This is a genomic window from Geobacillus sp. BMUD, assembly GCF_013096845.1.
In the GTDB taxonomy this organism is placed as follows: Bacteria; Bacillota; Bacilli; order Bacillales; family Anoxybacillaceae; genus Geobacillus; species Geobacillus vulcani.
The window spans coordinates 1-56,472 of sequence record NZ_SDLA01000012.1; the positions used below are offsets into that span (position 1 = coordinate 1).

The following is a 56,472-nucleotide window of genomic DNA, read 5'->3' on the forward strand; positions in this document are numbered from 1 at the left end:
AAAAGCTCTCCAACTGGTCTTTTGGGAAAGTCAAGCGATATCTTGCCTATAAATTAGCCCAACAAGGTATTCGTTTGAAAGAAGTCGACGAATCGTACACGAGTCAGACATGTCCTGTCTGCCAAAAGAGAAGAAAAAGTTCCACCCGAATCTTTGTCTGTTCTTGCGGATATCAAGAACATCGGGACATCCACGGCGCCCGCAACATTTTGAGCAAGGCGCTCTACCAAGAGATCGTTCCTTGGGATGTGCCAACGACGCTCACGTATCTACGGATTGCGTAAGCAAGAAGTAGTAGACGGGTGGGACCGCCCCATCGGTGGGAGACCGATGTTGCTTACTGAATCGGTCGGGAAGACTTCCGATCCTCCTATCGAGCCGAAGAAGACCGCCTTCTTCTGCGTTGAAGCTTCGTCGATCGAGTAGTAAGAAACTCCCACCTCTAAGCGAAGTGTAGGTGGGAGAGGTTCATAAACTTGGCGTTCTATTGATCAAACAGTTTTATCGTGGGTGGAACTCAATTTTGTAAATCAACAAATTCCACAAGAAATTGCTAATACGTTGTTCCTAAATTATTCTAACGGCATCAAGTAATGTGTAACGCAGAGCGATGGGGGAAGCTGGATGTAGACGGGCGGTGACGAAAGGGCACATCATGCTCTCGAGCATCGTTTCTTAAATCGAAAAGCTTTGTAGCATTGGGATCGCTTTTCACACGTTCTTCCCATCGATCAAGGGAAATTGCCGTTTTTCACCGGCCTCTTAGAAAAGTTCTATATACATGAAGGGAGTCGTATACATGATAATCCCTGAATTGTTTTGTTTAACGATAATGGAGGAAGACTGGGGAGAGAAGGTTGATGATTTTTGGATAGAAATTGAAGCGGATATTGGTATCAAGGGGAACTCGGATTCTGCTGAAGTATTTACTATTTATGTTACAAGTCCAAAAAGGTTAGAAAATATGGTGGAAAAGTCAGGATTGGAGATAGCGAGAGGATTGTTTATCATGAAAGACTTTAATATTAAAAGTGTAGAGGATCGTCTCAAAAAAATACTTGCCCATTGTTCAAGAAAAACTTGGGGCGAAACAGCTTTAGCTATTAGTCGTTACGCTATTTGGGAGTATGAAAATTAAATCGAAGTATAAATCAGAATTTTTTTAGAAGGCCGGTGAAAAACCGCTGCCACACACCAATTGGAGGCATTTTCATTCAGAAAAGAAAGCCGATTTTGCGAGGTTTCTCTCATTGAGAAATGGGTGGAACTCAGCGGTATTTTGCACGAAATCACTAGCCTCTTATATATAAAGGTGATGAAACGATCACGCACAATGTGAACGGCAACCGCTTCCAAGACGGCCAGTATCGGTATGAACGGAGCGCCGCCGATCCGCTTGTCGCGATCACCCGAGAAGGCGAAAGCGCGCCGTTTGTGACGTACAAATATGATGAAGATGGCCGCCGCTATTTTTTGCAAGCAAAAAACAACCTGAGACAAGAAAAAGCGGCGGAGGAGAGAGAAATTGTTTGGAGAAGACAACCATGATTGAAGTTTCAAGAGGCTGTCTCCAAAGGGCGTAAGGCGATCTTTGGAGGTCAGCCCCTTCTTTTTTGCCGCACCCGACCGTCAGTCAATGCTGCACAGCTCGGGCGGGCAGCCTTCGCAGGCGATCTCATCGCGCAAGTATTGCAAATGGTGGACGCGAATTTTTCCTTTTTGCACGGAGATGACGCCTTTTTTCCGCAAGTCGCCGAGCATGCGGTTGACGACTTCGCGGGAGGTGCCGCAAAAGTTGGCAAGTTCTTGGTTTGTAAGAGGCAGGTCGATCAAAATGCCGTCTTCTTTCATCACGCCGTAGCTGTTGCAAAGGCGGATGAGCGTGGAATAGAGCGCCCCTTTTTTGCCATGCAAAATCAAATCGCGGAATTTCGTTTGTGTTTTGCGGAAATGGAGGCTCATCCATTTCATGAACTCGATGGCCAGCTTCGGGTTGTTGGCGAGCTCTTGTTCGAGCGTCTCGCGCTTAATGGCGGAAACGACGCCATCTTCCAACACTTTCGCCGTCAACATGTAGCGGGCACCGGGGCAAAAGAGCGTCAGCTCGCCGATCAAATCGCCCTCGCTGCAAATGCGCAGCGTGAGCTCTCGTCCGTCCATGTCCATTTTGCTGATTTGGATTTTCCCCGATTGAATATAGTAAATCTCGTCTGCCTTTTCCCCTTCTTGAAACAAGTACGTTCCTTTCTCAAGGCGAAGATCATGTCCAAGTGATGTAAGCCATTTCTGCCATTCACGAGATTCAACCTCGTTCATCGGATCACAACCTTGCGTAGAATGTGTCGCTATATAACAGTGTACAGGAAAAAAGAGGGAAGTCAATATAAGGATAGTGGAAAGATTGAAAACTTGTTGAACATTGGTTGAATCTTTCGTGATCGTCTGTACGCTGGAGTCAATGGGGGATGGATAAAAGAATGGATTCCATCAGTGCAGTCAGAGCAGGTTTGGCCGCTCCATTGGGAGGTGAATGAGAAAGAAAAAAATTCCTCAAAAATTATTAAATATACATTTGATTTTATTTTTATACAGTATTATAATGGGTACTACATGAGGCACACGGGTGAGGGGGAACGTCATGAAAGTGGCAATCATCGGGGCGACGGGATACAGCGGCGCGGAGCTGTTTCGCTTGTTGCACGGGCATCCGCACGTTGACCGCTGTGACGTCTATTCGTCGTCGCAAGATGGGATTCATTTGTCGGAGAGCTTCCCGCACGTCGGCGCGGTTGACGGGGCGGTGTTGTATAAACTGGATATCGAGGCGCTCGCCAAGTATGACGCGGTCTTTTTCGCCACGCCGCCCGGGGTGTCGGGGGAGTGGGCGCCGGCGCTTGTTGACCGTGGAGTGAAAGTGATTGACTTATCGGGTGATTTCCGTTTGAAAGACGGCGCGCTGTACGCACAATGGTACGGGCGTGAGGCGGCGCCGGCCGCGTATTTGGAGCGGGCGGTGTACGGATTGACCGAGTGGAACCGGGAAGCGATCCGCGAGGCCGAGCTTTTATCCAACCCGGGCTGCTATCCGACGGCGACGCTGCTTGGTCTGGCTCCGCTTGTCAGAGAAGGATGGGTCAGCGAAGACTCGGTCATCGTTGATGCGAAGTCGGGCGTGTCGGGCGCGGGACGGAAAGCAGGGCTCGGGACGCATTTTTCCGAAGTCAACGAAAACGTGAAAATTTATAAAGTGAATACCCATCAGCACATTCCGGAAATTGAACAAATGCTCGGAACATGGAACGAGGCGATGGAGCCGATCACGTTCAGCACCCATTTGATCCCGATGACAAGAGGCATTATGGCGACGATGTACGCGAAGGCGAAACAGCCGCTTTCCCTTAGCGATTTACTAGATTTATATAAAACAAGTTACGAAGATTCGCCGTTTGTCCGCATTCGCAAGCCAGGGCAGTTTCCGGCAACGAAAGAAGTGTACGGCTCGAACTATTGCGACATCGGCCTCGCCTATGATGAGCGGACGGGACGGGTGACGGTCGTGGCGGTGATCGATAACTTGATGAAAGGGGCTGCCGGGCAGGCGGTGCAAAACTTCAATTTGATGATGGGGTGGGATGAGGCGGCGGGCCTCCCATCCTTGCCGATCTATCCGTGAGGAAGGGGAACGAACGATGACAATGACGAAACAAACGGCGCAAGTGACGGCGCTTGCCGATGGAACGATCGTCACGCCGAAAGGATTTCAAGCGGCCGGAGTGCAAGCCGGGCTGCGCTATTCGAAAAACGATTTAGGAGTCATTATCTGCGACGTGCCAGCTTCGGCCGCCGCTGTGTATACCCAAAGCCATTTTCAGGCCGCGCCGCTGAAAGTGACGCAGGAAAGCCTTGCGGTCGAGCAAACATTGCAGGCGGTCATCGTCAACAGCGCCTGCGCGAACGCCTGCACCGGTGCGCGAGGGCTTCGCGACGCGTATGAAATGCGCGACCTGTGCGCGAAACAATTCGGCCTCGCGCCGCATCATGTGGCCGTCGCTTCAACGGGCGTGATCGGGGAATATTTGCCGATGGAGAAAATCCGCGCCGGCATCGAAACGCTTGTCCCGGGAGCGGCGATGGCGGATGCCGAAGCGTTTCAAACCGCCATTTTAACGACCGATACGGTGATGAAGCGCGCTTGTTACCAAACGACGGTGGACGGCAAAACGGTGACGATCGGCGGGGCGGCGAAAGGGTCGGGGATGATTCACCCGAACATGGCGACGATGCTTGCATTCATTACGACCGATGCCAATATTTCGCCGCCGGTGCTGCAGGCGGCGCTGCGAGCGGCTACGGACGTTTCGTTTAACCAAATTACGGTCGACGGCGATACGTCGACGAACGATATGGTCATCGTCATGGCAAGCGGCTTGGCTGGGAATAACGAGCTGACGCCCGATCATCCGGATTGGGGGAACTTTTACGAAGCGCTGCGAAAAACGTGCGAGGACTTGGCCAAACAAATTGCGAGAGACGGCGAGGGAGCGACAAAGCTCATTGAAGTGCGCGTGCGCGGCGCGAAAACGGATGACGAAGCGAAAAAAATCGCCAAGCAAATCGTCGGCTCCAACTTGGTGAAAACGGCCGTTTACGGCGCAGACGCCAACTGGGGGCGAATCATCGGCGCGATCGGCTATGCGGATGCCGACGTGAACCCGGACAACGTCGATGTTGCCATCGGGCCGATCGTGATGTTGAAAGGGAGCGAGCCGCAGCCGTTTTCCGAAGAGGAAGCGGCCGCCTACCTGAAAAACGACATGATCGTCATTGACGTCGATCTTCATATCGGCGATGGCGTTGGGATCGCTTGGGGCTGCGACTTGACGTACGATTACGTGAAAATTAACGCCAGCTACCGGACATAAGGGGAGAGAGAAATGGGGAACACGGTCGTGATCAAATGCGGCGGCAGCGTGCTTGATGAGCTGTCTCCCGCCTTTTTTGCCAGCGTGAAAACGATGCGCGAACAAGGGATGAATGTCGTCATCGTCCACGGCGGCGGCCCGGAAATAGGGCGAATGTTGAAAAAACTGGCGGTGCCGAGCGAGTTTGTCAACGGCTTGCGGAAAACGACCAAAGACGTGCTTGCCGTTGTAGAAATGGTGCTCTCGGGCCAAGTGAACAAACAGCTCGTCGCCATGCTCACCCAGCGCGGCTTGCCGGCGGTCGGCGTTTCGGGCGTGGACGGAGGGCTGCTCGAAGCGGAACCGATTGACTTGAATCAACTTGGCTATGTCGGCCGGGTGAAAACGGTTCGTTCCCGTCTTTTGCGCACGCTGCTTGAAGCGGGCTACATCCCGGTTATTTCCCCGCTTGGCATCGACCAAAGCGGGCAAACGTACAACATTAACGCTGACACGGCGGCCGGGGCGGTGGCCGCAGCCATCAGCGCGAGCCAGCTCGCCTTTGTGACGAACGTGCCTGGCATTTTGCAAGACGGCGCGCTCGTCGAGGAAGTGACAGCGGAGATGGTCGAGCAGTTGCTCGAAGCCGGCGTCATCACCGGCGGGATGATCCCGAAAGTGAAGGCAGCGCTCTCCGCCTTGTCCGATGCGCTGCCGGAAGTGGTGATCGTCAGCGGCAAAACGCCGTTTTATGAGCAAGGAAGATGGCACGGGACAACGATTCGAAAAGAAAACGAAGTGGGGGTCTACTCATCATGAGCGCGCTGTTTCCGACATACAACCGCTGGAAGATTGCTGTGCAATCGGCGGAAGGCACGGTGGTGACCGATGTCAACGGAAAACGATATCTCGATTTCGTTTCCGGCATTGCTGTTTGCAACCTCGGCCATCGTCATCCGCACGTCCAAAAGGCGATTGAACAACAGCTCAACCAATATTGGCACGTATCGAATCTGTTTACGATCCCGATTCAGGAAGAAGTCGCTTCCTTGCTTGTCGCTCATAGCGCCGGAGATTGCGTCTTTTTCTGCAACAGCGGGGCCGAGGCAAACGAAGCGGCGTTAAAGCTGGCGCGCAAACATACGGGAAGGCACAAAGTGATTACGTTCCAGCAATCGTTTCACGGCCGGACGTTTGCGACGATGGCGGCGACCGGGCAGGAGAAAGTGCATAGCGGATTCGGACCGCTCCTTCCGGAATTTATCCATTTGCCGTTCAATGATGTGGCTGCGCTGAAAGAAGCCATGAGCGATGAGATCGCGGCGGTGATGCTTGAGGTCGTCCAAGGCGAAGGGGGCGTCCGCCCGGTGGACTCGGCGTTTTTGCAAGCGGCGGCCGAGCTGTGCCAAACATACGGCGCGCTCCTGATCATTGACGAAGTGCAAACCGGCATCGGCCGGACCGGGAAGCCGTTTGCTTACCAGCATTTTGGCATTGAGCCGGATATCATGACGGTCGCCAAAGGACTTGGCAGCGGCATTCCGGTGGGTGCGATGATCGGCAAGGCGTTTTTAAAGGAGTCGTTCGGTCCTGGGGTGCACGGATCGACGTTTGGCGGCAACCCGATCGCGATGGCCGCCGCCAAGGCGACGCTTGAGGTCGTGTTCGATCCGGCGTTTTTGCAAGAGGTGCAAGAAAAGGGGAGCTACTTGCTTGGACGGTTAAACGAGGCGCTCTCCCCGCTTGACATCGTCACGGACGTGCGCGGGCTCGGACTGCTGGTCGGTGTGGAATGCCAAATGGATGTCGGGCCGCTTTTGCCGCTGATCCATGAAAACGGCCTGCTTGTTTTGCCGGCCGGACCGAAGGTGATCCGCCTGCTGCCGCCGCTTGTCGTCACGAAAGCGGAAATCGATCGAGCGGTCGAGATGTTGGCAGCGGTGTTGAAAAACGCGGAGGCGTCGGCCGTGTTGTCACCTGATGGTTGAAGGGGCTCATTTTTATTCCTGTTCATGCATAAAAATTCGATAACGGTTATAAAAATCAAACGATGAGGTGGCGCCAATGAAAGCGTACTTGCATCTGGCCAGCGGAAAAACGTTCAGCGGCGAGCTCGCCGTTCCGCTGGTGGAAAAGGTGAGCGGGGAGATCGTCTTTTTCACCGGCATGACCGGGTACCAAGAGGTGCTGACCGATCCGTCGTATAAAAATCAAATGATCGTCTTTACGTATCCGCTCATCGGCAATTATGGCATCAACGAAGAAGACTTTGAAAGCAAGCGCCCGCATGTGGAGGCGGTCATCGTCTACGAGGCGAGCCGTGAAGGGTTTCATTACGGGGCGAAATACAGCCTGGCAGAATATTTGCGGCATTGGAACATTCCGCTGCTCACCCACGTCGATACGCGCGCCCTTGTCAAAGAAATCCGCACCGAAGGGACGATGATGGCGGAGTTAAGCTTGTCGTCCGTTCCCTCTGTCTTCCGTGAAGAAGCAGCGTTCCCGGTGCGCGCTGTGTCGACGAAAAGAATGGAGACGTATGGCCACGGAGGGCCGCATATTGTGCTTCTCGATTTCGGCTATAAAAAATCGATTTTGCGCTCGCTCGTTGCGCGCGGCTGCCAGGTGACGGTCGTGCCGCACGATACGACGCCGGAAGCGATTGAGGCGCTCAAGCCGGATGGGCTTGTCCTCTCCAACGGCCCTGGCGATCCGAAACAGCTGCGCCATCAGCTTCCCGTTATTCGCCAGCTGATCGATCGGTATCCGACGCTCGCCATCTGCCTTGGCCATCAGCTTGTCGCCCTGGCGTACGGGGCGGATACGGAAAAGCTCCGCTTCGGTCATCGCGGAGCGAATCAGCCGGTGTGGGACGCGGTGAAACAAAACGTCGTCATGACATCGCAAAACCATAGCTATGTTGTCAAAGAGGGCAGTTTGGCGGCCACACCGTTTGCCATTCGCTTCATCAACGTCAACGACGGCTCCATCGAAGGGATGATCCATCGCCATAAGCCGATTTTATCGGTGCAATACCATCCGGAGGCGCATCCGGGGCCGCACGATACCGGCTATATTTTCGATGAGTTTTTGCAAACCGTCGCAAAGGGAGAGAAAGTCTATGCCTAAAGATTCCTCGCTTCAATCGATTCTCCTGATCGGGTCGGGGCCGATCGTCATCGGCCAAGCGGCTGAGTTTGACTATTCCGGCACGCAGGCGTGCATCGCCTTAAAAGAAGAAGGATACCGCGTCATTTTAGTGAACAACAATCCGGCAACGATCATGACCGATGACGTCCACGCCGATGCCGTCTATTTCGAACCGCTCACCGTCGACGCCGTCGAAGCGATCATCGCCAAGGAACGGCCGGATGGGCTGCTGGCCACATTCGGCGGCCAGACTGGGCTCAACTTAGCGTTTCAGCTGCATGAAGCCGGCGTGCTGGAAACATACGGGGTGAGACTGCTCGGAACACCGATTGAAGCCATTCAGCGCGGAGAAGACCGCGAAGCGTTCCGCGCGCTGATGCAGGAGCTTGGCGAACCGGTGCCGGAGAGCGAAATTGTCACAAGCGTCGAAGAAGCGGTCGCGTTTGCCGAAAAAATCGGTTTTCCGATCATTATTCGTCCTGCATATACGCTCGGTGGGACGGGCGGCGGCATTGTCGACAACATGGAGCAGTTCATTGCGCTGGTGGAAAAAGGCTTGGCCGAAAGCCCGATTCGCCAATGTTTAATCGAGCGGAGCGTCGCCGGATTTAAAGAGATTGAATATGAAGTGATGCGCGACCAATCGAATACGTGCATCACGGTTTGCAATATGGAAAACGTTGATCCCGTCGGCATCCATACCGGCGATTCGATCGTCGTCGCGCCGTCGCAGACGCTGACGGATGAGGAATACCAAATGCTTCGTTCTTCAGCGGTGAAAATCATTTCGGCCTTAGGGATCATCGGCGGTTGCAACATTCAATTCGCCCTTGATCCGAACAGCAAGCAATACTACTTAATCGAAGTCAACCCGCGCGTCAGCCGTTCGTCAGCGCTCGCCTCGAAAGCGACCGGCTATCCGATCGCCCGCATCGCCGCCAAGCTGGCTGTCGGCTATACGCTGGCCGAGCTCGTCAATCCGGTGACGAAAACGACGTATGCCAGCTTCGAGCCAGCCTTGGATTATGTCGTCGTCAAGTTTCCGCGCTTGCCGTTTGACAAGTTTCCGTACGCCGACCGCAAGCTTGGCACGCAGATGAAGGCGACCGGAGAAGTGATGGCGATCGACCGCAACATGGAGCGAGCGTTCCAAAAAGCAGTGCAGTCGCTTGAAGGCAAAAACAACGGGCTGTTTTGGCCGGAACTTGCGGCGAAAACGAACGATGAGCTGAAACAACTGCTTGTTGACAAAGACGACCGCCGCTTTTTCGCCATGTTGGAATTGCTCCGCCGCGGGGTGACGGTCGAAGACATTCACGCATGGACGAAAATCGACCGCTTTTTCCTTCGCTCGTTTGAGCGGCTCGTGGCGCTCGAAAAACAGGCGGCAGCTGCGTCAATCGATACGATTGATGAAGCGACCTTCCGCTTTTTGAAAGAAAAAGGATGCAGCGACGCCTTTTTGGCCGAAACGTGGGGCGTGACCGAGCTTGACGTGCGCCGCAAGCGGAAAGAGCTTGGCATCGTGCCGTCGTACAAAATGGTTGACACGTGTGCGGCCGAGTTCCATTCGGAAACGGATTACTACTACTCGACGTATTTCGGCGAAGACGAGCGGAAGAAAGCGAGCGGCAAGGAGAAAGTGCTGATCATCGGCGCCGGACCGATTCGCATCGGCCAAGGGATTGAGTTTGATTACAGCTCTGTTCACAGCGTGTTCGCGTTGCAACAAGAAGGGTATGAGACGGTGATGATCAACAACAATCCGGAAACGGTGTCGACCGATTTTGCCGTCGCTGACCGCCTGTACTTTGAGCCATTGACCTTAGAGAGCGTCCTCGATGTCATTGAAGCCGAACAAATCAAGCATATCATTGTTCAATTCGGCGGCCAGACGGCGATCAATTTGGTCAAAGGACTCGAGGAAGCCGGTGTGCCGCTGCTTGGCGTCACCTACGATATCATTGACCAGCTGGAAGATCGCGACCGTTTTTACCAGTTGCTTGAGGAGCTTGACATTCCGCACGTCCCCGGCTTGATGGCGAACAACGCCGAAGAGCTCGCCGCCAAAGCGGCCGAGATCGGCTATCCGGTGCTGCTCCGCCCGTCGTATGTGATCGGCGGCCGCGGCATGTTCATCGTCCGGAACGAGATCCAGCTTGCCGCGTTGATCGAACAAGGTGAGTTGACGTATCCGATTTTGATCGATGCGTATTTGGACGGGAAAGAGGCGGAGGCAGACATCGTGACAGACGGAACGGACCTGTTGCTGCCGACGATCATCGAACATGTCGAAAAAGCCGGCGTCCACTCCGGCGACAGCTACGCTTGGCTGCCGGCGCAGACGCTCACAGACGAAGAAAAAGCGAAAATCATCGACTATGCGGGCCGAATTGCCAACAAACTCGGCTTCAAAGGAATCATGAACATTCAATATGTCATTGCCGATGGCCATGTGTATGTGCTTGAAGTCAATCCGCGCGCGAGCCGGACGGTGCCGATCGTCAGCAAAACGACCGGCGTACCGCTGGCGCAAATTGCGACAAAATTATTGCTTGGGAAATCGCTTGTCGACATGGTCGATGAAAACATGCGTAAATTGGCGGTCATGCCGTACGTTGTGTTGAAGTACCCCGTATTTTCCACGTACAAACTGCCGGGCGTTGACCCGACCGTTGGGCCGGAAATGAAATCGACCGGTGAAGGCATCAGCATCGCCGCGACGAAGGAAGAAGCGGCGTACAAGGCGTTTTACGCCTACTTGCAAAAGAAAGCGAACGCCAATGAAATTTACGTCATCGGCGGCATCGATGAAGCGCTGGCGGCGGAAATCGAAGCGAAACAGCTGGTGATTGTGTCCGAGCTCCCGTTTGCTGAGTGGGTGAAACGCGATGCGGCGCTGGCGGTGATCGACTTGGGCAAAGAGGAAGGCGAGGCGCCGAAACGAATGGCTGCGTTGTCCCGACAATTGCTCGTCTTCACAGAGCCCGAGACGTTGAAGCTCTTCTTGCAGGCGCTCGATGTCGATCAGCTGGATGTGCAGCCGATCCACGGCTGGCTGGAAAAGAAAAAACAGGCAGAACAGGCGGTGATTTTATGAATGCAGTCATGTCACTGAAAGGAAGAGATGTGTTAACGCTGCTTGATTTTTCCACAGACGAAATTTTCGATTTGTTGGCGCTCGCCGCCGACTTAAAGGCGAAACAAAAAGCGGGGATTCCGTATACGCCGCTTGTCGGCAAAACGATGGCGATGATTTTTGAAAAGCCGTCAACGCGCACGCGCGTGTCGTTTGAAGTCGGCATGATCCAGCTCGGCGGCCAAGCGCTCTACTTGAATGGCAACGACCTGCAGCTCGGCCGCGGCGAAACGATCGCCGATACGGCGCGCGTCTTATCGCAATACGTGGATGTCATGATGATCCGGACGTTTGCCCACGAAAAGGTCGAAGAATTGGCGGAATACGCGTCGGTTCCGGTCATCAACGGCTTGACCGATGACGACCATCCGTGCCAAGCGCTGGCGGATTTGCTGACGATTTATGAAGTGAAGAAAACGTTCCAAGGCGTCAAGCTCGCCTATGTCGGCGACGGCAACAACGTCGCCAACGCGCTCCTAGCAGCCGCGGCGAAAGTGGGCATGGATGTGGCCATCGCCTGTCCGCCCGGCTATGAACCGAAAGCCGCCTATGTGGAGGCGGCGCGCCAAATAGGGGAAAAAACGGGCGCCGCTGTCACGGTGACCCACGACCCGCTTGAGGCCGTGGCGGGGGCTGATGCGATTTATACCGATGTCTGGACGAGCATGGGCCAAGAGAGCGAAAGCGCCGAGCGGCTTCGCGTGTTTCAGCCGTACCAAGTGAATGAAGAGCTCGTCAAAGCGGCAAAACCCGATTACCTCTTTTTGCACTGCCTGCCGGCCCACCGCGGCGAGGAAGTGACCGCCGGCGTTATAGACGGACCGAACTCGTTCGTCTTTGAGCAGGCCGGCAACCGGCTTCATGCCCAAAAAGCGATTTTAGTGTCGATCCTATAGAAAAAGGAATTCCCGCTTCGGGAGTTCCTTTTTCGCTCTGACTAAGAGGGGCGGTGATTTCGTACAAAATGCTGCGATTCCATCTGTTTCTCAGTTAGAGAAGCCTAGCGAAATCAGCCTTCTTTTTTGGCCAAATGCCGCTGATTGATTTGCTTGTGGCCGCCGTTTTTCACCGGCCTGTAAGAGCGTGTCCCGATCCTTTGGGGACACGCTCTTTGACGGCTTTGGCCGCACGATAGGTTTTGCCTCATCTTAAAGGCAGACAACCGTTTCCGTCTGCCCTTTTGTAAAAGGGTTAGCGCTCCGTGTGCGGCGGCCCCATCATTTCCCTTCTTATGAACAGCGGCGAAACTGGGAATGCTAACAAATGCAATCGAAGCAAGGGGGATGAAACAAATGGGTCAACCGCGCCATTTTAAACCGGGAGACAAAGCGCCGAACAACGGCATTTACATTGAGATCGGCGAAACGGGAGACAATGTGAAACATCCAAAAAAGCTGAAACTGAAAGCCGGTGACACGTTTCCGGAAACGTCGAACCATAACCGGCATTGGACGTATTTGCGCAAGCCGTAAGGCGGATGAAACGAAAAGCCATTCCCATCGCGGAGTGGCTTTTGGTTTGCTTACCGGGCGGTGGATCCGCTATAATCATTTATAGTCAAAAAAGGTCAAATGGAGGGAACGGCATGGATGCAAGCCGTTTGACGGAAAAACTGCAAGAGGCGTTCATGGCGGCGCAATCGCTCGCCAAAGAACGGCATCATCAACAGCTCGATGTCGAGCACCTGCTGTTGGCGCTCTTTGAACAAGAAGGCGGCCTGGCGCCGCGGTTGTTGGAGCTTTCGGGCGCTGACAAGGAAAAGGCCGCTGACTGGCTGCGCCACCAGCTTCGTCAAAAACCGGAAGTGCATGGGGCGAATGGGCAGCTATATGTTGCGCCCGCCTTGGCGCGGCTGCTTGAGGAAGCCGAAGCGGAAGCAAAACGAATGCAAGACGAGTACATATCGGTTGAACATGTGTTGCTCGCGTTGCCTCGCGGCGCCGAGCCGGTCGCCCGGCAGCTGGCGCCGTTTGGGGTGACTCGTGAAGCGCTGTTGGCCGCATTGACAAAAGTAAGGGGGAATCAACGCGTGACAAGTCCGAATCCAGAGGCGACGTACGAGGCATTGACCAAATACGGACGCGATTTAGTGGCGGAAGCCAGAGCAGGGAAAATCGACCCGGTCATCGGCCGCGACAGTGAAATTCGCCGTGTCATCCGCATTTTGTCGCGCAAAACGAAAAACAATCCGGTGTTGATCGGCGAGCCGGGCGTGGGGAAAACGGCCATTGTGGAAGGGCTCGCCCAGCGCATCGTGCGCAAAGACGTCCCGGAAGGCTTGAAAGACAAAACGATTTTCGCACTTGATATGAGTGCGCTTGTTGCTGGAGCGAAGTTTCGCGGTGAATTTGAAGAGCGGCTGAAAGCGGTGCTCAATGAAATCAAAAAAAGCGACGGCCGCATCATTTTGTTCATTGACGAGCTGCATACGATCGTCGGCGCCGGCCGGGCCGAGGGGGCGATGGACGCCGGCAATATGTTAAAGCCGATGCTCGCCCGAGGCGAGCTGCGCTGTATCGGAGCGACGACGCTTGATGAGTACCGGCAATACATCGAAAAAGACCCGGCGCTCGAGCGCCGCTTCCAACAAGTATTGGTCCAAGAGCCGAGCGTCGAAGACACGATTTCGATTTTGCGCGGGCTGAAAGAGCGGTACGAAGTGCACCATGGCGTGAAAATTCACGATCGCGCGCTCGTCGCGGCTGCGGTGTTGTCCGACCGTTACATCTCTGACCGCTTTTTGCCTGACAAAGCGATTGATTTGGTCGATGAAGCGTGCGCGACGATCCGCACGGAAATGGATTCGATGCCGTCCGAACTCGATGAAGTGATGCGCCGCGTCATGCAGCTCGAGATTGAAGAGGCGGCATTAAGCAAAGAAACGGATGAAGCGAGCCGCGAGCGGCTTGCGGCATTGCAAAAAGAACTCGCTGATTTGCGTGAAAAAGCGAATGCCATGAAAGCGCAATGGCAGCAGGAAAAAGAAGCGCTTGACCGCGTCCGCCGTCTGCGCGAGGCGCTCGAGCGGGCAAAACGTGAACTGGAAGAGGCGGAAAACGAGTATGATTTAAACAAGGCGGCCGAGCTTCGCCATGGCCGCATTCCGCAGCTGGAAAAGCAACTCAAACAGCTTGAGCAGGAAATCAGTGAGCAAAGTGAAGGGAAATTACTGCGTGAGGAAGTGACGGAAGAAGAGATTGCCGAAATCGTGTCGCGCTGGACAGGCATTCCGCTCACCCGCCTTGTCGAAGGGGAGCGGGAAAAGCTGCTTCGCCTTCATGAATGGCTGCACAGGCGGGTCATCGGTCAAGAGGAGGCGGTCGGGCTCGTCGCCGATGCCATCTTGCGGGCGCGCGCCGGCTTGAAAGATCCGCACCGCCCGATCGGCTCGTTTTTGTTCCTTGGACCGACCGGCGTCGGCAAAACGGAACTGGCCAAAGCGCTCGCCGAAGCACTGTTTGACAGTGAGGAGCAACTGATTCGTCTGGACATGTCCGAGTATATGGAAAAACACGCTGTCTCCCGCTTGATCGGAGCGCCGCCCGGCTATGTCGGCTATGAGGAAGGCGGCCAGCTGACCGAGGCGGTGCGGCGCAAGCCATATTCCGTTCTGTTGTTTGATGAAATCGAAAAAGCGCATCCGGACGTGTTCAACATCCTGCTGCAACTGCTGGATGACGGGCGGCTCACCGATTCGCACGGACGGACGGTCGATTTTAAAAACACGGTTATCATCATGACATCGAACATCGGCTCGCCGCTGTTATTGGAAAACAACCAGGGCGGCATCGATGAGGGCACGCGCAACCAAGTGCTTGGCCAATTGCGCGCCCATTTCCGCCCCGAGTTTTTAAACCGCATCGACGATATCGTCTTGTTCAAGCCGTTGTCGATGAACGAAGTAAAAGGCATCGTCGACAAATTCGCCCGCGAATTGTCGGGCCGTTTGGCCGATCGGCATATCGAACTCGCGCTGACCGAAGCGGCGAAGCAATACATCGCCGAAGCGGGCTTCGACCCGGTGTACGGCGCCCGCCCGCTCAAACGGTTTATGCAAAAGCAAATCGAAACGCCTCTTGCCAAAGAGTTGATCGCCGGGCGGGTGAAAGAGTATAGCACCGTCATGGTTGATGTTGACAACGGACGGCTCGTCATTCGTCCGTCGGTATAGACAAACCGAAGGGGCCCGCCGATGCGGAGAGACGTACTTTTTGTCTGTCGGAGCGCAGCATGGACGGAAAACACAAGCCCAGATCAGATCAATAGAGATGGAATCGCCCTCCACTTACACCTATATACGTGTTGGAACGGGTCTTCTCGGTTAGGGATGACAAAAACAACGCCTTGGGACGAAAGTCCCAAGGCGTTGTCGTATAAGGAAATGATCAATGGTGATGATCCCCAGCCGGCTCATCCGGAATCAAAGCAGCGACAATGACGATCAAAACGGTCACGATCACGCCGAGCAAGGCGCCGGTTGTGAAGTTGTAGCCGATGCCTTGCATCGAGCCCATGACGTACGTCGCCATCTGCACGAGCAAAAACGTCCAGAAAAACGTCCAAAATAAGCGCATCTTTGTTCCTCCTATCTTCGCGTCATTCCTTTTCTTATCTTATCACAATTTGTCGTGTAGGCATATACCCGGACGTTTTTTTCAGCCGCGCATATCGTATACTGTACCATTATGCATTGCCAAACAAGGGTGAATGGAAACGATGGCAGGACAACGGCGGTTTTTTCAACTTGATGAGCAATGGTGCATCGTTCACGTGCCGGAGCGCCCAAATGGGTTTGCCGTTTTTTTAATGGGGGACGGCGATCATTACGTGAACGAACAGACAAGTTTTTGGTTCGAGCATCCGGGGCGGCGGCAATGGTTGGAAGATTGGTTGGAACGCGGGTATACGGTCTTTTCGTCCCATTTGTACGGCCGGCATTGGGGAAGCCCGAAAGCGGTCCGGCTGGCGCGCCAGCTCATTTACTCGGTGTTGAAAAGCGAAATTTTGAACCAGCGCATCTATATCGTTGCCGAAGGAATGGGCGCGCTCGTCGCCTTGCAGCTGCTTGGCGCCATGCCAAGCCAAATCCGCGCCGTCGCCATGATCAACCCTTGCCTTGACGTACGCGCCCAGCTTGACTATGAACAGGAACATCCATTCGTGTACCGGCGGATGGTGAAGGAAATCGCGACTGCCTATGGCTTGAAAGAGGAGGAGGTGCTGGAGGCTGTTCCGTCCCTCTTTCTCAGTCCTCATGACGTTCCGGTGACGATTTGGCAGCTGGCCGGAGTGAGCCCGTATCCATCCGCCTTGCATAGCCGTAAATATGAACAATGGATGAAAACGACAAACACTCGGGTGCGCGTCGTTTACGAGCTGCCGGAGAAACGGCGCCAACTGGCTCAGCAAATCGGGCAATTTTTCTACCAATACAATGAACTCCCATAAACGACAAGGGCAGACGCATCGATCGGTGCGTCTGCTATTTTTTCAATAAGTCGACGAGCGAGGTGATCTTTTTCACGAGCGGTTTTAATTGTTGCAATGAGTCGGCTAGCGTATTGACATTTTCAAACAGCTTCATGAAATCGATGTTCGGCAGTGAAGGCGGCTCTATCCCGTTCCCTTGATCTTTGTGCTCGCCGGTTGCCAGGGAAGGAAAAGATCCGAACATCAGGCGGGAAAAGCGGTCTTGTCGTTCGCGCTGTTGTTCTTGCGCTTCGCCGTTGGCCATGGGCGATCCTCCCTTTCGTGCGATGGTTGTTCGTATTTGTATTGTATGGTAGAAAGGAAAAAACGGTTTGGACAAATGTCTTGGGGGAACGGAAAGTGATGGTTCAACTTTCGTTTTCTATTGCGCATCCACGCTCTTTCGGCTAAAATTAGTACCAAGTAATAATAATTGGTGATGTAGACTGATTGTACATTCAAGTTTGGTTGTCGGCGTGAGCATGTTTCGCCATTTTGGGAAAGAGGAGATGGATGATATGGGAGCAGGAATTATCGGGGTTGGCCGCTACGTGCCGGAAAAGGTGTTGACCAACTTTGATTTGGAAAAAATGATGGATACATCGGATGAATGGATCCGGACGCGCACCGGGATCGAGGAGCGCCGCATCGCCGCAGATGACATTGATACGTCCGATATGGCGTATTTTGCCGCAGAAAAGGCGCTTCAAGATGCCGGCATTGAGGCGAAAGACATTGATCTCATTTTAGTTGCCACCGTCACCCCGGACCGTCCGTTTCCGTCGGTCGCCTGCATGCTGCAAGAGCGGCTTGGGGCTGTCAACGCCGCCGCGATGGATCTCAGTGCTGCCTGCGCCGGATTTATGTATGGGATGGTCACGGCCTCCCAATTTATTGACACCGGTGTCTACAAGTATATATTAGTAGTGGGGGCGGACAAACTATCGAAAATTACCGACTGGACCGATCGCAATACGGCGGTGCTGTTCGGCGACGGCGCCGGAGCGGTCGTCATGGGGCCAGTGTCGCCCGGGCGCGGCATTTTATCTTTTGAGTTGGGAGCTGACGGAACAGGAGGAAAATATTTATACAAAGACGAATATATCGTCATGAACGGCCGTGAAGTGTTCAAATTCGCCGTTCGGCAAATGGGAGAGTCCAGCGTGCGTGTGCTGGAAAAAGCCGGACTCACGAAAGACGATGTCGACTTTCTCATTCCTCATCAGGCGAACATTCGCATCGTCGAAGCGGCCAGACAGCGGCTCGAGCTGCCGGAAGAAAAAATATCGACGACGATCCGCCGATATGGCAACACGTCGGCCGCATCCATTCCGATTTCGATTGTCGAAGAGTTGGAAGCGGGCAAAATCGCTGACGATGATCTCATCGTCATGGTCGGATTCGGCGGCGGGCTGACGTGGGGCGCAATCGCCTTGCGTTGGGGCCGTTAACGGCACATCCATTATTCGAATAAAAGGAGAGACGGAAGCGATGGAAAAAAGACGAGTCGTCGTGACAGGCATAGGCGCCGTCACCCCGCTTGGAAATGACGCAGAAACGACGTGGAAAAACATTATCGCCGGCCAGTCCGGCATCGACATTGTCACCCGCGTCAATCCGGACGACTTTCCGGCGAAAGTGGCGGCGGAAGTGAAAGATTTCGACCCGTCGCTGTTTATGGACCGCCGCGAGGCGCGGAAGATGGACCGATTTACCCAATTCGCCGTCGCGGCAGCGCTCATGGCGGTCAAAGATGCCAATCTCAACATTAATGAAAGCAACGCTGAACGGGTCGGCGTTTGGATCGGTTCTGGCATCGGCGGCATGGAGACGTTTGAACAGCAGTTTGAGATTTTCCAGCAACGCGGTTATCGTCGAGTGAGCCCGTTTTTCGTGCCGATGATGATCCCGGATATGGCCGCTGGGCAAGTATCGATCATCCTTGGCGCGAAAGGGATCAATTCGTGCACAGTGACCGCTTGCGCCACGGGGGCGAATTCAATCGGTGATGCGTTTAAAGTCATTCAGCGCGGCGACGCCGATGTCATGATCACGGGGGGGACGGAAGCGCCGATTACGAAAATGTCGTTCGCCGGCTTTTGCGCCAATACGGCTCTCTCAACCAATCCAGACCCAAAAACGGCGAGCCGTCCGTTTGACAAACATCGCGATGGGTTCGTCATGGGAGAGGGGGCCGGCATCGTCGTTCTTGAGGAACTGGAGCACGCGCTGCGCCGCGGCGCGAAGATTTACGCGGAAATTGTCGGCTACGGCGCGACGGCCGATGCGTATCATATCACCGCGCCCGCGCCGGGCGGCGAAGGCGGCGTACGGGCGATGCGCCAGGCGCTTCAAGACGCCGGCTTGAAGCCCGAGGACATCGATTACATCAATGCCCACGGCACGAGCACGGAATACAATGACAAATATGAGACGGCGGCGATCAAAGAAGTGTTCGGTGATCATGCGTATAGGCTCGCCGTCAGCTCGACGAAGTCGATGACCGGGCATTTGCTCGGGGCGACGGGCGCCGTGGAGGCGATTTTCTCCGTATTGGCGATCCGCGACGGCGTCATTCCGCCGACAATCAACTATGAAACGCCGGATCCGGAATGCGACCTCGACTATGTGCCGAATGAAGCGCGCAAGCAAGACGTGCGTGCGGTCTTAAGCAATTCATTTGGATTTGGCGGCCATAACGCGACATTGATTTTTAAAAAATATGCGTAATGGATGAAAAGGAGAGCCTTGGTTGAGCAAAGCCGAAAACGCGTGACTGACGGCGGATTCGGTTCAGCGCCAGGCTCTCTTTTTTGTTTTGTTCACTGTCTTTTCCCCGCCGGCATACCGTAGGGGTAGGAGGGAAAAGCGATGGGATTGCTGCCGACCGATCGATGGCTTGAAGAGGATGAAGGCGATCCGCTCCGGTTGTGCGCCCGGTTGGCGCCGTTTTTCAACGAGGCGTCGGCGCGGGACATTTCTGCCTATCTGCGGCGGTATGGGATGTACCGCAGCGCCCAGCAGGCGGCGCGCCTGTTGCCAAGGATGAGAGAGCGCCGGCTCTGGGCGCGCGTCGGCCGGCTTTATGAACGGCAGCAGGCGGTGTGGAAAGGCCCGGATGTGCCGGTGTTTTTGCTGCCGGCGGATGACGAAAACCGGAAGCTGAAGCGCGAGTTTCAAGGAAAAGGCGGGGTGGCGTTTGCCGATAAGTTGTTTTTCTTCTTGCTGCCGGATCATCGCGACGAGGAGATCGCCGCGTTGGTGGCGCATGAATACAACCATGTATGCCGTCTCAAGCAGTTGCCGAACGACGGCCAGGATGCGACATTGCTCGATGCCGTCGTCATGGAAGGACTGGCGGAGCATGCCGTCGCCGAAACGGTCGGTGCCGAACAGTGCGCGGGATGGACGAAGTATTACACTGACCGGGAGATGGAACGATTTTGGCGGCGCTATATTGTCCCGAACCAACATTTGCCCGTTTCGCATCCACATACTTCCCGCATTTTGTACGGATTTGGATGGCATCCGAAAATGGGGGGGTATGCCGTTGGGTATGCCATCGTCCGCCGCTGCCTTGAGCGAGGGCATTCGCTCGCCCAACTGATGGCGATGGAAGCCAAAGAAATTGCGGCATTGTCGGGATTTGTCATGGAGTAGCAAAGGGCGCATTGGGCGGCAAACAGGCATGTTGTCCACGAAATCAACATATATGTAGAAACAAGGATGTGGACAAGAAGGAAGGGAAGCCCGATGGTCCGCCTGTTTTTTTATTTGGTCGGTTTCGGCTTTTCGGTTGTCGGCGGCATGATGGTGATTGCCTATTTAAACATCATCACCCCAGAGCGCGGTTTTAGCGAATACGTATCTTATATTTCGACAAGGGTGGAATGTTATTTATTCCCCATCGGCCTCTTGCTGATGTGGGGGAGCTTGACGTTTCCAAGCCGCAACCCCTAGAGGGGAAAAGAGGACGAAATGGAATAAAATTCTCCCCCTCTGCCTATACTGATGGACAAACACGTCTGGAAGTGAGGGGTCTTGCATGCTTTATCTGCACGACATTTGGGTCAACTGGTTTGAAGGAGAAGAGAACGGATACAATGTCTGCCATTTTCACGAATGGCGCAAGGATGATCAAATTGAGCTGCTTGACCAAGTGCCGCTGTTAAAAGTATCCCCGGCCCTGTTTCATTACATTGAAAACAGCTTGTCCGATCTTCCGAAGCCGTTGCTGGAAGATGTGTATCAGAAGGCGTATGTCCGCAAAAACCATGAACGCATTCAGCTGGACTATTGTTTCGTTGTCACGGACGGCGCCGGCGTTTTGGCTGTCGATACAATCGGTTATCAAATCCCGATTCGCAAAAGCCGCCTCATTCCGCGTCAGGAACAACTCGTCTACGAAATGGCGGCCGAAGCGGAGGAACGGGACTATCCGCTGCCGAGGTATGAAAAAGAATACCACATTTTATCCCCGGCACCGGAACTGATGTGCGGTCTCACGCGCAAAGAGCGGCAGTTGAAACAGCTGCTGTTTATGGCGCTTGACCAGCTTTATTCGACAAAAAATACCGCCCAGATGCGCTATTGGTATACGGAATGGGCGCCGGAAAAATACGCCGCTATTCAACAAATGTCTTTTGATGAAGCGTGGGAACAATTGTATAACGAGACGAAATACGGGTGGTCCGAACGGCATGAGCAACTGTGCGAAAACTTGATCAAAGGGCAGCCGTTTTTCGAAAAACTGTGGGAAATGGAGCAAGAACCGAAAGTCAATTAAAAAACGGGCCAAGGCGACAGGCGCCTGCCCGTTTTTTGCATGGCTTTGCTGGATGCGGCTATTTACCGTCGCCGCCCAAGCCCCATGGCTTGCTCCATTTTGCGCACCATTTCCGATGCCACCCGATTTGCTTTTTCCGCCCCTTCATCCAACACGCGGTCAAGCTTCTCGCTTTCCATCCAATGGTGATATCGCTCTTGAATCGGTCGAAGCGTTTCGATGACCACTTGAGCGAGGTCGGCTTTAAAGACGCCGTACCCTTTTCCTTCGTATTGCCGCTCCAACTCCTCGATCGACTGACCGGATAACGTCGAATAAATATTGAGCAAGTTCGAAATGCCTGGTTTTGCTTCTTTGTCGTAGCGGATCGTTCCTTCCGAGTCGGTGACGGCGCTTTTGATTTTCTTCTCGATCGTTTTCGCATCGTCAAGCAGTGTAATGTACGCTTTCGGGTTGGGATCGGATTTGCTCATTTTTTTCGTCGGGTCGACAAGCGACATGATACGGGCGCCGACTTTCGGAATGCGCGCCTCGGGAATGGTGAACAGCTCGCCATACCGTTTGTTGAAGCGCTCGGCTAGATCGCGCGTCAATTCAATATGCTGCTTTTGATCATCGCCGACCGGCACGATGTCGGTGTTATAAAGCAAAATGTCAGCGGCCATCAGCGGCGGGTACGTGAGCAGCCCGGCGCTGACTGCTTCTTTGCCGGCCGATTTTTCTTTAAATTGCGTCATCCGCTCCAGTTCGCCGATATAAACGATGCACTGCAGCATCCAAGCGGCTTGAGCGTGCGCCGGCACTTCAGACTGGATGAACAACGTCGCCTGCGTCGGGTCGATGCCGACGGCTAAATACAAAGCGGCGAGGCGGCGAATGTTTTGCCGCAGTTCGTCGGGGTCTTGCGGAACGGTAATCGCATGTTGGTCAACGATGCAAAAATAGCAGTTATATTCATGCTGCAGCTCGACAAACTGCCGCAGCGCCCCAATGTAGTTGCCAAGTGTGATGACGCCGCTTGGCTGAATGCCAGAAAAAATGGTTTTCATCGATCTTCACTCCCTCAAACAAAAAATAAAAAAGGTCCTGTCATCCCTCTTTCGATAGGGACGGTAGGACCGCGGTGCCACCCTATTTATTGCGCTCATGGCGCAATCACTCAGCCCATGCTTCACGCATGGCCCCCTGTAACGCGGGGAACGTCCTCGCCTACTGCGTCGCCGGTTCGGCGGGAAGCTCGAAAGCCCATTCCATATGGCTAGCCGCTTGTTCGCACCTTCCACAAGCTCTCTGAAGGCATCGCCATATGTACTTTTCTTTCTCATCGCTCGGTTTATTCTAAATTTGCCTTATATTATACGGAAAACATTCAGCTGTTGCAACCTTATTGCACGGCATATCCGGCGGCGATCATCGCGAGAAACAGAAGGAGTCCGGAAAAAAGAAGCGGGTACGTGACGGCAAAGCGCCGCGGACCGAGCGTTTCTGCTGTTTCCTGTTCCGCAGCCGTTTCTTCAAGATACTGCTCCACCTTTGTTCCACTCTTGCGCAATCGGCGGAATCCATACGCAAATCCACTGAAGAACCCGCGTTCATAAACAAACAAAAGCCCGCCGAGCGACAGCGGCAACAGGGAAAGCAAAAACGACACGTTAATAAACGCCACCGTACTCCATGCTCCTTGCCTCGCCACGATGAGTGCGCTCACTGCCAGCATCGCGGCGACGAGCCATCCAGTCCGCACAGCAGTTTGTTTCATATCGTCTGTCCCGCCTTTCCCTTGTCATTGTTTATTTTACCTTGAACGCGATCGCTTGGTTGATGAGCTGCGCTTGTGGTAGATGGGGTACAACCGAAAGCGATAGGTTTTTATGCATGATCTTTCCTCCTATACAAAGGAACGTGTGTTCTATCCCCTCCATTTTATCCCTTTTGTTCTGTGAAGGCAAGAGGAAGAACAATGAAGAAAGACATCAATTCATCCCCACTTAGGTTCACGCGTGAAAGTGGAGGTCTTCTTGGTTCATGATGATCAATCATGTAGGAGGGAAGGTTGTCAAAATTATTAACAAAATTATATTGAAAAATAAGGAAAGAACTTGGAAGTTCAGGAACTATTTGCTTCGAAGCTAAGAGGAAGAGCAAAAAAATTATATTGTAAGCGCTTTCTTTTTTATAGGCAGAAATTTTTTAGTTGCAATGGTGACAAAAGTCAGTACAACACAGATGGAAATGCAAGCCGATCCTCATCCCACTTGTAAGTAGTTTGAAATTTTTTTATTTAAGAAAATAAAAAAATCCTTTTCAAATATACTAACACAGGATATAATAAGCGATGTAAGTGCAATCTTCTGAAATCAAATGGTTCAGAAGATTTGTAATACGCTACATAAATTTTAAGGGGGGTTTTTAGTGAAGAAGCGATTCTCTTTCTTCCTCGTCCTGCTTCTCGCGCTGTCGACGTTTTTAGCGGCGTGCGGAGGAGGCAAGGACAACAACAATGCCCAAGGCGGCCAGGGCGGCGAAAAGCCGGCGGAGAAAAAGGAGCAGGTGCTGAACTTGCTCGAGTCTTCGGAAATTCCATCGCTTGATTCGGCGCTCGCCACAGACCAAGTATCGTTTATCGTCTTGAACAACGTCATGGAAGGCCTGTACCGCTTAGGCAAAGACAACAAACCGGTGCCGGGAGTAGCGGAAAGCTATGAAGTGAGCCAAGACGGCAAAACGTACACGTTCAAGCTTCGCAAAGATGCGAAGTGGTCAAACGGCGATCCGGTGACGGCGCACGACTTCGTGTTTGCTTGGAGACGCGTGCTTGATCCGAAAACGAAAGCCGAATATGCTTACATTATGTATGACATTAAAAACGCGGAAGAAGTCAACACCGGCAAACTTCCGGTTGACCAGTTGGGCGTTAAGGCGCTTGATGACTACACGCTTCAAGTTGAGCTGAAAAACCCGATTCCGTATTTCATCAGCCTGACGGTATTCGGCACGTTCATGCCGCAAAACGAGAAATTTGTGAAAGCGCAAGGCGACAAATACGGTCTCGAAGCCAACACGACGCTGTACAACGGCCCGTTCGTTTTGAGCGAATGGAAGCATGAACAAGGCTGGGTTTACACGAAAAACCCGAACTACTGGGACAAAGATACAGTCAAGCTGGAAAAAATCAATGTCAAAGTCGTGAAAGACACGGCGACAGCGGTCAACTTGTATGAAACGAAACAAGCCGATCGCACTACCTTGACGGCAGAATTTGTCGACAAGTATAAAAACGATAAGAACTTCCATACGGAATTGGAGCCAAGTCTGTTCTGGCTGCGCATGAACACGAAAAAAGAACCGATGAACAACGTCAATGCACGCAAAGCGATTGCGATGGCCATCGACAAAGAGGCGATGGTAAAAACACTGTTGAATAACGGTTCTGTTGTGGCCAACTATGCGGTTCCGAAAGATTTTGTAACCGGTCCGGACGGCAAAGACTTCCGTGATGCCAATGGCGATTTAATGTCCTACAATGTCGATGAAGCGAAAAAATTGTGGGAGCAAGCGAAAAAGGAACTTGGGAAAGACAAATTTACGGTTGAGCTGCTGAACTACGACAGTGATGTTGCCAAAAAAGTCGGTGAATACATTAAAGAGCAACTTGAGAAAAACTTGCCCGGCTTGACGGTCAACATTAAGCAGCAACCGTTCGCACAAAAACTCGAGCTTGAAACCAAAATGCAATATGATTTGTCGTATTCCGGCTGGGGTCCGGACTATCAAGATCCGATGACATTCCTCGATCTGTGGACAACGAACAACCCGCATAACCAAACAGGCTGGTCGAACGCCGAGTATGACAAACTGATTAAAGAAGCCAAAACAACGCTGCTTAGCGATTTGCAAGCTCGTTGGGATGCGATGCTGAAAGCGGAGAAAATCGTTTTTGATGAAATGCCGATCGCTCCGCTGTATCAACGCGGCACAGCCTACTTGCAACGCGAATACGTAAAAGACATTGTTTCGCATCCGTTTGGCGGCGATTACAGCTACAAATGGGCATATATTGAGTAATGGTTCTGCAGAAGTGCCGAGGAGAGTATATGCGAAGGCATATACTCTCCTTTTGCCTGCCAAGGAGAAAAATGTCGAAAAAACTTGAAGATTATGATCGTTAAGACGAAATCGTTAAAATAGAGGAGGTGCACCAATGGCCCGTTATACCATCCAGCGGCTTGTATACATGGTGATTACACTGTGGATTATCGCTACAATGACGTTCTTTTTAATGAAGCTGTTGCCTGGTTCGCCCTTGCAAAACCAGGAAAAGTTGACACCGGAGCAAAAGGCGCTCATTTTAAAAGAGTATGGGCTTGATAAGCCCGTACCGGTTCAGTATGTGCAATATCTAGGAAACTTGTTGCAGGGCGACTTGGGCGTTTCGTTCCAATATGATAACCGCCCGGTGACGGAATTGATTGGCGACCGGATCGGTCCATCGGCTCAGCTGGGATTTCAGGCCATTGTCTTTGGTACTCTTGTCGGTTTAGTGCTCGGGATTTTTGCTGCCATCCGTCACAATAGTTGGGGCGATTACACGGCAACGGTGATTGCGGTTATTGGCATTTCTGTCCCTTCTTTCGTGTTGGCCGGATTTTTGCAATATTTTGTCGGGGTAAAGCTGCAATGGCTGCCGGTCGCGTTTTGGGAAGGGTTTGAATATACGATTATGCCGACATTGGCGTTGTCCGCGGGCGTTATTGCCAATATCGCCCGTTTTATGCGCACAGAAATGCTCGAAGTGTTAAGTTCAGATTATATTTTAACTGCCCGAGCGAAAGGAATCAGCAATGCCGGGGTTATTGTCAAGCACGCCATCCGCAACTCGCTTATCCCGGTGATCACCATTCTTGGCCCGATGGCGGTTAACTTAATGACAGGGACGCTCGTCATTGAGAAAATTTTTGCGGTTCCCGGCCTAGGGGAGCAGTTTGTCCGCTCAATTGAGCTGAATGACTACCCGGTCATCATGGGGACAACCTTGTTTTATTCTGCCTTATTAATTTTTGTCATCTTTCTTGTGGATGTGCTGTATGGAATTGTCGACCCACGCATCCGATTAGCGGGAGGGAAAAAATGATGGCGAAACAACAATACGAACAACTTTCACCGGAATGGTTTCAGCCCGCCCCGCCGAACGTCGGTGAGCAGGAAAAAATCAATCGACCGAGCTTGACGTTTTGGCAGGATGCTTGGCTTCGCCTTCGGGAAAACAAAGCAGCAATCGCTGGGATGATTATGATCATCATTTTGACATTGCTGGCAATTTTTGCGCCTATGGCCAGCGACCGCTCCTATAAAGAGCAAAACTTAAGCCATGCGAAGCTGCCCCCGAAAGTGCCGGTGTTGGAGCACATCAGCTGGCTCAATTTAGATGGAAAGGACGCCAATGGCGTTGATGTGTATAAACAGCGCGGTGTCAAAGAGTATTATTGGTTTGGCACGGATGACTTGGGGCGCGACTTGTGGGTGAGAACGTGGTATGGCACGCGCATCTCGCTTTACATTGGTTTGCTGGCCGCGTTGATCGACTTATTGATCGGGATTGCGTACGGCGGCATTTCCGGCTACTATGGCGGCCGCGTAGACAATGTGATGCAGCGGATTATCGAAATTTTAAACGGCATCCCATATTTAATTATGGTCATTTTGTTCATTTTGATTTTTGAACCTGGAATCATTTCTATCACATTGGCGATGGTCATTACCGGTTGGACGACGATGGCGCGCATTGTGCGCGGGCAAATTTTAAAACTGAAAAATATGGAATATGTGTTGGCGGCGCGTACGCTTGGCGCTTCGAATTCGCGGCTCATTTTTAAACATTTGATTCCGAACGTCATGGGACCCATTATCATCACAACGATGTTCACCATCCCGTCCGCCATTTTTACGGAAGCGTTTTTGAGCTTTATCGGCCTTGGCATCCGTCCGCCGGAAGCGTCGCTCGGTTCGCTTGTCAATGAAGGATATAAATCGATCCAGACCTATCCACATTTGATTATTATTCCTTCAATTGTCATCAGCTTGCTCATTTTGAGTTTCAACTTGGTGGCTGACGGAATTCGCGATGCGTTGGACCCGAAAATGCGCAAATAAGGAACGGAAGGGGTGAAACCGATGGAGAAAATTTTGCAGGTGAACGATTTGCATGTTTCCTTTGACATTCATGCCGGTGAAGTGCAAGCCGTCCGCGGCGTCACGTTCGACTTGTATAAAGGGGAAACGTTGGCGATTGTCGGCGAGTCGGGGTCTGGGAAATCAGTGACATCCAAGGCATTGATGCGCCTGTTGCCAACGCCGCCGAGCCGGATTAAGCAAGGGGAAATTTTATTTGAAGGAAAAGACTTGACCAAGCTGTCGGAGAAAGACATGCAATCAATTCGCGGTGCGAAAATTTCGATGATTTTCCAAGATCCGATGACGTCGCTCAATCCGACGATGACGATCGGAAAGCAAATTATGGAAGCGATTTTAAAGCACCAAAAGCTGTCAAAAGACGAAGCGCGCAAACGGGCGATTGAACTGTTGCAGCTGGTCGGCATTAAAAACGCCGAGCTGCGCATAAAGCAATACCCGCACCAATTTTCCGGCGGGATGCGCCAGCGCGTTGTCATCGCCATCGCCTTGGCGTGCAATCCGAAAATTTTGATCGCCGACGAACCGACGACAGCGCTTGATGTGACGATTCAGGCGCAAATTTTGGAGCTGATGAAAGACATTCAGAAAAAACTCGGCATGTCGATTATTTTCATCACCCACGACTTAGGGGTCGTCGCCAACATGGCGGACCGCGTTGCGGTCATGTATGCCGGGAAAATTGTCGAGATCGGCACAGTGGATGAAATTTTTTACAATCCGAAACATCCGTATACGTGGGGATTGCTCGCCTCGATGCCCAGCCTTGACCATAAAGATACGGAGCTGTATTCGATCCCGGGTTCGCCGCCGGATTTGTTAAATCCGCCTAAAGGCGATGCGTTTGCGCCGCGCAATCCGTATGCGCTCAAAATTGACTATGAGCTTGAGCCGCCGATGTTCCAAGTGTCCGATACGCACTATGCGGCGACATGGCTATTGCATGAGATGGCGCCGAAAGTGGAGCCGCCGGCTATCGTGCGTGAACGGATGAAACAGTTTGCTGACATCGTCGCCCGAAAAGGAGGGAAGCCGCGTGGCTAGACAAAAGCTGCTTGAAGTCAAAAACTTGAAACAGTATTTCCCGGCTGGACGCGGTCAGGTGGTGAAAGCGGTCGACGGCGTCACCTTTGACATTTATAAAGGTGAAACGTTCGGCCTTGTCGGCGAGTCGGGATGCGGCAAGTCGACAACGGGGCGGACGATCATTCGGCTGTATGAGGCGACAGACGGGGAAGTGCTGTTTAACGGCGTCAATGTGCACGGCAAGAAATCAAAAAAAGAGCTGAAAGAGTTAAACCGGAAAATGCAAATGATTTTCCAAGACCCGTACGCCTCGCTCAATCCGCGGATGACGGTTGCCGATATTATCGCTGAGGGCATTGACATCCACGGGTTGGCGAAAACGAAAGAAGAACGGATGCAGCGTGTTTATGAATTGCTTGAGACGGTTGGCTTGAATCGTGAGCACGCGAACCGTTATCCGCACGAGTTTTCCGGCGGTCAACGCCAGCGGATCGGCATCGCCCGGGCGCTGGCTGTCGAGCCGGAGTTCATCATCGCCGATGAGCCGATCTCGGCGCTTGACGTTTCCATTCAGGCGCAAGTCGTGAACTTATTGAAGCGCCTGCAGCGCGAAAAAGGGCTGACATATTTGTTTATCGCCCATGACTTGTCGATGGTGAAATATATCAGCGACCGGATCGGCGTCATGTATTTCGGGAAAATGGTCGAGCTTGCCGAATCAGAAGAGCTGTACCGCAATCCGATCCATCCGTATACAAAGGCGTTGCTCTCCGCGATTCCGCTTCCGGATCCGGAAACGGAGCGCACGCGCAAACGGATCGTCTACGACCCGGCGCAGCATGGCTACAGGGATGGAGAGGAACTTGAATTCCGTGAAATTACGCCTGGCCATTTTGTGCTTTGTTCGGAGGAAGAGTATAAGCGATATCGGGCGATGTATGCCTAGCAGAATCGAAAAAAGCGCCGCTCTTTCACTGCTGCGCGATGCGAACGGTGAAAGAGGCGGCGCCCAACTATGCGCCTGTTTTGGCGCGTTATTTTTTTCCCCCGACGACTTTCCATCCTTGTTGGATGCGGTGAGAGGCCTCGACATGCTTTCCACTTTTATTTCGGCCGAACACTCGCTCTCCGATCGTGTTGCTGATGTTCCCCATCAATGCGGTGAGGACGATGATCAATGCCGAAGCAATGGCAAAGTCGATGAAATACCCGGCCATCGGTTCTTCCTCCCTTTTCCTCTTCTACTTTGATTGTAGAGGATTTTCCTTCACTTTGGAAGGGGAAAGAAAATTGCATTTATCATCGAAAAACTATATCTTTCTTGGCTGATGTATTGTATAATATATCATGTTAAAGTCATTTCAATTTGCAAACGATTGGCAAAGCGGCTGATCGCCAAACTGGCGTTTAGGCCGTGTCGCTATGCTGTCAGACGTCAAACCGGCATAGCGGTGCACGTCCGTTGTCTCGGACGTGGGAAGCAAGGGATTCCTTGTCAAAAGGAGTGATCGAAGTGGTTAAGCTGTACACGTCACCGAGCTGCACGTCATGCCGGAAGGCGAAGGCGTGGCTCGAGAAGCACAATATTCCTTATATCGAGCGCAATATTTTCTCTGAGCCGCTCACTGTCGAGGAGATTAAAGAGATTTTGCGGATGACGGAAACGGGGACGGATGAGATCATTTCCACCCGTTCGAAAGTATTCCAAAAGCTGAACATTAACTTGGAAACTCTGCCGTTGCAAGACTTGTATGAACTCATTCAAAAAAACCCAGGCATTTTGCGCCGGCCGATCATCATTGATGAAAAGCGCCTCCAAGTCGGCTACAATGAAGATGAAATCCGCCGCTTCCTGCCGCGCAAAGTGCGGGCGTATCAGCTTCGCGAAGCGCAACGGCTGGTGAACGGGTAATAAAAAACTTCTACATGGTCTGCCATGTAGAAGTTTTTTATCATTTGCTTTACGCGGCGCGCGACCGGCGGTTGGCCGCAAAACCGAGCAAAACGGCAAGAACGGCCGCCGCCATTGGAAACAGCGTCTCCCCATTCGGGGGGTAAAACGGGTGCAACCGCTCTTCTGCAGCGATCATCTTTCCAGCGGTGTACGCTAAGAGGGCGCCGCCGGCATAAATAAGAACCGGAAACCGTTCCATGGCATAAAGGATGATTTTGCTGCCTACAATGATGATAGGAACGGAACAGAGAAAACCGAACACAACAAGCCCAATATGACCTTGAGCCGCTCCAGCGATGGCAATGACGTTGTCAAGCCCCATGGCGACATCGGCGGCGACGATCGTCTGGATCGCTTTCCAAAGCGACGGTTCGGCTTTGATCATAGCTGGTTTTTCGTCTTTTTGCCCGATCAGCTTCAAGGCGATCCAGAAGAGAATGATGCCGCCAGCAAGCTGCAAAAACGGGATCGTCAACAGCCAAACAACGGCCGCCGTCAAGACAATGCGAACACCGATCGCCAACGCGGTGCCAACAATGATGGCGACATTCCGCTTTTGTTCCGGCAAGTTGCGGCTTGCTAGCGCAATGACAACCGCATTGTCCCCGCCAAGAATGACATCAATGCCGATAATCAGCAAGATGGAAACGATGTATTCATCCACCATAGGCGTCCCTCATTCCGTCCGTGTTCATCATCATTATAGTAGGACATGGCCGGTTTCATAACCAATTTTTAAAAACGCGTTTTTTTATTTCCCTTCTTTCGCTTTTTATCATAAAATAAGAGTACAAGGCATACGTTTATAGTTAACGAGAATGCCGGGGATGCGATCCCTTCCCTTTTTATTTCGTTTTAGAAGGGAGAGTCAAAAGTGGAAATCGAACGCATTAACGAGCATACGGTCAAGTTTTACATTTCGTATGTTGATATAGAGGAGCGCGGATTTGACCGCGAAGAGATTTGGTATAACCGGGAACGGAGCGAAGAATTATTTTGGGAAATGATGGATGAAGTTCATGAGGAAAGCGATTTTTCGCTCGATGGCCCGCTTTGGATCCAAGTGCAAGCGCTTGAAAAAGGGCTTGAAGTCGTCGTGACGAAAGCGCAGTTGTCCAAAGATGGAAGCAAGCTCGAGCTGCCGCTTCCAGAAGAGAAATGGCGCGAGCTTTCGCTGTCCACTGATGAAAAGGTGGAATCGCTGTTCGGCCACCATTTCCACTTTGGTCAAAACGGGGACGCCAAGGAGCGAGAAGAGCAAGATGTCCTTCAATTCATCCTTTCGTTCAAGGATATCGAGGATGTCATTTCCTTGGCCCATCGCGCTGACTTCTCTGAGTTGTCGAACCGCCTGTTCCAATTTGAAGGCCGCTATTACTTGTTCGTCGAGTTTGACGAACGCTACACCGAGCAGGAAGTGGACAATATGCTCAGCCTTCTGTTGGAATACGGAAGCGATTCCCAGATGACGATTTATCGTCTCGAAGAATACGGAACGGAAATTATGGGCGACAATGCGCTCGAAACAATCAAAACATATTTTCCAGCCCCATAATGTTTCCATTTCGCCGATTTCCCCGCCAGAAATCGGCGTTTTCTGTGTTGGCAGAAGAAAAACGGCCATCATGAAGGGCCTGATGGAGGGGTTTTGTTGCGAAACGCATCGAGAGTGGCGATTCTCGTCGTCATCGTCGGCGCACTGTTGGCATTGACGCGCGGTTTTTGGGAAGGGAAGCTGCTTGGCGTTTTGAGTGTGCTCATCTCCTGTTCAGTTGTGTTTATCGCATTTGTCATCTCCCTCGAGAACCGGAAGCCGGCGCAGACGATCGCTTGGCTGGCGGTGTTGGGGAGCTTCCCGATTGTCGGCTTTTTATTTTATTTATTGTTTGGACGCAACTATTGGCAGCAGCGTCGCTATAAAAAGAAAGCTAATTTTGACGAGGCGGTGCTGCTCAAGTTCCAAGAGCCGTCGCCGATTGCCGTCGAGCGGCTGCCGATGGCGCCCCATCAGCGTCCGCTTTTGCGTCTTGCTTATCGTATCGGCCAGCATCCGGTTTCACTCGCGTCGCAAACGGCGGTGTTGACCAACGGCGAGGAGACATTTGCTGCGATTTTTGCTGAGTTGGAAAAGGCGGAACATCATATTCATTTAGAATATTATATCGTCCGCCATGATGACATCGGCCAACAACTGAAGCGTGTTTTAATAGAAAAGGCGCGTCAAGGCGTGCGCGTCCGTTTTTTGTACGACGCCGTTGGCAGCTGGAAATTGTCCAACGCCTATATCGAGGAGCTGCGGGCAGCCGGGGTCGAGATGATTCCGTTTTCGCCCGTGCGTCTGCCGTTTTTAAGCAACCAAATCAATTTCCGCAACCATCGAAAGATCATTGTCATCGATGGAGGCGTCGGCTTTGTCGGCGGGCTGAACATCGGAGATGAGTATTTAGGAAAAAACAAATATTTCGGATTTTGGCGTGATACGCACTTATTGATCCGCGGCGAAGCTGTTCGGACGCTGCAACTGATCTTCTTGCAAGATTGGTACTATATGACGGGAGAGCGGCTGCTGACGCCGGATTACTTGTCGCCGCCGCTCATCGTCGAGGAAGGGCAAGGCGGGGTGCAGCTCATTGCCGGCGGTCCGGACCAAAAGTGGGAAGTGATCAAACAGCTGTATTTTGCCATGATTACGTCGGCGAAACAATCGATTTGGGTGGCCTCGCCGTACTTTGTGCCGGATGAAGACATTTTGACGGCGCTCAAAGTGGCGGCGTTAAGCGGCATCGACGTTCGCCTGCTGGCGCCAAAGCGTCCGGACAAAAAAATTGTCTTTTACGCTTCGCGCTCGTATTTTCCCGAGCTGCTCGAGGCCGGAGTGAAAATTTATGAGTATGAGAAAGGGTTTTTGCACAGCAAAGTCATTGTCGTTGATGGCGAGCTCGCCTCGATCGGCACGGCGAACATGGATATGCGCAGTTTCCATTTAAACTTTGAAGTGAACGCCTTTTTGTATTATACCGACAGCATTCATAAACTCGTCCGCGACTTTTTGGAAGATTTTCGCCACGCTTCTATGATCGACTACGAACAGTTTCAACAGCGCCCGTTCCGGGTGCGTATCGCTGAATCGGTCTCCCGGCTGTTGTCGCCTCTGTTGTAACCAACCGCTTGTAAACGCTAGTCCGCCGAATCGGCGGACTTTTTTCAGCGCAATTTGGCTCAGGGCAGGAAAACCAGCGATGGTCGACGAATAAAAGGGAAGAACCGGACGGTGAAGGGGGAAGCAGAGAACAGCCCAGCTGCTTCCGCCCACAGGCAATCATTTTTCACTGAAAAGGAAGTGATCATGTTGTTTGTTGCTCTCTCCGCTGATGGCAGGACGGTTTCGCTTGTCGGGGCGGAAAGATGGGAACGAGAGGGGCTGATGTGCCTGAAACGACAGGAACCGTTTTTTTGTCCCGCGTGCCGCCAAGAAGTGGTGCTCCGATCGGGCCGCTACCGTTTGCCGCATTTCGCCCATCGAAAAGGGGCGACCTGCCCGGTCGAGCACGAACCGGAGTCGGAGCGTCACTTAACGGGTAAGCGAGACTTGTTCGCATGGCTCATTGGCCAAGGCATCGAGGCGAAGCTCGAGCCGTATTTGCCCGCCATCAGGCAGCGCCCCGACGTGTTGTTCCGCCATGGCCCACACCTTTATGCCCTCGAATACCAATGTTCCACGATCGATGAATCGCTGTTTTGCAAACGAAATGACGGCTACCGTTGCCTCGGCATCCGCCCGTTGTGGGTGCTAGGAGCCCATCACTTGCGGCGTTCACCAAAATATTCGGGGGAAGTGCAGCTCTCCCGGTTTCAATGGTTGTTTGCCCATCGCGCTCCACATTCAGTTGTTCCACATATATGGTACTACAGTCCAGAGGAGAGGCGCTTCATCCGCCTTTTCCGCCCGTTGCCTCTATCGGTGCAGCGAACATTGGCCGCGGTCGATTCGATTCCGCTTTCGTCGTTTTCTTTCCCCAATTGGATGGCCTCCTGCTCGCTGCCGCTTCCTCCCGTGTTTTGGGAACGATGGCTCGAACGAAAAAAACAATGGCGGCGGACGTTTCCTCTGTATCCGAACCAAACCGTGCGCCGCATTTGTGCTGATTTTTACCAGGCGGGCATCGTTCCGTCATTGTTTCCGACTGAAGCAGGCTGGCCGATGCCGCGCGGGTATTTATGGGAGACAGCGCCGTTCATTTGGCAAACGTATGTCCTTTTGTTCCTTCTTGGAAAAACCGGCTGGCCGGCAACGGCAGCGTCTTTATTTCAGTGGCTTGACGGCAAAATCCGCACCGGCCGCCTCGTTCCACGCCGGCTGCCGCTTGTTGACCGGGATACGTATCGTGAGGCCGTCGGTGAGTATTTGCATTGGTTGAGTCTGCTCGGCTATCTCCGCCGTGAGGAGGGCGACCGGCTTCATTTGGTGAAGCCGTTGTCGTTTCCGTCGACTGTTGATCAGGTGATTCATCAAGATGCTGCACTTCTTGAGCAAATTCGTCAAACGCCAGCGCTTAGCCGCTATTGGTCAGCACTTGAGTTTGGGAGAGTGGAAAAAATGAGCAGAAAACAGGAAAAAATGGACGAAATGGTGAATACTAATTCATGTATCGATGATTTGTAAGGAGGAACGATGACCGTGGAGGAAAAGAAAACGAAAAAGTCGCTGCCGTTGCGAAGCGAGATTCCGGTGGAAGAAACGTGGCGGCTTGAGGACATTTTTCCGACCGATGACGCTTGGGAAGAAGAGTTCAGGCAAGTGAAGGAGATGATTCCAAAACTGGGCGAATACAAAGGGCGGCTTGGCGAATCGCCGGAAGTGTTGTATGAAGCATTGCAATACCAAGATGACGTATCAATGCGCCTCGGCAAGCTGTATACATACGCCCATATGCGCTATGACCAAGATACGACCAATTCGTTTTACCAAGGGCTCGACGCACGGGCGAAAAGCTTGTACAGTGAAGCATCGAGCGCGATGGCGTTTATCGTGCCGGAAATTTTGGCGATCGACGAAGCGGTGTTGCGCTCGTTTTTGGAACAATACGAGCCGCTCCGTTTGTATGCACACGCGTTAGACGAGATTACGCGCCAGCGCCCGCACGTGCTGTCGGCGGAAGAAGAGGCGATCTTGGCGCAGGCGGCCGAGGTGATGCAGGCAGCATCCAATACGTTCAGCGCATTAAACAATGCCGACTTGAGATTCCCGACGATCATGGATGAAAACGGGGACGAAGTCGAAGTGACGCACGGCCGATTCATCCGCTTTTTAGAAAGCACAGACCGTCGTGTCCGCCGTGAGGCGTTTTACGCCGTATACCATACGTACGAGAAGTTTCAAAACACGTTCGCCAATACACTTGCCGGCACGGTGAAAAAAGACAACTTTTTCGCCCGCGTCCGCCGTTATCGTTCGGCGCGGGAAGCGGCGTTGGATGCCAACAACATTCCCGAGAGCGTCTATGACAACTTAATTGCCACGATTCATGAACATTTGCCATTGTTGCACCGGTACGTGCGGCTGCGCAAGAAAGTGCTTGGGCTTGATGAGCTGCATATGTACGACTTGTATACGCCGCTTGTGCAAGAAGTGAAAATGGAAATTACGTACGAGCAAGCGAAGCAGTACATGTTGGAAGGGCTTGCGCCTCTTGGCGAGGAATATATAGCGATTGTAAAAGAGGGGCTTGACAACCGCTGGGTTGATGTGCGTGAAAACAAAGGAAAGCGAAGCGGCGCCTATTCGTCGGGAGCATACGGCACCCATCCGTACATTTTGCTCAACTGGCAGGATAATGTCAACAATTTGTTTACACTCGTGCATGAGTTTGGCCATTCGGTGCACAGTTATTATACGCGCAAAACGCAGCCGTATCCGTATGCCCATTATTCGATCTTCGTCGCTGAGGTGGCGTCGACATGCAATGAGGCGCTGTTGAACGACTATTTGCTGAAAACGATCGATGATGAGAAGAAGCGGCTTTATTTGCTCAACCATTATCTTGAGGGGTTCCGCGGCACGGTTTTTCGCCAGACGATGTTCGCGGAGTTTGAACATTTGATCCATCTGAAGGAGCAGCAAGGAGAGGCATTGACGGCCGAGACGTTGACGTCCCTTTATTACGACTTGAATAAAAAGTATTTTGGAGAGGATATTGTCGTGGACAAAGAAATCGGACTCGAGTGGGCGCGCATTCCGCATTTTTATTACAATTACTACGTATACCAGTACGCGACCGGTTTCAGCGCGGCGACTGCATTGAGTAAACAAATTTTGGAAGAAGGAGAACCGGCGGTGAGACGATACATCGACTTTTTGAAAGCCGGCAGCTCTGATTACCCGATTGAAGTGCTGAAAAAAGCCGGCGTCGACATGACGAGCGCCGAGCCGATCCGCCAGGCGTGCCAAGTGTTTGCGGAGAAGCTTGATGAGATGGAGCGGCTGCTTGGGAAATGAAACGAATGCGGCGTTACAGCCGCATTCGTTTGGACGGAAATCCCCGAAACTGGTGGCGGCGGTTCCATGTCGCCACCAACCCGAGCAAGGAAAGGAACAAAAGCGGCATCGTGATCCAAAGCGGGGCGAGCTGCATGAGGCCGAACAAGTTTAGGATAAAGGCGGCAGCAGATGCTGCCGTCCAAAGGGATAAGACGATGCGCTGCTTCATGGTGATGGCCTCCTCTTTCCGTTTGCCTTAATTATATGCTGTTTGTCTGCCTAGGCATGACACAGGGCGAATTATGACAATAATGTGAACAAACGAGCAAACGGGTTGCCAATTTGCTCGTCCGTTTGTTAAGATATAGCTGTAAACGGAAGACAAAACCTGATACCCCTTTGTTTGACCGTGAACAATTTCTCCCATCCCCTTTGTTGTCTTGGCAACACAAGAAAAAGCCCGGCGTCAGCCGGGCTTTTTCTTGTGCCCGTCCCTGCTGCTAGGGACGGGCATCATCGATATAGCGCCAAAATGTTCCGTGTTTGACGGGCACCCGCTCCACTTTTTGCTTTAGCTGCAACTTTTTCATTTCCGTTTCTGCTTCTTGGATCGTCCAGTTGTATACAACGGCAATTTCTTTTGTGGCGACGAATTTAAAATGGCTTAAAAATGATTCCAGCGGAGGGGGAGAGGACGGTTCAGGATGGAAGCCGAGCATTTCGGCGATCAACTCGACGTAGATGTCGTACGGATAGCATCCGGAAATTTTAATGCCTTCGTCTTCAATGTTTTCATTAAACAACACAAGCGTTGGAATTTCGTCGACGTCCATTTCCGAGGTGATTTTTAAATCGCATTGAAACGCTTTCGCCGCTCCCGGCGAGTGCATGTCGCGCAGAAATTCATCGACATCCAAGCCCGCTTCGACGGCGCATTCGGCGAGCACCGACAAATCGGCGACATTTTGCTTTTCGAGAAAAAGTTGTTCTTGCAACTTGCGCAAAAAGCGAAGGCCAGCCCGCTTTCCTTGCATTTCCGCCGCTTTAATGGCGAGCGATGGGGCGAACGGGCTTGAAATCCGGTTTTCGAGCCAAACGCTGCCGTCGCATGACATACCGGTGCGGCACGCCGCCCACTCCCACGCTTTGGCCATGGCCTCCGGCTTCGTTCCTTTGCGAGCGCTCCATGTCGCCCATGTTCCGCTCAATATGTGCCTTAAGGTAAAAAAACGGCCGTATTCGATCGTCAACTTTTTGATGACTGGTTCAAGCCCCCAGCATTCCGGGCATAAAGGATCGATAAACAAATACAGCTCGAGCGGTTTGTTCGTATTGCCTAGCGGCTGGGAAGGGGAGCAGGCGGGCGCCGTCGTCTTCCCAGCAAACTTCTCACCCAAGGGTATGCTCCTTTCTGTCCAGATGATCCGGGGTGTTGACCATATGATGGGCGGTGAGTACAAGCCGGTGATAAAACTGTTCGCGCGCCGGCCCGGACAAGCCGATTTCGTCCATGGCCGCCCGCATGCAGGCAAGCCACGCTTCCGCCCGTTTCGGCGTGATTTCAAAGCGGAGATGGCGCGCCCTCAGCATAGGGTGTCCATGCTCTGCCGTGTAAAGCGGCGGCCCGCCTAAATATTGCGTTAAAAACTGTTTTTGCTTGCGGGCGGTTTCCGTCAAATCGTCAGGGAAAATGGGCCTTAAGTCGGGATGTGCGGCCACGCGCCGGTAAAATGCTTCGACAAGCTTCGCAACCGTCTCCTCTCCGCCGATCGCCTCATAAAGGGTTTGCCATTGTTCACCCATCGCGGATGCTCCTTTTGTTTGAAAATCATTCGTTGTCGTTTGATTGCTATTTTATCAACAGTGCGCATAGATCTCAAACAAAGTGACTCGAGCGCCGCTCGTTTATGTGCGGTAGCTTTTCAATACGCGTTCGATATACGCGCGCGTTTCGGCAAATGGCGGCACGCCCCTATAGCGGTCGACGTGCCCGGGCCCAGCGTTGTAGGCGGCCAAGGCGAGAGTGATATTGCCGTTATACCGGTCAAGGAGCTGGCGCAAATATTTTACGCCGCCATCGATGTTTTGCGCTGGGTCAAGCGGATCGTTGACACCGAGCATTTTCGCTGTGCTTGGCATGAGCTGCATGAGTCCAAGCGCTCCAGCCGGGCTTTTCGCATCAGGACGAAAGTTTGACTCATGACGAATGACGGCGCGGATGAGCTGCGGGTCAACATGATATTTTTCCGCCGCTGCCGCAATCAAGGCATCGATGGAAGAAGACGCTTTGACTGCGGTGCCCGTCTCATGTTTGATCAGGGCGCCGCTATGGTCAGCGGGCGCCGGAGGCTGACCGCTTGAGGAGGCTTGAGGCGCCTCGACAGGTGATTCCTCCCCGCGGTTGAGCGATTCGGCAAGCAAGCTTGAAAACAAAGATGGCACCGGCGATGGCAACAGGCTCGAGCCTCCGGATGAGAACGCATGGAGCGCCTGCCATTCAACGAGCAGCTTTAATGGTGAAACGTTCATCGTCCTTCCTCCATTTCCTTCATGCGGGCGTAAAAGCGGGCGATTTTGTTTGGCGCCGGGCGGCGCGGAATGCCGAGCATCTCAAGGAGGCGCAAAAACCGCTTTTCACCCGTTTCCGCGTGATTCACTTCATATTCAAGTTCGTAATCTTCGCTTTGTAAATAACGGTTATGGTCAAGGCATAACGTGCCGCCTTCATGAGGCCATTCGGCGCGATCGGTGACAAGGGAGCCGAAGCAGCGCACCTCGTGTGGCTGGATGCCCAGCTCTGCAAGCAACTCGGCGATCGCCCCGCGCGGCGCCGCGATCCCGGCAATCAACGCTTCCGCTTCAGACAACGAAAGCGGCTCATGGGTTTCCAAAATGGTCCCGTTCGCCTGCGTTTGTTTCAGCGTCAAGGTCAGGCGCCCCTCTTTCGCTCGAATGCGCAGCGCTGCCGCTCGTTCTTTCAGGGCGAATGACGGGGTGTCAAAGTAATGGTTTTCCTGGCGGCGGAAAGCGCCATCATCGAGGCGGAAGGCGGCGCGGACGGCCGCAAACTCCGCTGCCGTTAACAAGTTTTTTAATTCGATTTCGATTTCTTGATGCATCGTGAATCTCCTTCAAAAAGGATAGTCGTCTCCTTCTATTATCAGCTGTTTTCCGGCGAATATCAATTCATTTCGTCTGCATAGGGTGAATATGGTAAAATAAAGGATGGATGGTTGACTGATGTGGAAGGAGAGAAAACATGAACGAAAAATGGATCGTTCAACGGGCAGAGCGAAAGGATGGCCGGCTTTGGCTGTATGTCGATGATGCCGTTGGTTCGCTTGCCCATGTTTCGCCGAAACGCCATATGCTTGTTGACTCGGATGCGTTGGCGTTTGCGTACATTTTGGAAACCGATGACCACTTTCTATATGTCATGGTTCCGAAGCCGTGGTGGCCTGAGCTAAAGGCGGCGCTTGACGCCGAGGAGCCGGTCTGGCTTCGATGTGGGGAAAAAACGCTCGAGCTTGAACAGTTTCACGATGAACTGTCTTATTTGCTTGAAAATATTCGCGGCAACGCCAACTATGGCGAGGCGCTTGAACAGGCGGTGCAAGACGTGTTTTTTGAGCAATAAGCCGGTGGGTTTCCTTTCCAGCGCGTTCGAACAGGGAGCGGCCCGATGAATTCGCATCGAGCAGCAAGGCAGAGGCGCGGTTGTGCTCTCTTGACTGAAAGCCGCGGGAGATTGAAAACATGTAGGCAGGTGGTACGATGGTAAACCATTGGGATTTGTTTTTAGCCCCGTATAAGCAGGCGGTTGAGGAGTTGAAAGTGAAGCTAAGGGGCATTCGCGCCCAATTCGAGATGATTGAAGCGCACTCGCCCATTGAGTTTGTCACCGGGCGGGTGAAGCCGGTTGCCAGCATTTTGGATAAGGCGCAAAAGAAAAACATCCCGCTCGACCGTCTCGAGGAAGAGATGCAAGATATTGCGGGGCTGCGCATCATGTGCCAATTTGTCGATGACATCAAGACGGTCGTTGAGCTGTTGCGCCAGCGCAACGATTTTACGATTGTCGAGGAACGCGATTACATCACACAAAAAAAAGAGAGCGGCTACCGCTCGTATCATCTTGTCATCCGCTACCCGGTGCAGACGATCCGCGGCGAAAAAAACATTTTAGCAGAGATTCAAATCCGGACGTTGGCGATGAACTTTTGGGCGACGATTGAACATTCGCTGAACTATAAATACAGCGGGCGTTTCCCTGAAGACATCAAAGTTCGGCTGCAGCGAGCCGCGGAGGCGGCCTATCGCCTCGATGAGGAGATGTCGAAAATCCGCTTTGAAATTCAAGAAGCGCAGGCTGCTTTTTCCCGAAAACAAGAAGCAAAAGGAGAAGGGCAATGAAACCGACGGACGCGCCGCTTGCATTCGCTATTACGTCCAAAGGGGATGACACATCGAACGCTCTGGCGCAAAAAATGAAAACGTATTTGCTTGATTTTGACTTGCGTTACGATGAAGAGAAACCTGATCTCGTCATTTCGGTTGGCGGCGATGGAACGCTGTTGTACGCGTTCCATCGCTATTGCCATCGGTTGGACAAGACTGCGTTTGTCGGCGTCCATACTGGCCATCTGGGCTTTTACGCCGACTGGGTGCCGGAAGAACTCGAAAAGCTTGTGATTGCCATCGCCAAGACGCCATACCAGGTCGTGGAATATCCGCTTCTTGAGGTGACGATCCGCTATTTGAATGGAGGCAGCGAGGCGAAGTATTTGGCGCTCAATGAATGCACGGTCAAATGCGTCAGCGGGACGCTTGTGATGGATGTTGAGATTCGCGGCGACTTGTTTGAGCGGTTCCGCGGCGACGGGTTGTGCATTTCGACGCCGACCGGAAGCACAGCTTACAATAAAGCGCTCGGCGGCGCGATTTTGCATCCGTCGCTCGAGGCGATTCAAGTAACCGAGATGGCGTCCATCAACAACCGCGTGTTTCGGACAATCGGTTCGCCCCTCGTGCTGCCGGCGCACCATACGTGTTTACTTAAACCGGTCAATCACGTCGATTTTCAAATTACGATCGACCATTTATCGTTGCTGCATAAGGAAGTCAAGTCCATTCAATGCCGGGTGGCCGACGAAAAAGTGAGGTTCGCCCGTTTTCGACCGTTTCCGTTTTGGCGGCGGGTGCGCGACTCCTTTATCGCTGATTGAGGGAAATGGTTTCGCGGGACTTCCGTGTGGATGCGTGTTCTGTTCCGACGCTCAAGAAAAGATGCAGGAAGGAGATTGTGATGCAGAAAGGTGACAGCCATTGCCACCGTTTACGTTAACGTTTTCCATCGATGAGCGGCAAGATGGAAAACTGCTGCGCCAGTTTTTGAAAGAAAACGGCATTTCGCGGACGGCGCTCACCGATATTAAATTTCACGGCGGCGCGCTGTTAGTGGATGGGCGGCCTGTCACCGTCCGCCATGTGCTGCGCGCCGGCGAGACGCTGTCGGTCGTCTTTCCGTCGGAGCGGACAAGCGATTGGATGGACGCCGAACCGATGCCGCTTGACATTGTGTATGAGGATGATTACGTTCTTGTTGTCAACAAACCAGCTGGATTGGCGACGATTCCGTCGCGCCATCACCCAGGCGGGACGCTCGCCAACGGCTTGCTCCACCATTATCGCCAACAGCAGCTCGACTCGACCGTCCATATCGTCACCCGGCTTGACCGCGACACGTCCGGGCTCGTGCTCGTCGCCAAGCACCGCCACGTTCATCATTTGTTGTCGGCATTGCAACAAAAAGGGCACGTTGTGCGCACGTATGAAGCCATTTGCCATGGCGTCATCGTCAAGGATGAAGGGACGATTGACGCCCCCATCGGCCGCCAAAGCGGCAGCATCATCGCTCGCGAGGTGCGGGAAGACGGAAAGCCGGCGGTCACTCATTTTCGTGTGCTGGAGCGTTTGTGCGGCTATACGTATGTTTCGCTCCGGCTCGAGACGGGGCGCACGCACCAAATCCGCGTTCATTTCGCTTATCTCGGCCACCCGCTCGCCGGCGATGAGCTCTACGGCGGAAGCCGGGAGATGATCGGCCGCCAGGCGCTTCACAGCCGGCAGCTGTCGTTTTTTCACCCGTTTGCCGGGCGCTGGTATACATTTTCCGTCCCGCTGCCTGACGATATGGCGAACTTGATCGAAGCAGCGCGCGGACGAAGCGTAGATTAGGAGAACGTGCGGAATTTTTCCGGAACAAACGGCATTGAGGAAGGAACAGAGACTGTTTCCATTTCTGGATATCGCAAGGCGGTCAGAGCACCGCCAAATACGCAGCCGGTGTCGATGTTGACCGTCCGTCCGACAAACCGCGGTTTTTCGACTGGCGTATGGCCATACACAACCCATGCGCTGCCGCGATACCGTTTCGCCCAGTCGCGGCGCACCGGCGTCCCGTCCGGGTTCGTTTCGCCGGTGATGTCCCCATACAGGACGAACGTCTTGACTTTTTTGTCCGTCCGCCCGATATAGTCGTGGCGGATGCCCGCATGGGCGATGACAAGGCGCCCCTCATCGAGCACTGCATACAGCGGCGCCTGTTCATACAGGCGGATGAACTTGCGGCGGATCATCTCTTGTTCGCTTGGAGGCAAGGCGCGATATTCTGCGACCGTCGTCTCAAGCCCGTGGGCGATTTGCACGTTTCGTCCTAAAAAAAAAGCGGTACAGCTTATTGCAATGGTTGCCGGGGACGTAGTAAGCCAAATTTCGCTCAACAAGGGCCGAGACGATCTCGATCATGTTCAGCGATTCAGGGCCGCGGTCTGTCAAGTCGCCGACAAAGCCGAGTTTTCGCCCGTCCGGATGAATCGGCACCCCTTCGTCCCAATGGTAGCCGAGCGTCGCCGTCAATGCGGCGAATTCACGGAAGCAGCCATGAATGTCGCCGATGATATCCACTTGCATCGAATGTGCTCCTTTCTCGCCATAATGGTTGTACTACCAGTATGTCCGTTCAGTCAGGAAAAGAAAAGATGCGGCGGTTTTGCCCGTCTCATCGCGGCTTTTGCGGGGGCAACGCCCAAACGGCGGAGCCCGCGGCCAGGAAACAAAGAAGTGGAGTTGAGCTTGATGGCGACAAAAAACGCCGCCTGCTCACAGAACAAGCGGCTTATTCATCGCTCGCGAACATAAACTTCCGCGTCCGCGAATGAACGTTTAAGACAAGTCCGATCGCCAGCATGTAAGTCGCCAGCGAGCTTCCTCCATAGCTGATGAACGGCAGCGGCAGTCCAGTGATCGGCAAAAGTCCAATCGTCATGCCAATGTTTTGGAACACTTGGAACGTGATCATGCCTGCGACGCCGGCGCATAAATAGCTGCCGTACAAATCGTTGCTCTCTAAGGCAATATGGATCATGCGATAAATGAGCAGGAAAAAGAGAGACACGACGATGCTTGAGCCGACAAATCCGAACTGCTCGGAGATGACGCCAAATACGAAGTCGGTATGCGCCTCGGGCAAATACACTTGCAAATGGCCCAGCCCTTTTCCATACAGTTCCCCTGACCCGATGGCCATAAGCGAACGGATGAGCTGAAAGCCTTGTTCGTTGGAATATTCATATGGAGCCAGCCAACCGTAAAAGCGGTTTAGCTGGTAGTCTTCTTTAATGATGTATTGATGGAAGAAATCTGGAAAATAAAAGTAAATGAAAACAACGATCGCCACTGCCGTTACGCCGGAAAAGACGATGCCGAAAATGATGCGCCAGCGGATGCCGGAAACGAGCACCAAAGTGGCGGTGATGGCGATAAACACCATCGACATGCCCATGTCTGGCTGCTTGGCGAGCAAAATGAGCGGCGGCAACACGGTGAGGGCGATTTTCCCGAGCAGCTTAAAATCGTCCTGGATCGTTGGGTCGGGATGTTTTTCCCGATGGTTGACGATGATGCGGCTTAGGACGATGATCATAAAAATTTTCATCAGCTCGGATGGTTGGAAATTCCCCCCAGGTAGATGGTACCAGCTCGTCGCCCCTTTAATCGTCACCGATCCCGGGACATTCAATTCCAGCCCAAGCAGCAGCAGCATCCCGAATCCATACAAATACCAAGCGATTTGAAACAGCCGATCATAGTCAATGATCATCGTCAAGGCGATGACGACAGCGCCGATGGCATACCATTGCAACTGTTTGGAAGCAAAGTTGACGTTTTGCAGCTTCTCAGGCAGCATCGACTCGGCGCTATGGATGGCGATGGCGCTGATGACAGCCATCAAGAATAAAAGGAACAACATATGGTAATCAAGCTTCGATTGGGAAAAGCGATCATGGTTCATGGAACAATCCTCTCCATTCGAATGTGCCATATACCATATTAACGAATCGCTCCCGTTTTGCAAAGTGGAAAACTGCCGCCGACAAAGGGAAAATAAAGGGAGCGGTGAAAGGCGCTCATTTACATTGTCAGTTATGTATCATATAATGAAATTAACACCTGGTGTTAAGAATAAATGACAATTAGGAGGATGAGCGAATGGTTCTATCATTGGAAGGACGTACATATGTCGTGATGGGGGTGGCGAACAAGCGGAGCATCGCCTGGGGCATCGCCCGTTCGCTTCATGCTGCCGGCGCCCGCCTTGTGTTTACGTATGCCGGAGAACGGTTTGAAAAAGAGGTGCGGTCGCTTGTCGATACGCTCGGAGACGAACGTTCGCTTCTATTGCCGTGCGATGTGGCCAAAGATGAAGACATCGTTCAATGTTTCGCGCAAATCAAAGAACAAGTCGGCGTCATCCACGGCGTCGCTCATTGCATCGCCTACGCCAATAAAGAAGATTTGAGCGGGGAATATATGAACGTCAGCCGCGAAGGCTTTTTGCTCGCCCACAATATCAGCGCGTATTCGCTCACCGCGGTGGCGCGCGAGGCGAAAGAGCTGATGACCGAAGGCGGCAGCATCGTCACCCTCACGTACTTAGGCGGCGAGCGCGTCGTGCAAAATTATAACATCATGGGCGTGGCGAAAGCGTCGTTGGATGCGAGCGTGAAATATTTGGCGAACGATTTAGGCAAATACGGCATCCGCGTCAATGCCATTTCCGCCGGACCGATTCGCACGCTGTCGGCCAAAGGCGTGAGCGATTTCAATTCGATTTTAAAGCAAATCGAAGAACGCGCCCCGCTCCGCCGGACGACGACCCAAGAAGAGGTCGGCGATGCGGCGCTGTTTTTGTTCAGCGACTTGTCGCGCGGCATCACCGGGGAAATTATTCACGTCGACTCTGGATACCATATTTTAGGATATTAACATGAATGAGCAGCCACTCCTGTCGATGGAGCGGCTGTTTTTTGTTTGACTTGGGCAATTATCGGAATCATGGGCATACATATATAAAGTAAGGCAAGCATGGAAAGGGGGATCGACGTGCGGAAACAAAACGTTGTAGAGACGGAGCCGTTGCTTTACATTGTGCAGCCAAAAGCGATGCGGGCGGCGGCGCATATGCAAGAAACGTTTATGTGGAGCAGTCGGTTGGACGAAGAGCAAAAAAACAACGCCGACGATGAGCAGGACGGAGAAGGGGAATTGACAACGCTTTTCGCCAACAAGGAGTTCCAGTTGATGACGCTGGATGAGCAGTTGGCCTTTTTGGTGGAGCTGCCCGACCATTTGCCGCCGCTGAAATGCCAATTTGTGATGAAAGATAAGAGCTATGAAGGCATATTAAAGAAGTATACGGCGACCGAGTTGACGATCGCCGATGAACGAGGAAACGAAACGGTCATCGGGCGCGCGCAGCTTCTTGCGGTGACGATGATCGGGTTTGTGCAGTAACGCATTTCCCTCCCTGCGTTGAAACTTATCTTTGTCTGAACGCATTGCGGCGCCGGGAAAGGGATGATGAGGGTTTGTTTCGCCCATTTGCTGTAGAAGTGTATGCTTATTTTATTTTGGACGTCCGTCATTTTCTACGTTGGCGATTTTCGCTTCTTGTTAGTGTGAACTGGCAATCGTAAAATGTTTGGTATCATGTTTCGCTTGAGCTTGATTGCGGTTCAAATGCGTTTTGGCCGACGCGTCCAGCGTTTGCTGGCTGCCGCTTGTAATCGTAAAAGGTTTTATGTGGCCGCCGGTCGGAGTCCGTTTAGGAGATGGAGCGCTTTTCGCGGGTTCTGTTTGCTTTGCCGCAGCTTCTTTTCGTTTGGCTGTTTGTTGAGTGTCTTCCATTGATGTGGCACGCTCTTTTTTGGCTTTTCCCTTTTTTGTTTTGTCGGATGACGCTGCCGGGTTCTTTTTCGAGTGGACTTTTTCTTTTGCATCCGCTCTGGGGGCTGGCAGGCTCCGTTGTTCTGTTGCCTTTTCTTTCAGCGGTTCTATTGTCATGCCGGCTGCTTGTTCTTCATTTGCTACAGCTTGTTCTGTGCTCTCTGCCTGCTTCCAAACGTCCAATAACTCGGAAGCGACTCGTTCCCAATGATAGATCGAAATGGCAAGCTGCCGGCCTTTTTCTCCCATTCTTTTCATCAAGGATGGGTCCGATAATATTTGGGCAATCTTGTCGGCAAAATCACTTGGGTCTTCCGGATTTTCGACGATAAGGCCGTTTTCATTGGCGAAAATGACTTCCGGATTGCCGCCTCTCGCGGTCGTTACAATCGGAAGTCCTGCTGCCATAGCCTCGTAGTGGACGCGCGCCAACGGTTCCTGCCATTGCGAGGTGCATACAAACAAATCGGCTGCCGCAAACCAATTTTGGATTTCATTCGGTGCGACAAACCCTGTCGTGACAACGGGGACAGGCATTCGTTTTGCCAACGCTCTTACATAGGCGACATAATCAGTAATGTCATTTTCACTAAACCAGTTGCTCCCGACAATCACCAGGGCTAAGTTTTTAAATTTTTTTGCCAGCTCCGGCAATGCTAGAATGAGTTTATCGACTCCCTTATTGCGCGACAGCCTTCCGGCGAACAAGATGACCGTTTTGTTTTCCAACCCATGCGCCCGCCGAATGTCGTTGCGTATTTTCTGCATTTTTGGATGATTTCCCGGCAAAAATCGTTCGCTGTCTACCCCTGAATAAATGGTGCGCAATTTTGGCGCTGCCTGCGGATATAGGCTGCGGATGACATTGCCAATATAATCGCTCACAGTTACGATGTAGGCCACTTCTGCGATGGCCGCTGCTGCTTCTTCCGGATCGATTTTTTCAGGTTGAAACATATCATTGTGCATACTTAACGTAATTTTGGCGGCGGGTGCTGCCTGTCGGACCGGAAGGACAAGACGGGGCCGGTTAAAGATGTGGATGAGATCGAACTGGTTCGCTTCCACATAACGAACAACGTTTTCCCGGTATATTTCAAATACTTTTCCCGGTACGCGCACGTAGTGAACGCCTTCGATCGTTTCTTGCTCGGGAAGCGACGAATCGCTGATGCCCAAAACGGTAATATCATGGAATTGGCTTACATGTGGAAGAATGCCGGAAATATACGTTTGAATGGCCCCGCCTAATAAAGGGGGAACGGGGAGTTTTTCTGTACAAACCATCAAAATTCTCATGTTTATCCCATTCCTTTCCAGTCATTTTCGATTTCTGCCAGTACAGGCCACTTCGACTGGTCGGTTTCGAGAATCGTTTGAATTAACTGTGCTGTTTGTTCATTGAGAAAGATTTCCGGTTCATAGACGACTTCTTTTATATTTTTGTAAAATTCGTTTGGCATGGCCAAATCAATCATCAAAAGCTCATATAATTCAGGCGTTATGGGATTGGCTTCATGGTATGCTAGAATCATTTCCCGCACCCATGTTGCATCCCATTTGTATAAATCCGCCATGGTGCCGCTAATGAGTTTTCGTAAATCACGAATCGGAAGGTCAAAGGCAACTCCGTCGAGATCAATAATCCACATTCCGTCCGCTCCCATTTGGCCGTTGGACCAACCGTAGTCTTGGTGAACCAACCCCCAATGAGCCGTTCCTTGCTTGACGAATTCGACATAGCTGGATTGCAGGAATCGTTCCATGCCTTTTCGCGCCTGTTCTTCAAATCGGTCAACTACCTCTAATAACGGAGGGCTTGCCGGCATTTCAGGGTAGTATTTGGCAATGTTCCGAAACCAGCTCATTTTCGTGATCATTTTTTCATAGTTTTTTGGCCACTTGTGCAGTCGCGAGGCCATTTCCGCCTGCTTCGGGGGGACGTATCCTTTGCTTAGGCGATGGAATTCGCCAAGGGCATAACAAAGCTTTCTTGCTCCTTCCAAATCCTTTGTAACTGGCGTCAACGGTTCAATCCATTCCGCCACAAACCATAGTTTTCCTCCTGCCTCGACATAACTTTTTCCATCCTTTGTTTTTACAATTGGCGGCACTCTTGCCTTGCGCACTTCCACTAAATATTCTTGTGCTCCTAGGCTGAATAGGCTCCTTGTCGGCCTCCTGTGCAGCAGCTTCAAACTTTTCGGGCCCGATTTCGTTTCGAGCTTCCAAATCGCTCCTCCCTTGTCCGGTTTTGTCGTAACGATTTGCATGTTTTGAACGGATAAATCGTAGTTTTTCAGCACTTCCTCTGCCAGCTGGATAATATACTCAGGGACAAAAAATTCATGGGTCGTTTCATCGACGAGCCATGGTTCAATAATGATGTCTTTCATGCTATCCCTCCTGTCGGGTATTGGGGAATGGACGAAGCGAAATATGTGTGATTGCTACTAGGATATGTATTGAGAACGAATTTGGACTGGGTAAGCTCATTAACTTATTAGGATCTTTCTCTATGCCCCTGAAGCTGCTGATGGCGTTCGATGCGGAGGAAGCATACTTACAGGGATGCAATGGCAAAGAAGTGGAATGGTTGGTTTCAGAGAGACAAAGAGAAAAAGGCTGTCCCGAAAAAATTTCTCTCCTTGGACAGCCCTTATTGGTCTGGGGAAAGGGAGGAACATGCTTCGATGTAAACCGTTTCAAAGCGCTTAGCCACATGGTGGAATTGAAATTGCTGTTCAACGAGCGCTCTTGCGTTTTTCGCCATGGTTTCCGCTTCATGTTTGTTCACAAGCATGTAATCAATTGCTTCAAAAAAAGCGTGCGGGTTTTGGTAGTCATCGATGACAAAGCCGGTCTCGCCGTGGCGGACGATTTCGGCATTGCCGCCGCGGTTGGTCGTCACGACCGGAATGCCAGCGGCCATCGCCTCATAATGGACGCGGGCGAGCGGCTCGTGCCATTGCGAGCTGCATACAAACACATCGGCGATTAAAAGCAGTTTTGGAATATGGTTGTGCGGGACGTAGTTTGTAAAGATGATACGATCGGCCATTGGCGATGCCAATTCATGAAGCCAATCGATGTATTCGCTCCGGCTGTTGTCGCTGAACCATTTTCCACCGGCAATAACCAGCGCTGCCTCGGGATGGCGGGTTAAAAGGGAGGGCAGGCATTGAATCAGCAAATGCGGTCCTTTTGTTTTGCTGAGTCGGCCGAGAAAGAGAACGACTTTTTTATCGGTGAGTCCGTACGCTTCACGTTCCGCCTGGCGGATGCGCCTGCCTTCTTCCGTCCAGACGGGGATGTACTGGGCAAGGTCGACTCCCGAATAAATGACTTTGATTTTTTTCGGGTCCACCAAGTACCGGTCAGTCACCGTCTGTTTGATGTATTCACTGACGGCGGTCAGCAAGGTGCAGGCGTCTAGCGCTCGCTTCGCCTGCTCTGCTGTCATTTTCAACGGTGAAAACATGTCGTTATGAAGGCTTAGCACAAAAGCGCTTTGTGGAGACGCCGCTTGGTAATCGATGAGTGGAACAGGACGGTTGAAGACGTGGACGACATCAAATTTGGATGCGGCCAGCGCACGTGCCACATCCATTTCATATGTCGGCTTCGGAAAACGGATGTAGCGGATGTTTCCGTCTATCTCTTCAGACGGCAACAGCGGGTCAGTGATGGAAAAAATGGTCAGCTCGTGGCGGCGGGCGATCAAGGGAGCAATCCCATCGATCATCATTTGAACGGCCCCGCCCCGTACTGCCGGAGCGGGCAGCTTTTCCGTGCAGACATAGGCGATTTTCATGAATGCTCACCCTCATACAGCGAACGGATGTATTCGATCTCTTTTTGTAGGCCGTCCTCAAGCGTGACAACTGGCTTGTACCCAAGCAGCCGCTCCGCTTTTGTCAAGTCGGCCCACGTTTGTTTCGGCTCTCCGCGGGCGGCGGGGGTATACTGAATGTTTGCATGTTTTCCCGTCAACTTTTCAAGCAGCCGGATCACCTCATTGACTGATGCTCGTTCTTTTCCGCCGATATTGATCGTTTCTCCAATGATGTCATCCCGCTCGAGTGCGGCGATCGTTCCAGCAACGCAGTCAGAAATATAGGTGAAATCACGCGATTGTGTTCCGTCGCCGAACACGGTGAGCGGTTGTCCAGCGAGCAGCTGACGGATGAAGCGGTGAAACGACATGTCCGGGCGTTGACGCGGACCGTAGACGGTGAAATAGCGCAACATGACGACCGGTACGGCGAACTCACGAAAATAAACGCGGCATAAATGTTCGCCGGTGAGCTTTGTAATGCCATATGGGGAGAGCGGAACCGGTTCAAGTGTTTCCGACAACGGTCCACTTCGTTCGCCATAGACGGAGGAGGTCGAAGCGTAGATGAATCGTTTGAGCGGCCGGTCTTTGCACGCCTCAAGCAGCCGTTGGGTGGCGGAAATGTTGTGGGCAGCATAGGCGGCAAACTCCGTCCCCCAGCTCGTTCGCACGCCGGGCATGCCGGCTAAGTGGTAGACCGCTTCGACGTTTTGCAGCAAGGACGGCAAATCAACTGTCAACAAATCCAGCTCAAGGAAGGTAAACCGTGGATGAGACTGCAAATGGGCAATGTTGTTCGCTTTTAGCGGCGCCGGCGTCGGTCCGAGAAACCCGTCGACGCCGATTACACGATGCTCGTCGTTTTCGAGCAGTTTTTCGCATAAATGGGAGCCGATAAATCCAGCCGCACCGGTGACGAGAATGTTCATGGACAGCCCACCCCCATGTAGCGCAAACCGCCTTGTTCGACTGCATGGCGGTCCAAACAGTTTCGACCGTCAAACACGAGCGTCCCACTCATCGCCGCTTTCACTTGCCCCCAGTCAAGCGTCCGGAATTCGTCCCAATCGGTGGCGATGACCAAGCCATCCGCCCCTTGGATCGCTTCGCGCACCGACTGAACTTGTGTGACGCGGGCGAGCGGCTCCGAGAGCGTGGCCTTCGGGTCGTAGGCGGCGACCGTGCAGCCGTTTTCGCTCAATCGGCGGATGAGTGCTTCAGCAGGGGAAACACGCGTATCGTCCGTATTCGGCTTAAAGGAGATGCCAAGCACGGCGATCTTTTTGTCCGTCAATGGGGCAAGCTGTTCATTGAGTTTTTGAAAGCAAAAGTCAAGCTGGGTGGCGTTGACGGTCTGCACCGCCTTCAGCAAATGCGTCTCCACTTGGCGCGAGCGCGCCGCATATTCGAGCGCCTTGACGTCTTTTGGAAAACAGGAGCCACCATAGCCGAGGCCGGCCCGCAAAAAGTGCGGGCCGATGCGCGGGTCGAGGCCGATCCCGCGGGCGATGTCATTGACATCGACGGCAAACGCGTCACAAATGCGCGCCATTTCATTAATAAAGGAAATTTTAGTCGCCAAAAACGCGTTGGCGGCGTATTTGATTAGTTCCGCACCAGTCAGGCTCGTTGTGAGGTAAGGGGCATGGATGCCGGTATACACCGCCTGCATGACGGCAAGCGATTGGTCATCATCCGGTTCGAGTCCGACGACGATTTTGTCTGGGTGAAACATATCGTAAACAGCCGACCCTTCGCGCAAAAACTCCGGGTTGGATACGATGCGGAACAAATGCGGTTTCACTCCCTTGCGGATGAGCTCGGCGCGCATCCATTCATTTGTTCCTGGAGGGACAGTACTTTTCGTGACGATCGTTTTGTACGATTCGATCATGGTCGCCAAACGGTCGAGCACCGCTTCGATATAGCGCAAGTCGGTGCCGCCATCGGGCCGCGGCGGGGTGCCAACACAAATGACAACGACGGCCGCCCGTTTGATATCATCCCAGCGGCCGCTGAACGTCAAAGAATTATCATTTTTGGCAATCAATTCTTCAAGCCCTGGCTCATAAAACGGAACTTCCCCGTTATTGAGCAGGCGGATTTTCCGTTCATCATGATCGATGCAATGCACTTCATGCCCAAGTTCAGCAAGGACGGCAGCGGTGGTTAGTCCGACGTAGCCAGCGCCAATGATGCAGATGTTCATGCTAATAGGCCTCCTTCGTGAAATCTCCGGCTTTTATAGCGTATTAACGGACAAGCGTGGTTTGCTACATGGCAAGCGCCTAAAACGCTGGAAATGGGGCGGCCTGTTTTCGTCGGACAACCTTCCCCGTCATTCGACAGCGAATACGAGAAAGATATAAAAAAGACAAGGGAGAAAGAGGGGGGCAAAAAAGCGATTATCCCTGCGGCTGAATATGGGACAAGAAGCTTGCCGGTGACAAAAGGAATTCCGAAAGAAATGTTTCCTGTTGGTACAAAGCCGGCTATCCAGTACGTTGTCGGGGAAGCGTTCGCGTCGGGAATTGAGGAGCTGCTTATGATCGTTTCAAACTAACAACCTTTAGGAGGCCGGTGATTTAAGGGGAAATACTGCTCTCCAACAATGTTTCTCAAACTAAAAAACCTTGCAACGTCATCATTTCATTCCTTGTGATTTCTCACCAATCGAGAGAATCTGTTGTTTTTCACCGGCCTTCTAGAGGAAAGAGGAAGAATTGAGCATCAAAAAAACCAGGTGACAGTTACCTGGTTTTTTTGATGAATTCATCATACAGCCGCTCCTGCACCTTGATTTGTTTCGTGATATCAAACGACTGTTCAATCACTTTGCGCGCTTTTTTAGTGAAGGATGGAATTCGTTCCGGATGTTCCAAAAAAAAGCGAATGCCGTTCGCCAGCTCGAGGTCGTCTCTTTCTGGTGCCAGATAGCCGGTGCGTTTGTGTTCGATCAATTCGGGGATGCCGGCGTGATTTGTTGAGACGACCGGCAGCCCGCTTGCCATCGCTTCTTTCAATACATTGGGGATGCCTTCAATGTCTCCGTCTGAAGCGGTCTCGCTCGCCAAGCAAAATAGATGGGCGCGTTCCATTTCGCGGGCGATCGAAGCGGCATCCATGGCACCCAGCAGGTCGACAAACGGATCGAGCTTCAGCTTGCTGACAAGCCGGCGGATGTTTTCTTCCTCTTTGCCGCTGCCGATGATGCGGAGGCGGCAGCGCGGATGAACTGCATGCACGCGCTGAAAGGCGCGCACGAGCGTTAAAAACCCTTTTTTCTCGACGAGCCGGCCGATCGAGAGAATGATGATGTCTCCGTTTTCAGGAATCGTCCGTTCCCGGTACGGAAATAAATCGAGCTCGATGCCGCCGTAGAGAACTTGAATTTTTTCCGGCGGAAAGCCTAGCGTGATCAGTTCATTGGCAAGGTAGCGGCAGACAGGAAGAAAGAGGGCCCCATGCTGTTTGAGCAAATGGTACCGTTTTTGATTGCGCCGCAAACTTTGATGCTTCGCCGATCCATCGCGGCCGCGGATGCTGACGACAAGCGGAATGCGGTGGGCGATGCAAAACGGGAGGATTTCGACGGCATGCTTTCCATGGTGAGCGTGAATAGCGACAATATTTTGTTCTTTGGCGAAGCGGCCGAAATCGTCGATGTCGTTGAGGCGATAATAGTTAATGAGAGGAAACGGATGGCTGCCGTCATCGGCGAATGACCCGATCATGATCGGGCGGTATTTTTTTAAATGAACCATTTGGTTGTAAATAAAACGTTGATTGATTTTCATTTTTTCATGAAGAAAGTGGGCGATCGTTTGTTTCATTTTTCTCTATCCCTCGCTTTTGAGAAAATCGGACAAGAATGCGAATTTTTTTGTTTCCTGTTCGGCGAGGCGGGTGAGCAAGTCCAAGGACGATGGGCTGTGTAACGCTTGCTTTTGTTTTTCCCGGCCGACCGCTTCGCTGTAAAACACGTGAGGAAACATAGCATCAGCGACATAGACGCTCTTGTACGGAGCGTACAGCGGGCAAATGGAGAAATAAAGGTCAAATAGCAGCTTCGTTCGCTTTACAGCGTCGTTTTTCGGGTTTTTCATCAATGAAACAAGCAGAAAGCGAAAATCATCAAGCGGGAGGCCATAGTAGGCGCGGTCAAAGTCAATCATCATGACTTCGTGGTTTTCCGCCAATAAAAGGTTGTTGCTGTTGTAATCCCCATGGCAAATGGCCTTTCGTTCTTTCGCTGTGCGGCAAAAATCAGGTAGATTGCTTTTTTCAAGCCATGCATAACTTTGATTAGCGATCCGGGCCATCTGTTCCATTATATGAGAAAGAGTGTCACCATGATCGAAGGCCGTTGCCAGCTCCCCTAACTGTGCTGCTTTTTGCCGATGTGCACTCAGCACGTCTTTTGGCTCCGGAAACGATGAAGGGCGGGGGCCGATCCAATCGGCAAACAGACTGTGAGCGTGAAAGCGGGCGAGCCCTTCGATCCGTTGTTGGAAAGAGGGCGTCGTTCCGCTTGGGATGATGTAGTCCATCAAATAGTAGTAATGGCCTTTTCGGTGGATGTAATATTGATTTGTTTTCGTTTGGACGATTTTTGGGACATGAAATCCTTCCTGGTACAGCTTTGAATGGAGCAAAATCGGAAAATTCGTTTTGTCTTCGTTCAGCCGTTTCAGCACGTACTGTTCCTTCGTTTTTTTGTTTCGCACAAGCCATACTTTGTCGTTTTTCAGTTCCTTCAAGATGTCGATTTCAGTTCCGGTCAGGTCGTAACTGCTTAAAATGTCAAACAACAGACGAGAGCGTTTCGAAGCCAAGATCAGTTCCTCCTAGCATCTATTGTCGATTAGTAAAAGTGTATGTAATACGAGAAGCGAATGTGTAGACAAGCGCACTAGTCAGCGAGAAAACGGCGCCGCCAAAAAATAAGCGCCGGCCGCGCTGGTCGGCGTCGGCCGGCTGTGCCTTCTTTTCTAGCTATTCTTCCTCTTCATCTGTGTCGGCGGATGGAGTTGGCCTCATGGAGGCAGGGAGATCGATTGAGGTGATCGTGGCAGCATCGATCGTAAGCGAGCGCCCCCCCTCTTTATAAAAGCGGTCAACCAATAGCGAGACGCTGTTCGTCCGCGGCTCGAAGCCAAGAAAAAGTGCATTGTAATGCGTCTCGTTGGTGGTGTGCACGTTGATTTCAACGTTGGGCGGAAGCGCAGTCAACTGTTCGTAAAGCGCGTGTGAAA

The 56,472-nt window shown here is 52.3% G+C and carries 54 protein-coding genes, 3 pseudogenes and 1 other annotated feature (1 of these 58 only partly in view); of the genes and pseudogenes, 35 read left to right on the top strand and 22 right to left on the bottom strand.

Going from position 1 to position 56,472, the window contains the following annotated elements; all coding sequences use genetic code 11:
• The 3 genes and pseudogenes from ETC05_RS12705 to ETC05_RS18315 all read left to right on the top strand — a co-directional run.
• A partial coding sequence (locus tag ETC05_RS12705; protein ID WP_171661166.1) for a zinc ribbon domain-containing protein occupies positions 1–284 on the top strand: 284 nt, incomplete at its 5' end.
• A gap of 515 nt (positions 285–799) precedes the next feature.
• Entirely contained in the window at positions 800–1,138 is a 339-nt protein-coding gene (locus ETC05_RS12710) for an Imm8 family immunity protein (RefSeq protein ID WP_171661167.1), read from the top strand.
• Between the two features lie 161 nt (positions 1,139–1,299).
• Positions 1,300–1,467, top strand: a pseudogene (locus ETC05_RS18315) (RHS repeat domain-containing protein); the annotation flags it as partial.
• Between the two features lie 162 nt (positions 1,468–1,629).
• Here the strand turns inward: ETC05_RS18315 and ETC05_RS12720 are convergent.
• On the bottom strand, positions 1,630–2,316 hold the full coding sequence (locus ETC05_RS12720; protein ID WP_171661168.1) for a Crp/Fnr family transcriptional regulator: 687 nt from the start codon (positions 2,314–2,316) through the stop codon (positions 1,630–1,632).
• Positions 2,317–2,638: 322 nt separating this feature from the next.
• Between ETC05_RS12720 and argC the strand changes: the two genes are divergently transcribed.
• From argC to clpB, 9 genes are all read left to right on the top strand, one after another.
• A complete protein-coding gene (gene argC / locus ETC05_RS12725) occupies positions 2,639–3,673 on the top strand; it encodes an N-acetyl-gamma-glutamyl-phosphate reductase (RefSeq protein ID WP_171661169.1) in 1,035 nt (344 codons plus the stop codon).
• Positions 3,674–3,689: 16 nt separating this feature from the next.
• Positions 3,690–4,922 carry a bifunctional ornithine acetyltransferase/N-acetylglutamate synthase gene (gene argJ / locus ETC05_RS12730; protein ID WP_305792251.1) on the top strand — a complete coding sequence of 411 codons (1,233 nt, stop codon included), beginning with the start codon at positions 3,690–3,692 and terminating at the stop codon, positions 4,920–4,922.
• Positions 4,923–4,934: 12 nt separating this feature from the next.
• Positions 4,935–5,720: an acetylglutamate kinase gene (gene argB, locus ETC05_RS12735; RefSeq protein ID WP_171661170.1), complete on the top strand. Its 786-nt coding sequence runs from the start codon at positions 4,935–4,937 to the stop codon at positions 5,718–5,720.
• A complete protein-coding gene (locus ETC05_RS12740) occupies positions 5,717–6,889 on the top strand; it encodes an acetylornithine transaminase (RefSeq protein ID WP_171661171.1) in 1,173 nt (390 codons plus the stop codon). Before argB ends, ETC05_RS12740 begins: the two co-directional genes overlap by 4 nt.
• Before the next feature lie 76 nt (positions 6,890–6,965).
• Complete coding sequence (locus ETC05_RS12745) at positions 6,966–8,030, top strand: carbamoyl phosphate synthase small subunit (protein WP_171661172.1); 1,065 nt, start codon at positions 6,966–6,968, stop codon at positions 8,028–8,030.
• Complete coding sequence (locus ETC05_RS12750; protein WP_171661173.1) at positions 8,023–11,151, top strand: carbamoyl-phosphate synthase (glutamine-hydrolyzing) large subunit; 3,129 nt, start codon at positions 8,023–8,025, stop codon at positions 11,149–11,151. The genes ETC05_RS12745 and ETC05_RS12750 overlap by 8 nt, the downstream gene beginning before the upstream one ends.
• Positions 11,148–12,086: an ornithine carbamoyltransferase gene (argF, locus tag ETC05_RS12755; RefSeq protein ID WP_031405118.1), complete on the top strand. Its 939-nt coding sequence runs from the start codon at positions 11,148–11,150 to the stop codon at positions 12,084–12,086. Before ETC05_RS12750 ends, argF begins: the two co-directional genes overlap by 4 nt.
• Positions 12,087–12,482: 396 nt before the next feature.
• Positions 12,483–12,662: a YjzC family protein gene (locus ETC05_RS12760; protein WP_031405116.1), complete on the top strand. Its 180-nt coding sequence runs from the start codon at positions 12,483–12,485 to the stop codon at positions 12,660–12,662.
• Between the two features lie 113 nt (positions 12,663–12,775).
• The gene (clpB, locus tag ETC05_RS12765) at positions 12,776–15,361 is read left to right on the top strand and encodes an ATP-dependent chaperone ClpB (RefSeq protein ID WP_171661174.1); all 2,586 of its coding nucleotides are present in this window, start codon (positions 12,776–12,778) and stop codon (positions 15,359–15,361) included.
• A gap of 214 nt (positions 15,362–15,575) precedes the next feature.
• Here clpB and ETC05_RS12770 read toward each other — a convergent pair whose 3' ends face one another.
• The gene (locus ETC05_RS12770; RefSeq protein ID WP_031405112.1) at positions 15,576–15,764 is read right to left on the bottom strand and encodes a YjzD family protein; all 189 of its coding nucleotides are present in this window, start codon (positions 15,762–15,764) and stop codon (positions 15,576–15,578) included.
• 133 nt (positions 15,765–15,897) lie between these two features.
• Here ETC05_RS12770 and ETC05_RS12775 point away from each other — a divergent pair, with 133 nt between their 5' ends.
• Positions 15,898–16,638 carry an alpha/beta fold hydrolase gene (locus ETC05_RS12775; RefSeq protein ID WP_171661175.1) on the top strand — a complete coding sequence of 247 codons (741 nt, stop codon included), beginning with the start codon at positions 15,898–15,900 and terminating at the stop codon, positions 16,636–16,638.
• A gap of 34 nt (positions 16,639–16,672) precedes the next feature.
• On the opposite strand, the gene ETC05_RS12780 is transcribed toward ETC05_RS12775, so the two are convergent.
• Positions 16,673–16,924, bottom strand: a complete 252-nt coding sequence (locus tag ETC05_RS12780) for a hypothetical protein (RefSeq protein WP_171661176.1) — start codon at positions 16,922–16,924, stop codon at positions 16,673–16,675.
• 253 nt (positions 16,925–17,177) lie between these two features.
• Here ETC05_RS12780 and ETC05_RS12785 point away from each other — a divergent pair, with 253 nt between their 5' ends.
• The 5 genes from ETC05_RS12785 (at position 17,178) to ETC05_RS12805 (ending at position 21,445) form a co-directional block, all read left to right on the top strand.
• Positions 17,178–18,110, top strand: a complete 933-nt coding sequence (locus ETC05_RS12785) for a beta-ketoacyl-ACP synthase III (RefSeq protein ID WP_031405106.1) — start codon at positions 17,178–17,180, stop codon at positions 18,108–18,110.
• 40 nt (positions 18,111–18,150) lie between these two features.
• Positions 18,151–19,389, top strand: coding sequence for a beta-ketoacyl-ACP synthase II (gene fabF, locus ETC05_RS12790; protein WP_031405104.1), 1,239 nt, complete (start codon positions 18,151–18,153; stop codon positions 19,387–19,389).
• 141 nt (positions 19,390–19,530) lie between these two features.
• Positions 19,531–20,319: a DUF2268 domain-containing putative Zn-dependent protease gene (locus ETC05_RS12795; RefSeq protein WP_171661177.1), complete on the top strand. Its 789-nt coding sequence runs from the start codon at positions 19,531–19,533 to the stop codon at positions 20,317–20,319.
• Between the two features lie 93 nt (positions 20,320–20,412).
• Positions 20,413–20,619 (top strand): YuzI family membrane protein, encoded by a 207-nt coding sequence (locus ETC05_RS12800; RefSeq protein WP_171661178.1) that lies wholly within the window; start codon positions 20,413–20,415, stop codon positions 20,617–20,619.
• An 85-nt stretch (positions 20,620–20,704) separates the two neighbouring features.
• Entirely contained in the window at positions 20,705–21,445 is a 741-nt protein-coding gene (locus ETC05_RS12805; RefSeq protein ID WP_031405096.1) for a YjbA family protein, read from the top strand.
• Positions 21,446–21,507: 62 nt separating this feature from the next.
• On the opposite strand, the gene trpS is transcribed toward ETC05_RS12805, so the two are convergent.
• On the bottom strand, positions 21,508–22,494 hold the full coding sequence (trpS, locus tag ETC05_RS12810) for a tryptophan--tRNA ligase (RefSeq protein ID WP_031405093.1): 987 nt from the start codon (positions 22,492–22,494) through the stop codon (positions 21,508–21,510).
• Positions 22,495–22,547: 53 nt separating this feature from the next.
• Positions 22,548–22,779: a binding site (T-box leader), on the bottom strand.
• Positions 22,780–22,829: 50 nt separating this feature from the next.
• Positions 22,830–23,204, bottom strand: a complete 375-nt coding sequence (locus tag ETC05_RS12815; RefSeq protein ID WP_171661179.1) for a DUF3899 domain-containing protein — start codon at positions 23,202–23,204, stop codon at positions 22,830–22,832.
• 653 nt (positions 23,205–23,857) lie between these two features.
• Here ETC05_RS12815 and ETC05_RS12820 point away from each other — a divergent pair.
• The 5 genes from ETC05_RS12820 (at position 23,858) to ETC05_RS12840 (ending at position 29,606) form a co-directional block, all read left to right on the top strand.
• On the top strand, positions 23,858–25,510 hold the full coding sequence (locus ETC05_RS12820) for a peptide ABC transporter substrate-binding protein (protein ID WP_171661180.1): 1,653 nt from the start codon (positions 23,858–23,860) through the stop codon (positions 25,508–25,510).
• A 136-nt stretch (positions 25,511–25,646) separates the two neighbouring features.
• The gene (gene opp3b / locus ETC05_RS12825) at positions 25,647–26,576 is read left to right on the top strand and encodes an oligopeptide ABC transporter permease (RefSeq protein ID WP_171661181.1); all 930 of its coding nucleotides are present in this window, start codon (positions 25,647–25,649) and stop codon (positions 26,574–26,576) included.
• A complete protein-coding gene (gene opp3C / locus ETC05_RS12830; protein WP_171661182.1) occupies positions 26,573–27,595 on the top strand; it encodes an oligopeptide ABC transporter permease in 1,023 nt (340 codons plus the stop codon). Before opp3b ends, opp3C begins: the two co-directional genes overlap by 4 nt.
• Positions 27,596–27,616: 21 nt before the next feature.
• Positions 27,617–28,678, top strand: coding sequence for an ABC transporter ATP-binding protein (locus tag ETC05_RS12835; RefSeq protein ID WP_171661183.1), 1,062 nt, complete (start codon positions 27,617–27,619; stop codon positions 28,676–28,678).
• Positions 28,671–29,606 (top strand): ABC transporter ATP-binding protein, encoded by a 936-nt coding sequence (locus ETC05_RS12840; protein WP_171661184.1) that lies wholly within the window; start codon positions 28,671–28,673, stop codon positions 29,604–29,606. The genes ETC05_RS12835 and ETC05_RS12840 overlap by 8 nt, the downstream gene beginning before the upstream one ends.
• A gap of 88 nt (positions 29,607–29,694) precedes the next feature.
• On the opposite strand, the gene ETC05_RS12845 is transcribed toward ETC05_RS12840, so the two are convergent.
• Complete coding sequence (locus ETC05_RS12845; protein ID WP_031405079.1) at positions 29,695–29,877, bottom strand: hypothetical protein; 183 nt, start codon at positions 29,875–29,877, stop codon at positions 29,695–29,697.
• A gap of 296 nt (positions 29,878–30,173) precedes the next feature.
• Between ETC05_RS12845 and spxA the strand changes: the two genes are divergently transcribed.
• Positions 30,174–30,572, top strand: coding sequence for a transcriptional regulator SpxA (gene spxA, locus ETC05_RS12850; protein ID WP_031405076.1), 399 nt, complete (start codon positions 30,174–30,176; stop codon positions 30,570–30,572).
• A 49-nt stretch (positions 30,573–30,621) separates the two neighbouring features.
• Here the strand turns inward: spxA and ETC05_RS12855 are convergent, their stop codons facing one another.
• On the bottom strand, positions 30,622–31,281 hold the full coding sequence (locus ETC05_RS12855) for a TerC family protein (RefSeq protein ID WP_031405074.1): 660 nt from the start codon (positions 31,279–31,281) through the stop codon (positions 30,622–30,624).
• Between the two features lie 207 nt (positions 31,282–31,488).
• On the opposite strand from ETC05_RS12855, the gene mecA reads away from it, so the two are divergent.
• The 4 genes from mecA to pepF all read left to right on the top strand — a co-directional run bounded on the left by mecA (position 31,489) and on the right by pepF (position 37,110).
• Entirely contained in the window at positions 31,489–32,169 is a 681-nt protein-coding gene (mecA, locus tag ETC05_RS12860) for an adaptor protein MecA (RefSeq protein ID WP_171661185.1), read from the top strand.
• Between the two features lie 96 nt (positions 32,170–32,265).
• A complete protein-coding gene (cls, locus tag ETC05_RS12865; RefSeq protein WP_031405068.1) occupies positions 32,266–33,774 on the top strand; it encodes a cardiolipin synthase in 1,509 nt (502 codons plus the stop codon).
• Positions 33,775–33,960: 186 nt separating this feature from the next.
• Positions 33,961–35,277 carry a competence protein CoiA gene (locus tag ETC05_RS12870; protein ID WP_171661215.1) on the top strand — a complete coding sequence of 439 codons (1,317 nt, stop codon included), beginning with the start codon at positions 33,961–33,963 and terminating at the stop codon, positions 35,275–35,277.
• A 9-nt stretch (positions 35,278–35,286) separates the two neighbouring features.
• Positions 35,287–37,110 carry an oligoendopeptidase F gene (gene pepF / locus ETC05_RS12875; protein WP_171661186.1) on the top strand — a complete coding sequence of 608 codons (1,824 nt, stop codon included), beginning with the start codon at positions 35,287–35,289 and terminating at the stop codon, positions 37,108–37,110.
• 13 nt (positions 37,111–37,123) lie between these two features.
• Here pepF and ETC05_RS12880 read toward each other — a convergent pair whose 3' ends face one another.
• The 5 genes from ETC05_RS12880 to ETC05_RS12900 form a co-directional block, all read right to left on the bottom strand.
• Positions 37,124–37,321, bottom strand: a complete 198-nt coding sequence (locus ETC05_RS12880) for a hypothetical protein (RefSeq protein ID WP_031405062.1) — start codon at positions 37,319–37,321, stop codon at positions 37,124–37,126.
• 271 nt (positions 37,322–37,592) lie between these two features.
• The gene (gene spxH / locus ETC05_RS12885; protein ID WP_031405060.1) at positions 37,593–38,489 is read right to left on the bottom strand and encodes a ClpXP adapter protein SpxH; all 897 of its coding nucleotides are present in this window, start codon (positions 38,487–38,489) and stop codon (positions 37,593–37,595) included.
• Positions 38,482–38,895 (bottom strand): globin domain-containing protein, encoded by a 414-nt coding sequence (locus ETC05_RS12890; RefSeq protein WP_031405058.1) that lies wholly within the window; start codon positions 38,893–38,895, stop codon positions 38,482–38,484. The genes spxH and ETC05_RS12890 overlap by 8 nt, the downstream gene beginning before the upstream one ends.
• Positions 38,896–38,997: 102 nt before the next feature.
• Positions 38,998–39,621, bottom strand: a complete 624-nt coding sequence (locus ETC05_RS12895) for a lytic transglycosylase domain-containing protein (protein ID WP_253264017.1) — start codon at positions 39,619–39,621, stop codon at positions 38,998–39,000.
• On the bottom strand, positions 39,618–40,211 hold the full coding sequence (locus ETC05_RS12900; protein WP_031405054.1) for a CYTH domain-containing protein: 594 nt from the start codon (positions 40,209–40,211) through the stop codon (positions 39,618–39,620). The genes ETC05_RS12895 and ETC05_RS12900 overlap by 4 nt, the downstream gene beginning before the upstream one ends.
• Positions 40,212–40,351: 140 nt before the next feature.
• On the opposite strand from ETC05_RS12900, the gene ETC05_RS12905 reads away from it, so the two are divergent.
• The 4 genes from ETC05_RS12905 (at position 40,352) to ETC05_RS12920 (ending at position 43,329) form a co-directional block, all read left to right on the top strand.
• Positions 40,352–40,729, top strand: coding sequence for a UPF0738 family protein (locus ETC05_RS12905; protein WP_171661187.1), 378 nt, complete (start codon positions 40,352–40,354; stop codon positions 40,727–40,729).
• Between the two features lie 137 nt (positions 40,730–40,866).
• A complete protein-coding gene (gene yjbM, locus ETC05_RS12910; protein ID WP_031405051.1) occupies positions 40,867–41,505 on the top strand; it encodes a GTP diphosphokinase in 639 nt (212 codons plus the stop codon).
• Positions 41,502–42,317: an NAD kinase gene (locus ETC05_RS12915; protein WP_031405049.1), complete on the top strand. Its 816-nt coding sequence runs from the start codon at positions 41,502–41,504 to the stop codon at positions 42,315–42,317. Before yjbM ends, ETC05_RS12915 begins: the two co-directional genes overlap by 4 nt.
• Before the next feature lie 100 nt (positions 42,318–42,417).
• Positions 42,418–43,329: an RluA family pseudouridine synthase gene (locus ETC05_RS12920; protein ID WP_031405047.1), complete on the top strand. Its 912-nt coding sequence runs from the start codon at positions 42,418–42,420 to the stop codon at positions 43,327–43,329.
• Here the strand turns inward: ETC05_RS12920 and prpE are convergent.
• Positions 43,326–44,064: pseudogene (gene prpE, locus ETC05_RS12925) on the bottom strand (bis(5'-nucleosyl)-tetraphosphatase PrpE). The gene ETC05_RS12920 and the pseudogene prpE sit on opposite strands and share 4 nt — an antisense overlap.
• A 205-nt stretch (positions 44,065–44,269) precedes the next feature.
• Positions 44,270–45,445 carry an FtsW/RodA/SpoVE family cell cycle protein gene (locus ETC05_RS12930; RefSeq protein WP_031405040.1) on the bottom strand — a complete coding sequence of 392 codons (1,176 nt, stop codon included), beginning with the start codon at positions 45,443–45,445 and terminating at the stop codon, positions 44,270–44,272.
• 197 nt (positions 45,446–45,642) lie between these two features.
• On the opposite strand from ETC05_RS12930, the gene fabI reads away from it, so the two are divergent.
• Together fabI and ETC05_RS12940 are read left to right on the top strand one after the other, a co-directional pair.
• Entirely contained in the window at positions 45,643–46,419 is a 777-nt protein-coding gene (fabI, locus tag ETC05_RS12935; protein ID WP_031405038.1) for an enoyl-ACP reductase FabI, read from the top strand.
• 117 nt (positions 46,420–46,536) lie between these two features.
• On the top strand, positions 46,537–46,947 hold the full coding sequence (locus ETC05_RS12940) for a CotO family spore coat protein (RefSeq protein WP_031405036.1): 411 nt from the start codon (positions 46,537–46,539) through the stop codon (positions 46,945–46,947).
• Positions 46,948–47,106: 159 nt separating this feature from the next.
• Here the strand turns inward: ETC05_RS12940 and ETC05_RS12945 are convergent, their stop codons facing one another.
• The 5 genes from ETC05_RS12945 to ETC05_RS12965 all read right to left on the bottom strand — a co-directional run bounded on the left by ETC05_RS12945 (position 47,107) and on the right by ETC05_RS12965 (position 53,426).
• Positions 47,107–48,678 (bottom strand): glycosyltransferase family 4 protein, encoded by a 1,572-nt coding sequence (locus tag ETC05_RS12945; RefSeq protein ID WP_171661188.1) that lies wholly within the window; start codon positions 48,676–48,678, stop codon positions 47,107–47,109.
• A gap of 2 nt (positions 48,679–48,680) precedes the next feature.
• The gene (locus ETC05_RS12950; RefSeq protein ID WP_171661189.1) at positions 48,681–49,775 is read right to left on the bottom strand and encodes a CotS family spore coat protein; all 1,095 of its coding nucleotides are present in this window, start codon (positions 49,773–49,775) and stop codon (positions 48,681–48,683) included.
• Positions 49,776–50,038: 263 nt separating this feature from the next.
• Entirely contained in the window at positions 50,039–51,193 is a 1,155-nt protein-coding gene (locus ETC05_RS12955; protein WP_031405031.1) for a glycosyltransferase family 4 protein, read from the bottom strand.
• Complete coding sequence (locus ETC05_RS12960; RefSeq protein WP_171661190.1) at positions 51,190–52,146, bottom strand: NAD-dependent epimerase/dehydratase family protein; 957 nt, start codon at positions 52,144–52,146, stop codon at positions 51,190–51,192. The genes ETC05_RS12955 and ETC05_RS12960 overlap by 4 nt, the downstream gene beginning before the upstream one ends.
• Entirely contained in the window at positions 52,143–53,426 is a 1,284-nt protein-coding gene (locus ETC05_RS12965; protein ID WP_171661191.1) for a UDP-glucose dehydrogenase family protein, read from the bottom strand. Before ETC05_RS12965 ends, ETC05_RS12960 begins: the two co-directional genes overlap by 4 nt.
• A 156-nt stretch (positions 53,427–53,582) precedes the next feature.
• On the opposite strand from ETC05_RS12965, the pseudogene ETC05_RS17900 reads away from it, so the two are divergent.
• Positions 53,583–53,777: pseudogene (locus ETC05_RS17900) on the top strand (sugar phosphate nucleotidyltransferase); the annotation flags it as partial.
• A gap of 190 nt (positions 53,778–53,967) precedes the next feature.
• Here the strand turns inward: ETC05_RS17900 and ETC05_RS12975 are convergent.
• The 3 genes from ETC05_RS12975 to ETC05_RS12985 form a co-directional block, all read right to left on the bottom strand.
• Positions 53,968–55,050 carry a glycosyltransferase gene (locus ETC05_RS12975; protein WP_031405022.1) on the bottom strand — a complete coding sequence of 361 codons (1,083 nt, stop codon included), beginning with the start codon at positions 55,048–55,050 and terminating at the stop codon, positions 53,968–53,970.
• Between the two features lie 6 nt (positions 55,051–55,056).
• Positions 55,057–56,052: an aminoglycoside phosphotransferase family protein gene (locus tag ETC05_RS12980; RefSeq protein ID WP_031405020.1), complete on the bottom strand. Its 996-nt coding sequence runs from the start codon at positions 56,050–56,052 to the stop codon at positions 55,057–55,059.
• Positions 56,053–56,212: 160 nt separating this feature from the next.
• Positions 56,213–56,472: the 3' portion of a hypothetical protein gene (locus ETC05_RS12985; protein ID WP_031405019.1), read on the bottom strand. 43 nt of this gene lie beyond the right edge of the window; the window shows 260 of its 303 coding nt (coding positions 44–303); its start codon lies beyond the right edge, outside the window — the gene reads right to left on this strand; the stop codon is at positions 56,213–56,215.

What these genes read in the sequence shown, in the direction of transcription:
- opp3C (WP_171661182.1), top strand. Translation starts at nt 26,573, where the DNA reads ATGATGGCGAAACAACAATACGAACAACTTTCACCGGAATGGTTTCAG.
- ETC05_RS12815 (WP_171661179.1), bottom strand. Translation starts at nt 23,204, where the DNA reads ATGAAACAAACTGCTGTGCGGACTGGATGGCTCGTCGCCGCGATGCTG.
- ETC05_RS12710 (WP_171661167.1), top strand. Translation starts at nt 800, where the DNA reads ATGATAATCCCTGAATTGTTTTGTTTAACGATAATGGAGGAAGACTGG.
- ETC05_RS12960 (WP_171661190.1), bottom strand. Translation starts at nt 52,146, where the DNA reads ATGAACATTCTCGTCACCGGTGCGGCTGGATTTATCGGCTCCCATTTA.
- ETC05_RS12955 (WP_031405031.1), bottom strand. Translation starts at nt 51,193, where the DNA reads ATGAAAATCGCCTATGTCTGCACGGAAAAGCTGCCCGCTCCGGCAGTA.
- fabI (WP_031405038.1), top strand. Translation starts at nt 45,643, where the DNA reads ATGGTTCTATCATTGGAAGGACGTACATATGTCGTGATGGGGGTGGCG.
- ETC05_RS12915 (WP_031405049.1), top strand. Translation starts at nt 41,502, where the DNA reads ATGAAACCGACGGACGCGCCGCTTGCATTCGCTATTACGTCCAAAGGG.
- fabF (WP_031405104.1), top strand. Translation starts at nt 18,151, where the DNA reads ATGGAAAAAAGACGAGTCGTCGTGACAGGCATAGGCGCCGTCACCCCG.
- ETC05_RS12835 (WP_171661183.1), top strand. Translation starts at nt 27,617, where the DNA reads ATGGAGAAAATTTTGCAGGTGAACGATTTGCATGTTTCCTTTGACATT.
- argC (WP_171661169.1), top strand. Translation starts at nt 2,639, where the DNA reads ATGAAAGTGGCAATCATCGGGGCGACGGGATACAGCGGCGCGGAGCTG.
- ETC05_RS12905 (WP_171661187.1), top strand. Translation starts at nt 40,352, where the DNA reads ATGAACGAAAAATGGATCGTTCAACGGGCAGAGCGAAAGGATGGCCGG.
- ETC05_RS12720 (WP_171661168.1), bottom strand. Translation starts at nt 2,316, where the DNA reads ATGAACGAGGTTGAATCTCGTGAATGGCAGAAATGGCTTACATCACTT.
- ETC05_RS12795 (WP_171661177.1), top strand. Translation starts at nt 19,531, where the DNA reads ATGGGATTGCTGCCGACCGATCGATGGCTTGAAGAGGATGAAGGCGAT.
- yjbM (WP_031405051.1), top strand. Translation starts at nt 40,867, where the DNA reads ATGGTAAACCATTGGGATTTGTTTTTAGCCCCGTATAAGCAGGCGGTT.
- opp3b (WP_171661181.1), top strand. Translation starts at nt 25,647, where the DNA reads ATGGCCCGTTATACCATCCAGCGGCTTGTATACATGGTGATTACACTG.
- argB (WP_171661170.1), top strand. Translation starts at nt 4,935, where the DNA reads ATGGGGAACACGGTCGTGATCAAATGCGGCGGCAGCGTGCTTGATGAG.
- ETC05_RS12950 (WP_171661189.1), bottom strand. Translation starts at nt 49,775, where the DNA reads ATGAAAGACATCATTATTGAACCATGGCTCGTCGATGAAACGACCCAT.
- ETC05_RS12775 (WP_171661175.1), top strand. Translation starts at nt 15,898, where the DNA reads ATGGAAACGATGGCAGGACAACGGCGGTTTTTTCAACTTGATGAGCAA.
- ETC05_RS12760 (WP_031405116.1), top strand. Translation starts at nt 12,483, where the DNA reads ATGGGTCAACCGCGCCATTTTAAACCGGGAGACAAAGCGCCGAACAAC.
- clpB (WP_171661174.1), top strand. Translation starts at nt 12,776, where the DNA reads ATGGATGCAAGCCGTTTGACGGAAAAACTGCAAGAGGCGTTCATGGCG.
- ETC05_RS12975 (WP_031405022.1), bottom strand. Translation starts at nt 55,050, where the DNA reads ATGAAACAAACGATCGCCCACTTTCTTCATGAAAAAATGAAAATCAAT.
- ETC05_RS12845 (WP_031405079.1), bottom strand. Translation starts at nt 29,877, where the DNA reads ATGGCCGGGTATTTCATCGACTTTGCCATTGCTTCGGCATTGATCATC.
- ETC05_RS12740 (WP_171661171.1), top strand. Translation starts at nt 5,717, where the DNA reads ATGAGCGCGCTGTTTCCGACATACAACCGCTGGAAGATTGCTGTGCAA.
- ETC05_RS12770 (WP_031405112.1), bottom strand. Translation starts at nt 15,764, where the DNA reads ATGCGCTTATTTTGGACGTTTTTCTGGACGTTTTTGCTCGTGCAGATG.
- argJ (WP_305792251.1), top strand. Translation starts at nt 3,690, where the DNA reads ATGACAATGACGAAACAAACGGCGCAAGTGACGGCGCTTGCCGATGGA.
- ETC05_RS12895 (WP_253264017.1), bottom strand. Translation starts at nt 39,621, where the DNA reads ATGAACGTTTCACCATTAAAGCTGCTCGTTGAATGGCAGGCGCTCCAT.
- ETC05_RS12930 (WP_031405040.1), bottom strand. Translation starts at nt 45,445, where the DNA reads ATGAACCATGATCGCTTTTCCCAATCGAAGCTTGATTACCATATGTTG.
- ETC05_RS12750 (WP_171661173.1), top strand. Translation starts at nt 8,023, where the DNA reads ATGCCTAAAGATTCCTCGCTTCAATCGATTCTCCTGATCGGGTCGGGG.
- ETC05_RS12855 (WP_031405074.1), bottom strand. Translation starts at nt 31,281, where the DNA reads ATGGTGGATGAATACATCGTTTCCATCTTGCTGATTATCGGCATTGAT.
- ETC05_RS12800 (WP_171661178.1), top strand. Translation starts at nt 20,413, where the DNA reads ATGGTCCGCCTGTTTTTTTATTTGGTCGGTTTCGGCTTTTCGGTTGTC.
- ETC05_RS12870 (WP_171661215.1), top strand. Translation starts at nt 33,961, where the DNA reads ATGTTGTTTGTTGCTCTCTCCGCTGATGGCAGGACGGTTTCGCTTGTC.
- ETC05_RS12785 (WP_031405106.1), top strand. Translation starts at nt 17,178, where the DNA reads ATGGGAGCAGGAATTATCGGGGTTGGCCGCTACGTGCCGGAAAAGGTG.
- ETC05_RS12890 (WP_031405058.1), bottom strand. Translation starts at nt 38,895, where the DNA reads ATGGGTGAACAATGGCAAACCCTTTATGAGGCGATCGGCGGAGAGGAG.
- ETC05_RS12945 (WP_171661188.1), bottom strand. Translation starts at nt 48,678, where the DNA reads ATGAGAATTTTGATGGTTTGTACAGAAAAACTCCCCGTTCCCCCTTTA.
- ETC05_RS12780 (WP_171661176.1), bottom strand. Translation starts at nt 16,924, where the DNA reads ATGGCCAACGGCGAAGCGCAAGAACAACAGCGCGAACGACAAGACCGC.
- ETC05_RS12880 (WP_031405062.1), bottom strand. Translation starts at nt 37,321, where the DNA reads ATGAAGCAGCGCATCGTCTTATCCCTTTGGACGGCAGCATCTGCTGCC.
- ETC05_RS12805 (WP_031405096.1), top strand. Translation starts at nt 20,705, where the DNA reads ATGCTTTATCTGCACGACATTTGGGTCAACTGGTTTGAAGGAGAAGAG.
- pepF (WP_171661186.1), top strand. Translation starts at nt 35,287, where the DNA reads ATGACCGTGGAGGAAAAGAAAACGAAAAAGTCGCTGCCGTTGCGAAGC.
- argF (WP_031405118.1), top strand. Translation starts at nt 11,148, where the DNA reads ATGAATGCAGTCATGTCACTGAAAGGAAGAGATGTGTTAACGCTGCTT.
- trpS (WP_031405093.1), bottom strand. Translation starts at nt 22,494, where the DNA reads ATGAAAACCATTTTTTCTGGCATTCAGCCAAGCGGCGTCATCACACTT.
- ETC05_RS12900 (WP_031405054.1), bottom strand. Translation starts at nt 40,211, where the DNA reads ATGCATCAAGAAATCGAAATCGAATTAAAAAACTTGTTAACGGCAGCG.
- ETC05_RS12965 (WP_171661191.1), bottom strand. Translation starts at nt 53,426, where the DNA reads ATGAACATCTGCATCATTGGCGCTGGCTACGTCGGACTAACCACCGCT.
- ETC05_RS12745 (WP_171661172.1), top strand. Translation starts at nt 6,966, where the DNA reads ATGAAAGCGTACTTGCATCTGGCCAGCGGAAAAACGTTCAGCGGCGAG.